The organism is Roseobacter cerasinus (genome assembly GCF_009811755.1).
Lineage (GTDB): Bacteria > Pseudomonadota > Alphaproteobacteria > Rhodobacterales > Rhodobacteraceae > Roseobacter > Roseobacter cerasinus.
On sequence record NZ_BLIV01000005.1, the window covers coordinates 1 to 56,496 of the forward strand.

Below are 56,496 nucleotides of genomic sequence, written 5' to 3' on the forward strand. Positions count from 1 at the left end.
GATCACGGCGCGTGCGTAACCCCAACAAGGCCACGGCCCGCGTGCCGATCAACAGGCCGGATACATATGAGCGACTTCCGAGAACATGCGAAGAAATCAATTGCGAACAGTAGCCGGTACATACATTTGGGCCGTTCTCATAGGACGAACCAAGTGATTTCTGGGCCAATGCTGGCGCCGGACTACGGCGAGCTTCGAGCCCAACCGGTAGCTCGGTCAAACTGGTTTCTTAAGTCGACATTTGCAATAAACGGAGGCGAAAGCCCGCTGTCGTTCCTTCTTAAGTCTGATGCGCCGACACCCTTGCCGTCTTAGCCAACCCCGCCCTCGACGACTTGGCCGGGATATTGCTCGGCCAAATCGGCCAGGAATTCGGTGATGTCATCTGCTCCAGCAAGGTCAATGGCCCGACGCGACAGCGGTACGCCTTCCTTTAAGGCAAGACAGAGGCAACTGATGTCGTCCTGCTCCTTTCGTTGCGGGTAGTTCCCGGACCCATGCAGAATGGTGGAAAGCAGGGCAGCCAAGGAGATCGGCGCGGTGTTGTCGTCCTCGACATCAACGGCAATGTCTATGCTCTGGCACGTTGGACGGGCATTGAAACCAAAGAGTTCAAAGCGCGTCTCGGTGCCACACCAGATTTACAACCTAACGCTGATGTCAGCGCATGATTGCAATCGCGCAAAACAGATCAGGTGAAGGACTACATTGCGCAGGTGAAAGACCAACATCGCAAGGACACGCTGCCCTTCGTCAGCGAACGCGCGCGGATGGTTATGGCACAAAGAGCCGAGCGCGATGATCTCAAAGCCAAACAAGACCAACGCTGGATCGAAGAAACCAAAGCTCGCCAAGATCGCTTGAACACAGGTCTACGCGGCATCTTCAACCGGCTCACCGGCACGCACCGTGCAACCATCAAACGCAACGAACGGGAGGGAAGCGCTCACCTGTGCCCACCGTGATCAAGAATAGCGCGACCGCCTGATCCTCGCCCAGATGGCAGAGCGCAAGGACCTGCAGACCCACGCCCGAACCATCCGGGACAGGCACACGGACGAACGCCAGCATCTTGCCAAGACCATCGCAACATACCTCAAACGACCCAAGCCGGATATCTCCAGCCCCGATCACCCATCCAGACGGCGCAACCGCCCGTCAGGACTGAGTTTTGATCGGTGAGTCGGGATCGCATCCGCCTATTGCCTTCCCTGTTTTTTCATGCCGTGATCAACTATGACCTTGCTATGCCGAGCAATCTTTACACCTAGCCAAAACAGGATACAGCCCAAGAACACGACCAATGCAGTGGACGCCAAAGCCTCCTTGGTGAAAAAACTCGCAGCGCTCTCTGATTTAAGAAGTCCATAGTAAATTGGAAAAGCTTCATCTGCCAGTTGCTTCAAAAGGAAAAGCATCGCCCCGAAATTCAGCGCCATAAAATAATGGAAAAGAGTTGGTATCTCATCGAACGAGCGACGCCCCATCACGTTCCGCATACCGAGAATGATCGCAGTTGTCATGCGCAGTTGTTCCATTTGAAAGACCTTCCTTCTGGTTTGTGCTCTGCCATGGTGGCATGCCGAACAATATGTTGCTAGTTTGTTCTAGCCTTGCGCAGCTTAAGTCACGGAAATCTGCTGAAGTAAAATGACGGACAAAGCTCGGTATCGTGTGACCTATGTTCCGGGCTCATAGCCAGAAAATAACAAGTTCAGCGAGTGTGATTGTTGACAGGAATACTTTCGGGCATCTGTCATATCGGGTTGCGACGCGCCGCCAGTCCTTCAACCTGCCGCACATGATCTCGATGCGGTTACGGCGTTTGTACCGGCGCTTGACCGGAGTTAGTTCTTCGACCCACTGGCTTTTGGAAAGCTACTGAATTTTCCTCAACAGGCTGATAGATTTGCTCGGTGCCTCGCCAAATTCCTCCCGGTAAAGCTTGGCGAAGTTGCTGACACTTGAGAAACCGGATGCATGAGCAATCTCCGCAACCGTGTTGTATTTATCCAGAAGGATCAGATTGCGGGCGAAGTTCAGGCGCACAGACCGAATGAATGAGGCCGGAGACTGCCCATTGGCCTCCTTCAGCCGACGTCCAAGCGTCTTCTGACTGATCGCCAACATGGATGCGAGCTTCTCGACGCCAAGGCTCTGGTCGGCCACGCTGTCGAGAACACATTCCGTGATACGATCCAAGAACTGCCGTTTGGCCGAAAGATGATGCCGGGTTTCCGGATCACCTCGCAGGACATTCTCCAGCGCTTCGAGGCGTGCAGTGGTTGCCTTTTCGGCTGCCCGTTGCTCGTGACGGATGTCTTCGAGTTGCCGCTCCATTGACGCGAGTTCATCAACGGCGGACAGCCTTTCCTTCTGCAGCGCGCGCACCATTGTTGAGATCGCCACCATCATGAACAGCGTTTCGCCAAGGATGGCCAGATAGTATCCCCATATCAGCGGGCGCATCAGCACCAATTCATAGGCAAAATTGGCCTCTGTGATGTTGATAGGAACCATGAAGGCGAAGACCGCAATAGCAAGCCCCAAGCTCAGAGAGAGCAAGGATCCGGCAATGGGCCAGGCCTGAGGCAGACCCTCTCGAATCTTTCGGATCGCGAACACAAGCAGTGCCAACGGGCAAACGAAGTAGAGCAGATGCAGCGGGGTTGAGAGGCGCCAGGGATCCAGAACGGCCAACGCGGTGGCGCCAAGGGCGATACCAGACAGCGTAACAAAGAACCATCGCCAAGCGCGCGTGTCGGCGCCCGCATTGAGCAGGATGCGGCAATACTGAATATTGACGAAAACACTCAGTCCGGCAAAGAACTCGGAGATCGGCATCAGGGTTGTGACCGGAAGAGTGACGCCGAAGTACTTGTTCAACCACCCATTGAATATGAACGAAAACGCAAACTGGCAAAGCATGTACAGGGTATAGTATTGGTAATACCGCACGTGGATTTGCCGAAAAATAATCAGGCTGATAACGGCAAACAGTCCAACATAACACAAGAACAGCGCTCTGATTGTCATGATGAGCGTGCTCCAATCGAAAAACAGCTCATCGGACATCAGAACCGCCGTGATGGTGGGCTCAAACGTTCCTGCAATGCGCAAGTAAAGCAGCAGCTCTTCACCTGGTTCCAGCACGATGGGAAAGCCGGTATTGAATTCGGCATTGTCCCTGACCTCGAAGGGGACGGTTTGCCCCGTGCGTGCACGCTCGGTCAGTGACCCGCTCTGGTCTTCAAACAACACCACCTCATCAAAGTTGGCTTCGATGAACGTGACGACCCAACGCTGTTGTTCCGGAAACGAATTGCGCAGCGCAAACCGCAGCCAAACCGACTGACCTGGCAACGGCGCATGGAAAATCCCGGCGCAGTTGGCCGGCGCAAACGTGGCGGTGCCGATACGATCAGGCCCCATATCCCCGGCATGATCCAGATAGTATTCCGCTTGGAGGGCGCGGAGTTGACCGATTGACACATCCGACAATGTATTTGCCACAGCGGCAATCTGCTGCGGATGCTGGCAGGCCTGATCAGCGGGCCCCGCCGCCCAAACGGCAGCGGTGCTGCAAGACAGCAAAAACAGCGCGCAGGCCATGGCGTAGTATCTAATCATCGTTCCCAACCAAGACTGCGTGCTTCGACGGTTCTATGCGATTTCCCACCATTCGACTGCGCTCATTTGGGACAAACTTGGCCAGGTTTCGGTCAAAAATCAGTCCGCTGGTTCTCTTTGCGCAGCAAACTTGGCTTTGATGATGCCCGCAATGCTCTCTCACTTCAACTGATGTGAGGCCCATGGTGAGGCGGGTGTGAACCCGGCGTCGAACCTTGGCGCGCCTCGCGCAACGCTCATTCGGTGGACCCTCTACCGCGCCTCAAATATCACAATTGCCTGTCGAGCAGGACCGTATTTAAGGAGTATTCGTTTTGACCATTAAAACACTCGCCCTCGCCGCCGCCCTCAGCGCGCTGACCGCCGCATCGGGTTTTGCCGCCACCGTGCAGTTGAACGTGGTGGGCGGCCAATTGCTGGGCGCCAGAAACGTCGATGTTAACGGCACGCTCTATGATGTCGAATTTGTCGATGACACCTGTGCAGCGATCTTTGGTGGTTGCGACGATGTCTCTGATTTTGATTTCCCAACACTGGGCTTGGCTGAGGCGGCGGCGATCAGCCTTGGCGAGACTGTCTTTGTCGACGGACCCTTGGGGAATTTCGACAGCGACCACGGTCTGACCGCTGGCATCAGTTCAGCCGGTGGGCTTGGCTTTGGAATAATCATGGTTCCTTATGGGTTTTCGTCGAACGCGGGAATCCGGCGGGTCGCAGGACGCAGCTTTTTGAACGAGGACGACGGTGACAGTCTGACATTCAGCTCAATACCAATAGGGTCTGATCTTTCCAGCGATGACAATATAGCCTTTGCCCGTTTCACCCTATCGCAACTCACCCCCATTCCCTTGCCTGCGGGCGGGTTTCTTTTGATTGCGGGTCTCGCAGGGCTTGGAGGGTTGCGGGCGTGGCGTAGCAAAGACACGGCTCACTAACACCCAACTGAAATCCGAAGGACGGCATCTTTGATGTCGTATCACGCCCCATGGATGACCACGCCCAAGCGGAGGCTCTCGGAGAAGATGCTCGCGGTGACCTTGCCGCCAGCGAAAGACGTGGACCTGCGGCACAGGAGGTCATCGGCTCAGCAAGTGGCGCGCAGTGGCTGAGCGACCTTCCGGCCATCCTCTCTGCCGGGCTGATCTGCGGCATGCTCACGGCGATGTTCGCGATCTCGGCCGCAGCCTTGCTGTTTTCATCGGTGCTGAGCTCGCACATCACGCTGGCCATCGGCATCTGCCTTTTCGGGACCATCGTGTTAAGCGTTGTGATCGCACTCTTCAGCTCCTGCCCGGGCATGCTGTCGGTCACGCAAGAGGTGACAGTTGTGACGCTGGCCGTCATCGCGGCCTCGATCCACGGCACCATGTTCGCCGCACACAGCGAAGCCGAGATCCTCGCAACGATCGTTGTAATGATCGGCCTGGCAACTGCGCTGACGGGCGCAACACTCTTTGCAATGGGGGTCTTCCGCCTCGGCCGGTTGATCCGTTTCATCCCCTACCCGGTTCTGGCCGGGTTCCTGGCGGGAATGGGCTGGTTGATCGTTTCGGGCGCGATGGCCGTTACCTTAGGCACACCTCTTACCGTACAGAACACCCCACTACTGCTTGAGGCGACAAGCCTGCAAAAATGGCTCTCCGCCGTTGCCTTTGCGCTCATCGTCGATCTCGTGGCACGGCGCAGCCAAAGCCCAATGGTTTTGCCACTTGCAGCCGCCAGCTTCGTGCTGGTGTTTCACGTGGCTGTCGGGATGCTCGACGTGCCCATTGCCGACCTCCAATACCAAGGGTGGCTCTTTGCGCCCCCGCAAGGCAGCAAAATTGTCTTACCGTTCGAAGACAACCCGCTTGTGCAAGCCGATTGGACGGTGATCTGGTCAGAGCTGCCAAAGATAAGCGCGCTGCTGGCCGTCAGTGGTGCCGCCTTGCTCTTTGCATCCAGTGGTATTGAGCTATCGGTCGGTCGCGACGTTGATCTGGACCGGGAGCTGCGGGCCGCCGGCCTTGCAAATATGCTCGCGGGTACAGGGGGCGGGGCTGCGGGCTTTCAGGGGCTCGGTCTGACCGTACTGGCAAATCACCTCGGTGCACCCTATCGGATCACAGGTGTGTTGGTTGCGGCGGTCTGCGCGGTGATATTGTTCTATGGGGCAACCTTGCTCAGCGTCATTCCAATCCCGCTCTTTGGCGGTCTTCTGCTCTGGATCGGCGGCGGGCTGCTTTATCAATGGCTGATCGACATCTACGCGAAAGTGTCGCGGCGCGAGTACTTCGTCGTTCTGTTGATTGTTGCTCTGATCATCAATGTCGGGCTTCTGGAGGGTCTAGTTGTTGGTGTTTTTGCAGCGGTCGCGCTCTTCCTGATGGAGTATGCGCGGATCGATGTGGTGAAATATGCAGTCACCGCAGAGACCTATCATAGTCGCGTGGAACATGATCCTGATGACAAAGCCTATCTTCGGAAGAACGGCACGAAGATAGAGTTGCTCAGGCTTCAGGGCTTCGTCTTCTTTGGCACCGCGCACCAGCTGCGCCATCGCGTGCAAGGATGTTTCGAGACATCTGATACGTCCAAGTTGCGCTTTCTCATTCTGGATTGCCGGGATGTCACCGGCTTTGACTCTTCGGCCATTCAGGTTCTGGCCAAAGTCTGCCACACGGTTCAGAGCAATGAGGGCCGACTAATCGTCGCCGGGCTAAAACCCACTCTGTCCAAACGGCTGAATACGTTGATCCTAAACGGCGAGTATGGCCCGACCGTGTTGCAATATAACGATGTAGACCAAGCTGTGATGTGGTGCGAAGACTGTCTGCTACATGACTGGGAGCATCGTCCCTGCACGCAAATCGCCCGACGCCTGGCAGACAGGCTGGCCCGTGATCTCGGCTCTCCGGACGCGTTTGAGGCCCTGAGACCGTATCTCCGAAAAATAGTGCTCAGTGCACAGAGCCCCCTGATCCAACAAGGCGAAGCGGGGTCGGACATCTACTTTATCGAAGACGGCTTTGTGAAAGTTCAGTTGGAGACGCCGACTGAATTGCCGGTGCACTTGCGCACATTGGGTCCTGGAGCAATTGTTGGCGAGATGTCCTTCTTCTTGCAGCGCGCCCGAACAGCTTCTGCGATCGCGGAAACCGACGCAATTCTCTGGCAGCTGAATCAGGATGACTTGTCACAGATGGCGCAATTGCAGCCCGAACTCGCTCGCACGCTCCATACTCATTTCTTGCGAACCATCGCAGAGCGCCTCGATCAATCTAACGCGCTTGTCCGCTCCTTGATCGATTGAGGCCATTTCCTCCTTAGGAAGAGAACAAACCGCAGCTTCCGGGAAACCCCTTGAAAATCTGGGAAACAGGTCACGTTCAGGCCCGTCGTTTGGTGCTAAAACTGGCCTTTGGTGGTGCCATTGCCTACTGCCGAAATGAGGGTGCTAGAAATCCCAAAATATCCATTCTATTCAAGGTCTTAGAGGGTGCTTCGGGTAGTGAATTCTTTTGTGGTGCTGCTGGAGGGAGAACGTTGGAACTCTCTTTTTGAAGAATTAGAGGCCTGGGAAAAGCAGCTTTCGTCCCTAAATCCTGACAGTCTGAGGTGTTTTGATGAACACTTTAGACCTTGATTTCAATAAGATAGCCGAAAGGCGCGCTGAGAGCAAGGATCAAGGCTCCAAATACCTGCCGCCATGGACGGATCAGTAAACACCACAACCAAACCAACCAAGGCGGTGATCTACTGCCGTGTCAGCTCCAAAGCGCAGGAAGTCACAGGGCATGGGCTTGAGAGCCAAGAGACCCGGTGCCGCCAATTTGCGCAGGCCAAGGGCTATGACGTTGCTGCGGTCTTTCCCGACACGATCACTGGCGGGGGAGACTTCATGAAACGGCCCGGCATGGTTGCCTTGCTGTCGTTTCTCGATGCGCAGCCGGATGAGCGGTATGTTGTGATCTTCGATGATCTCAAGCGCTTTGCCCGTGATCGTGATTTCCACTTCCGCCTGCGGGATGCGTTTCGCCAGCGCGATGCCTCGGTCGAGTGTCTGAACTTCACGTTTGAAGATACACCCGAGGGGGAATTCATCGAAACCATCCTCGCCGCTCAGGGGCAGTTGGAGCGGAAACAAAATGGCCGTCAGGTTGCGCAGAAGATGAAGGCGCGGATGCAGAACGGCTATTGGATTCACAACGCGCCCATCGGCTATCGCTATCAAACCGAGAAAGGCCGGGGCAAAGTGCTGATCCCCAACCCGCCGTTTGACAGCATTATCCGGGAAGCCTTCGAAGGATACGCCTCTGGTCGGTTTGGTTCACAGGCGGAGGTGACGCGCTTTTTCGAATCCATCCCGGAGTTTCCGCGCAACAAGCATGGCCGGGTCAATCAACAGCGGACAACCGACATTCTGACGCATCCCGCTTACGCTGGGTATATCTGCTCTGAGCGTTACGGACTGAACTGGCTGAAGGCGCAGCATGAGCCGCTGATATCGCTGGAGACCTTCGACAAGGTGCAAGCGATGCGTTCTGGCACAGCCAAAGCACCCAAGCGCCGCAACATTGGTGATCAGTTTGCCCTGCGCGGGATCGCCACATGTGCCTGCTGTGACACACCGCTGCGCTCCTGCGTCTCCAAAGGCAAAGGCGGGCTGTATCCGTATTATCTCTGCCAGACCAAAGGGTGTGAGGCCTACGGCAAGTCGATCCCACGCGACAAAATCGAAGGAGAGGTCGGCGAGATCGTGAAGGCGCTCACACCAACGGAAAGCCTGATCACGCTCACCACGCAGATGTTCAAAGACGCCTGGGCCATGCGCAGCGACCAGGCCAAGGCGAATATCGCTGCTGGCAAGCGTCGTCTTGCATCCATTGAGCGGGAGATTGAGCAGGTGCTGGCCCGGATCATGGACACCAACAACGACACGGTCATCCGCGCCTATGAAGATAAGCTTGCGAAGCTGGAGCGGGACAAGGCAAAACAGAGCGAGAATCTCGCCAATCAGATGCCAGCAAAGGGCGCGTTCGACAAAAAACTAGAACTCGCGCTGCGATTCCTCGCAAACCCCTGGAAACTCTGGGAAACAGGTCACGTTCAGGCTCGCCGGTTGGTGCTGAAACTGGCCTTTGGCGGCCCCATTGCCTACTGCCGAAATAAGCGTGCTAGAACTCCCAAAATATCCATACCATTCAAGGTGTTAGGGGATGTTTCGGGTGGTGAATTCTTTTATGGTGCTGCTGGAGAGAATTGAACTCTCGACCTCTCCCTTACCAAGGGAGTGCTCTACCTCTGAGCTACAGCAGCGCCGATGGATGGGGTGATTAGACCCAATCCCGAAGCGGCGCAAGCCCAATCTGGACGCTTTCGATCACCTGCGTTAGACAAGCGCCATGGCAAAGAGATCAGATCCTCAAGACCTTCCAAAGAACAACACCGCACGCGAAGACCGGCTGAAGGCAGCACTGAAAGCCAACATGATGCGGCGCAAAGAACAGGCACGCGCACGGACACAAAGCCAGGGCGCAGAGGCGGGCGACTCAGCACGAGCCGGAGCAGAAAAGGACAGATGAGCGAATGGATTCTATACTGGTAAAGGGTAGTGGCCCGCTCAACGGGCAGATACCCATCGCAGGGGCCAAGAACGCCTGCCTGACTTTGATGCCCGCGACGCTCCTGACGGAAGAGCCACTCACGCTGATCAATGCGCCTCGGCTTAGCGACATTCGCACCATGACGCAGCTGTTGCAGTCGCTCGGCGCAGAGGTAACATCACTCCAGGACAGCCGGGTGATCGCACTCTCCAGTCATGACGTGAACAACCACACCGCTCACTATGACATCGTGCGAAAAATGCGGGCCTCGATCTTGGTTCTCGGTCCGCTGCTGGCACGCGGGGGTCATGCGGTCGTTTCCCTGCCGGGCGGCTGCGCTATTGGCGCGCGCCCGGTGGATCTGCACCTCAAGGCGCTTGAAGCCATGGGCGCGGAGCTTGAACTCAAGGATGGTTATGTGCACGCGCAGGCCCCAAACGGGCTGAAAGGCGGTACGGTCGATTTCGACTTCGCATCCGTAGGTGCCACCGAAAACGCGCTCATGGCGGCCACCCTGGCCAAGGGCACAACAGTGTTAAACAACGCCGCCCGCGAGCCCGAGATCGTTGATCTGGCACGATGCTTGCGGGCCATGGGCGCCCGCATCGCCGGAGAGGGCACGTCGATCATCACCATCGAAGGGGTGGACCGGCTGGGCGGCGCGACCCATACTGTGGTGACGGACCGGATCGAACTTGGCACTTACATGATCGCGCCTGCAATCTGCGGCGGAGAGGTGGAGCTTTTGGGTGGCCGCATCGAGCTTGTCGAAGCCTTTTGCGAAAAGCTCAATGCGGCCGGCGTCGACGTGACCGAAACCGACCATGGCCTGCGCGTCGGCCGCCGCAACGGGCGTATCCGCGCGGTCGACGTCACCACAGAACCGTTCCCAGGGTTCCCGACCGATCTGCAGGCGCAAATGATGGCGCTGCTCTGTACCGCTGATGGCACGTCGGTGCTGGAAGAAAAAATCTTTGAGAACCGCTTTATGCACGCGCCCGAACTGATGCGCATGGGCGCGAATATCGAGGTGCATGGCGGCACCGCGACCGTCACGGGCGTCGACCGGCTCAAAGGCGCGCCGGTCATGGCCACCGATCTGCGCGCGTCGGTCTCGCTCATCCTCGCCGGGCTGGCAGCAGAGGGCGAGACTCGCGTGGGACGTGTCTATCACCTCGACCGGGGCTATGAACATGTGGTGGCCAAACTCTCAGGCGTAGGCGCCAACATCCAGCGGATATCAGAGACATGAATGATGCCCGTTTCGAAGATGGCCGAGAGGCGCCGCTCAATCTTGGTGCACTGGACGACGATGATCTGGCTGTGGTCTCCGCGCTGGTGCAGGATGCTGTCTTCCCTGCGACCGAGATGCGCTGGGATCGGAAAACCCAGCGTTTCGCCCTGCTGATCAACCGGTTTCGCTGGGAAGAGGGTCCCGCCCGCGTCGCGGCCCCGGAACGTGTGCAATCTCTGTTGGTCTTCAGCGGTGTGACAGGCGTCGCCAGCAACGGGATCAACCGCAAGGATCCCGATACCGTCCTGTCGTTGCTCTCGGTCAGCTTCGATTTCACCGATGCGCCCGGCGGGCACATCATTCTGACCCTCGCCGGGGACGGTGCGATCCGGCTGAGTGTCGAGGCGCTGGATGTCACTTTGAAAGACGTCACCAAACCCTATATGGCTCCTTCAAGGAAAACACCGGAACATCCCGAGTAAGCGTTTCTTTTGGCCAAAAATATCCTCGCCGAAGGCATAAGTCTCTTTCGGCGCACCATCTGAGGTTTGCACCATGCCTGTCTTTCTCGATGCCACCGCGCCCGACTTCAAAGCTGCGTTTGAGACGCTGTTGACAGCCAAGCGCGAGGACAGCCCGGATGTAGACGAGGCGGTGGCCCGTATCATCGCGGACGTCCGCGCGCGCGGTGATGATGCGGTGATCGCATTGACACAGACCTACGACCGCCTCGCCCTGACGCCTGAGACAATGCAGGTCTCCGAGGCGGAAATTGCCGAGGCTACAGCCGCTGTGCCCGCCGAGGAGATGCGGGCGCTGGAGCTCGCGGCAGACCGCATTCGGGAGTACCACGCACGACAGACACCGCAGGATGAGCAGTGGACAGACGCCACGGGCGCGACGCTGGGATGGCGCTGGACACCGGTGGCAGCGGCGGGTCTTTACGTGCCCGGCGGGCTTGCGTCTTACCCATCGTCCGTGCTGATGAACGCGATCCCGGCGAAAGTTGCCGGTGTGCCCCGCCTCGCGATGGTGGTGCCTGCGCCTGATGGCGTGCTCAATCCGCTGGTGCTTGCGGCAGCGCAACTCGCGGGCGTTGATGAGATTTACCGCATTGGTGGCGCACAGGCCGTGGCGGCACTGGCCTACGGAACAGATACCATCGCGCCGGTCGACAAGATCACCGGACCCGGCAATGCCTATGTGGCGGCAGCCAAGCGCCGGGTCTTCGGCAAGGTGGGCATCGATATGATCGCAGGCCCATCCGAGATTCTGGTGATTGCCGATGGTGACAACGATCCGGACTGGATCGCGCTCGACCTGCTCAGCCAGGCGGAACATGATGAAAGCGCCCAGTCGATCCTGATCACCACCGATATGGCTCTTGGGCGCGACGTCTACGAAGCCGTGGGAACCCGTTTGCAGACCCTCGAACGGCGCGCTATCGCGGGGGCCTCCTGGCGGGACTTTGGGGCCATCATCGTTGTGCCTGATCTGGCCACCGCTGCCGCGCTCAGTGACCGTATTGCGCCCGAACACCTGGAGCTCTGTGTCGCTGATCCGGACGCGCTGAGCGCACAGATCACCCATGCTGGCGCAATTTTTCTGGGTCAATGGACGCCGGAGGCCATCGGGGACTACGTAGGTGGGCCGAACCACGTGCTGCCCACGGCGCGCTCGGCGCGGTTCTCTTCGGGTCTCTCTGTGCTGGACTTCCTCAAACGCACCACACTGGCGCGCATGACACCGGGCGCGCTGCGCAGCATCGGCCCTGCGGCGGAAACTCTTGCGCGGACCGAAAGCCTCGAAGCGCATGGTCTGTCGGTCACCGCGCGGCTGAACAAACTCAACGACTGAAGACAGGCGCCTTCGGCGTTGCTCTTTGCGGCGCACCTGCGCTAAGCATGTCGAGTTTGTTTGTTTTGCGTGAAGAACCCGTCCCATGTCCCGTATTTCACAGATCGTGCTCGACGATGCCGGCCTGCCGCCGGCCACCCCCGAGATCGAACAGGAGCGCCGCGTCGCCATGTTTGATCTGCTGGAGGACAACACCTTCAAACTGCCGCCGCGTGATGGCCGGGCGGTGCCCGATGGGCCGTATCACGTGGGGCTGGCGATCCGGGATAAGCGACTCGTTTTTGATGTGAACACCGAAGGCTCTGAAAAGGCGGCGGAGTTTCACCTCTCCCTCGGCCCTTTCCGGCAAGTGGTTAAGGATTACTTTCAGATCTGCGAGAGCTATTTCGACGCGGTGAAAAAGCTGCCGCCCAGCCAGATCGAAACCATCGACATGGCGCGCCGCGGCATCCACAACGAAGGCAGCCGTGTGCTGCAGGAGCGGCTCGATGGCAAGGTCGAGGTGGACACCGACACCGCCCGGCGCCTCTTTACGCTGATCTGCGTGCTGCACTTCGGGGGCTGAATGAGCGACGCGCTCCCAGGGTCGGTTCTGTTTTGCTGCGACCATAATGCGGTGCGCTCTCCGATGGCCGAAGGGATCATGAAAAAATTCTACGGCACCGGTACCTATGTGCAGTCCGCCGGGGTGACCAATGATATGGAGATTGATGGATTTTCCATCGCGGTCTGTCAGGAAATGGATGTGGAGCTTTCCCGCCACCGGTCGCGCAGCTTTGACGAGATGGAGAACTGGGGCGATGATCTGAGCTCTTTTGATCTGGTCATTGCGCTCAGCCCGGCCTCGCAGCGCCGGGCGCTGGATTTGACACGGTTCTACCATCTGGACGTGGAATACTGGCCAATTCTGGATCCGACCGGCCTGGGTGAAAGTCGCGAAGCGAAACTGGTGAGCTATCGGCAGGCCCGCGACCAGATCAAGGAGCGTCTGCTGGCGCGGTTTGGCCCTCCAACCGAGATCATCTGAGGAGCATGCTATGGCGGATGTGGTGAAACGATACTTCGAGGCCTTCAACGCAAAGGACATCGACACGATGTTAGGGTGCCTGTCGGAGGACGTGGCCCACCACGTCAACGAGGGTGGCGTGCGCCGGGGCAAAGCCGCCTTTGCGGAGTTCTGCGATCACATGAGCCGCTGCTATGATGAGACGTTGACCGACATGGTGATCTTTGATGCGCCCGACCACGGCCGCGCAGCGGCGGAATATGTGGTGAATGGCCGCTATGTCGCCACAGACGACGGATTGCCGGAGGCCATAGGCCAGACCTATCAGCTGCCAGCGGGGTCCTTCTTTGATGTCACGGACGGGCTGATCACGCGCGTGACCACACGCTACAACCTGTCGGATTGGATCCGACAGGTCTCCTGACCTGTGCCGCTGGATATTCGCCCTCTGAGCCGCGCTGAGCTGGCCGCGCATATCGACGATGTGGCACAGCTGCGGATCGACGTGTTCCGCGCTTGGCCCTACCTCTATGACGGCGATCTTGACTACGAGCGCGACTACTTAGGGCCTTGCCTGAAAAGCGACAAGGCCATTGTTGTCGGCGCGTTCGACGGCTCCCGCCTCATGGGGGCATCGACAGGCATGCCATTGACCGATCATGCCGATGATTTTGCGGCGGCCTTCTCGGACACCGGTCTAAATCTGGCAGAGATCTTCTATTGCGCGGAAAGCGTTCTACTGCCGCAGTATCGCGGACAGGGCGCAGGTCACGCCTTTTTCGACGCGCGCGAGACACACGCAAAGGATCTCGGGTATCACCGCTCCTGTTTCTGCGGTGTGGTTCGGGCCAAGGATCACCCTGCCCGGCCCGCAGATCATGCCCCGCTTGATCCGTTCTGGCGCAAACGTGGCTATGCACCGTTGGACGGCGTCACAGCCCGCTTCTCATGGAAAGACGTAGGCGCGTCGGTGGAGACGGCGAAGACCCTGCAGTTCTGGATGCGAGATCTCTGAACCGCCCCTTCAGATGCCGCCGCAGACGGTCTCCGCTGTCTCGGCAAATCTTTTCCAGGCGTCCCAGAAGGCGCGGTTGGATTCGCTGCCGGACTGCCGGACCTCTTGCAGTTGGCCCGGGTCGTCGAAGAACTGCACGCCTTGCCGCTGTTGCGATCGGCTGAGGGATTGGTTGGCGGCTGCCTGAATGCAGCCACACCGTTCTTGCGTCGCACCGCGCCGCCGCTGTGCCAGACAGGCGCTGTTGATCGGGCCGGACACGATTTGGGGCTGCCCGCCCGCCACAGGCAAAGGGGGCGGGTTCCGCAAAGGCTCCGTCCGAGAGCTGTCCCGCCCACCGCATGCGGACAGAATGAGGATCGTACAGAACAGAACGGCGGTGCGGAGCATGGGGCAAATCCCTGGTCAAGATCTGCCTTGTATGGCGCAACCCGACCGCCTCTGCAAATGCGTCAGAACCGCCAGCGCGCACCCACAAATGTCACATCCTGATCCAGCAGGTCGGAGCCCGCGTCGTTGAACTCAAATGTGCGGTAGCTCGCATAAAGCTCGGTGTTCCAGACGTCGACCTTCTGCACCACGGCGATGCCGACCGACTGCGAGTCCGACCCTGTTACGCCGAAATCTTCACCGGAGTAGTAATCGAGCGAAATCCGCGTCTCGCCCGCCGCGATCCAGTCGCGTTTGATCCCGCCCTTGATGTAGACATAGCTCGCGTCGCCTTCCTGCTGCCGGCCCGTCGCAACGGCGAGGTTGAGGCCGGTCTCCTTATGCAGGATCGCGAAGGAGCCCAGTAGCAATTCCTCATCGGAATCACGGATCGAGAGGCCTGTCCGGGCCGCGACCTGATAGGCGCCATAGTCCTGATCGTATGTCAGGCCAACGTCATAGAATTCGTCGTCATTTCCGCTGGCCAGCACCTCTTCGCCCGCGCTTACAGCCAGCGAGAAACCCGCGAATGTGGGCGTGTCATAGCGGATGCGAAACCGCCGCCCGCCATCGAAGGCACTGAATGCATCACCCACGTCAAAGCCTGAGGCACCCCCACCCGTCAGTTGGAAGGCTTGAGACCCCGCCTGATCCTGCAGACTGGAATAGGCAATCACGGAGGTGCCGGAGAAATCCGCTTCCGCCGTGCTGTCGGTGGCGATGCTACCCTGACCGAAGGAGAAGGTGCCGAAGGTGGCGGACTTATAGATCGCCTCGAACTTGCGCAGCTCGGTGCGGCGATAGTTCAACTCCAGCCCGTCATCCGAGCCGTTGATGCTGGAGGAGCCGGTGAAGCCCAAAGCCGTCTCGAAATGCAGCCGAAACTCGCTCCCACCTTGCAGTGCCTGTTTGTAGATCACACCCACACGGCTGTTGGAATTGTCATTGTCGGTCAGCGCGGTATTCGTCTCGGCGCCGTTGTCGACGTTAATGATGCCGAGGTTTAGGTGGCCGTAGAAATCCACCTCCGGCCCGGCTTGCTGAGCCGTGGCCGCGACGGGCAAAGCAAGGGCGAACAGCCCGGCGCAGGCTGGGAAGATACGGGAATGGTGGGTCATTGGAGGGCCTTTCGGGCAGCGGCGCCGAACCGGCGTCTAAGTAGACCTTACGCGTGCGCTATAGCGGGTCAAACTCACGAAAGGGGGAAGGCGGTGCGGTGGTGCACTGGGTATTGTGCAGAATTGTAGACCATATGGTCCCGAAGTGCGCGGCTGAGCATAGCTTTCGATGGGGTCGGTTGCGCATAAACCAGTGCCCAACCGCAGCTTGGGCAATTGGTCTCAGCCTCCGAAAAACCCCATAACCAAGTCGACAAGCGTGTAGCCAGTCGTTCCAATTCGAGTCGCCTTATATCCAGCCGAGGCGTCAACATCCTTGACGGTCTGTGAAGCGCGCTGCAGCGTGTTCATTTTTGCCGACCGGCCCGTCGCTCGACGGATTGCGGTTGCTTGGATCTCGGCGGGTTGTTCGGTTTCTACCGCTTCTGCGTCAAGATCGGTTTCAATGCTAAGGCGGCCTTGAATTCGTGATTGCTCTGTGCGAATAGCCTCTGCCGCTTTGAGTTTGGTGTCACGATCCACCTCCCTGATCTTCTGCGCAATCCGTTTTTCCCAAGCCTTTCGGACCTCAGGGTGGTCTGCTCGCATTTGCAGTTGATGCTGCTCAAGCAATTTCGCGAGTGCTTTAAGGGCTTCGTCTGCGCGATAGTTCGCATCACAAAGATTGCTCTCGATTATGCCTTTTGCAATTCCCAAGTTCTGTTCGATTGCGTTTGGGTCGTCGCGGCAATTGTTTAGCGTGTGATCGAGATACTTGAAGGCCGTGCACATGCGGTTGAAGTCAGATGAGTTGCTGTCTACGGCCAGCCCTAGCGAGAAGGCGAGTTGGGACAAAGCACTCTCGATAAGCTTGTCTTCCTCAAAAGGAGCAGTTTGAACATCAAATCGTCCCGTCTCTGGATCTTCCTCCAAGTTTTCCGCTTGTGGAAGCTGTTCGGCGAACCAATCATCCCGGATTTCAGCTATTTTTGCTCCGACGACAGTTTGGCCTTCGTTCCATTCGGCATGGGTGATCTCACGTGCAATGCGCTGCGTGAGGCCCCACGGAAGCGGGGTGCCATCGAGAATGGCTCATACCATTTGATCCAGAAGGACCAGTCTAGACCTTGCTCTGAGCTTTCTAACTTGAATTTGTCCCACATCATTGCCCGTTCGTGCGGTTGCTGCTCCACCGCCCACAGCTTTGGCCAGCCAAGAGGTGTTGCTGTGTCCGCCGAGGCGGCTGCGAAAACGGCATCTGTAGGAATCCCAAGAGATGAGTAAGCATGGGTGTCGAACGTCAAAGCCCTCCCGTCTGTGACCTTGGTTGCTAGGAGTGCACATGAAAGTCTGTACAGACTAGGCGAGCGCTCCATTAGGGGCACATGCCGCTTGCCCGTGTCTGTGATCACGTCTTGCGTAAACTGACAAAGCTTTTTTACTGTTTGGTCTGCCTTATCGAAGCGCCACAGTTCATTTATGTCGCACGTGGATCTCGCAACCGACACAAGCAGCGCACGCAGACATACGAACGCGGAGTCTTGATAGTGAGCACTGCCATCGGCAAAAATGCCTAGGAAGGCGCGCAGCGAGCACCTTGTATCAAACCAAATTCTCGTCTGCTCATCCTGTTGAGCAAGCCAAGCTTGAGCATCTCCAAGATCGCTTATCTTGATTTGTTCAGCCACCTTGACCGCCCCGCAAAACCCCTACATATCCCGAACATGTCACCGCTTTCACATATCCGCAATTTCTCCATCGTCGCGCATATCGACCACGGGAAATCGACGCTCGCTGACCGACTCATTCAGTCCACCAACACCGTGGCCGACCGGGATATGAAGGAGCAGATGCTCGACAGCATGGATATCGAGCGCGAGCGGGGGATCACCATCAAGGCGCAGACCGTGCGGATCAACTACACCGCGCTCAATGGTGAGGACTATGTGCTCAACCTCATCGACACGCCCGGGCATGTGGATTTCGCCTATGAGGTGAGCCGGTCGATGCGCGCCGTCGAGGGCTCACTGCTGGTGGTGGACAGCACGCAAGGGGTTGAGGCGCAGACGCTGGCGAATGTGTACCATGCCATTGAGGCGGATCATGAGATCGTGCCCGTCTTGAACAAGATCGATCTGCCTGCGTCGGACTGTGACCGGGTGGCGGAGCAGATAGAGGATGTGATCGGGATCGATGCGACCGAGGCCATTCAGGTCTCGGCCAAGACCGGGCAAGGTATCACCGAGACGCTGGAGGCGATTGTGCAAAAGCTGCCCGCGCCAACCGGCATGCGCGATGCGCCGCTGAAGGCGATGCTGGTGGACAGCTGGTATGACAGTTACCTCGGCGTGATCGTTCTGGTGCGGATCATGGACGGGGTGCTGAAAAAGGGCGAGCGCATTCGGATGCTGTCAAACAACTCTGTGCATCATGTAGACCGGATCGGGGTGTTCCGGCCGGAGATGACCGTGATTGACGCGCTGGGGCCGGGTGAGATCGGGTTTCTCACAGCTTCGATCAAGCAGGTGCGCGACACGCGCGTGGGCGACACGATCACCCATGAGAAGAAGGGCACCGAAGACGCGTTGCCGGGGTTCAAGCCGTCGCAGCCGGTGGTCTTCTGTGGGCTGTTCCCGGTGGATTCTGCCGAGTTCGAGGATTTGCGCGATGCGATTGAGAAGCTGGCGCTGAACGATGCGTCGTTTTCCTATGAGATGGAGACGTCTGCGGCGCTGGGGTTCGGGTTCCGCTGCGGGTTCCTCGGGCTTTTGCATCTGGAGGTGATCCGCGACCGGATCGAGCGAGAGTACAACATAGAGCTGATCACAACGGCGCCGTCGGTGATCTATCACGTCTACCACAAGGACGGCTCGATGATCGAGTTGCATAACCCGGCTGACATGCCGGACCTGACGCTTGTGAGCCACCTGGAGGAACCGCGGATCAAGGCGACCATTCTGGTGCCGGATGAGTATCTGGGCGATGTGCTCAAGTTGTGTCAGGACCGACGGGGCATTCAGCTGGACCTGACCTATGCGGGCTCACGCGCGATGGTGGTATATGACCTGCCGCTCAATGAGGTGGTGTTTGATTTTTATGACCGGCTGAAGTCGGTCACCAAGGGCTATGCGTCCTTCGACTATCAGATGATCGGCTACCGCGAAGACAAGCTGGTGAAGATGTCGATCCTGGTGAATGACGAGCCGGTGGATGCGCTCTCGACGATGGTGCACCGGGACCGAGCCGAAATGCGCGGGCGGGCAATGGTGGAAAAACTTAAGGATCTGATCCCGCGGCATATGTTCAAGATCCCGATCCAAGCGGCCATCGGCGGCAAGGTGATCGCGCGCGAGACGCTCTCGGCGATGCGCAAGGACGTGACCGCGAAGTGCTATGGCGGAGACGCGACGCGCAAACGCAAGCTGCTGGACAAGCAGAAAGCGGGGAAGAAGAAGATGCGGCGGTTCGGAAAGGTTGATATTCCTCAAGAAGCTTTCATTTCAGCCCTCAAGATGGACGGCTGAGCTTTCCATTTTGAGGGCTGAAATGAAATACGGGGAGCGGACACGGTTCGCGCGACCAACTGCGCGACAACATGGTGTCGTTTGGGTGCATGCCGATTGGGCGTGTGTCGCGATCCAATATCCACAACCAAAAGCCAATAATAACGATTGTTGCAGATAAGCGTCGAAAGACAAGGGAGTACGGGCAAGCATCCCGGGTCGTAAACAACGAAAAACAACCTTCTGCTACGACAGATGCCCAAAGGTCTTTCCGTCGACCATCGCACACACTGTCCTCGTCATCTAATGGCTATGAGCCCCGAGACTTAGATGATCAAAAAACACGCCACTTCAACGGTCCAGAACTAGGCAAATCGTCCCAACACTTTTGACTTTCTGGCCCTGTCATTTCTAGATGCAGCTATCGAACTATGAACTCAGCGTGTAATGCCCCAGCGGCTTTGATACTTTTGAGGATGTCGATCATATCCCGGGGCGCAACGCCCAGAGCGTTAAGACCAGAAATCACTTCGGATAGCGAAGTTCCGGTTGGAACTTCGGCCAAACCAATTCCTGGCTCCTCTTCAATCTCAGCATTGGTCCTTGGAACGATGACAGTCTCACCCTCCGCAAAGGGATTGGGCTGCACGGCGATTGGTGCCTCCTGAATACGAAGGGTTAGATTGCCCTGTGACACGGCAACCCGTGAGATTCTCACATCCTCGCCCATCACGATCGTGCCAGACCGCTGGTCAACCACGACTCGAGCCTTACGCTCAGGCTGGACCGAGATATTTTCGATACGGCCGAGCGCATGTGCAACAGACGCCATTCGGGTCTCAGGAATGTTTAGTTCGACGGTTCCAGAGTCCAACATGAAGGCCACGGAACGGCCAAAATCAGCATTGATCGCATCCTCAATGCGCGCTGCCGTGGTGAAATCAGCATCGCGGAGCGCAAGGCGCAGATTCGTGAGGCTTGATAGCTCAAACTCGATTTCACGTTCGACGCGTGCGCCCGACGGGATAACTCCAGCTGTTGGGACTCCCTGAGTTACATTCGCGCCATCGCCTTGTGCGACGACACCGCCAGCAATAATTGTGCCCTGCGCCACCGCGTAGATTTGCCCATCTGCAGCGTTCAGCGGGGTCATGACCAAGGTACCACCCAGGAGACTATCAGCATCGCCAATCGCCGATACGGTTACATCAATCTGGCTTCCCGCCCGCGAAAATGGCGGTAACGCTGCGGTAACCAGCACAGCTGCCACGTTCTGCGGTCTGAACTGTTCACCAGTGACATTCACTCCGAGCCGCTCAAGAATGTTCGACATGATGTCTTCGGTGAAGGGCGAATTCCTTAGCCCGTCACCTGTGCCATTCAACCCGACTACAAGGCCATAGCCGACCAAGTCGTTACCGCGCACCCCGTCAAATTCTACAAGATCCTTGATCCTGACAGGGCCAGCGGTGGCTTGCAGAGCAAAAAGAAATATCGCACAGATTGCTATCCAGATAGATTTCATAGGAAATTCACCAACCTCAGTTGCGAACTGCGTACTGTGACGGAGTAAAGGCTCTGGAGATGGAACTGCACACTTTCCAACTCGGTCGCCGTTTCGAAAGGGTCTGCGGCCAGAAGCGAATTGCGCGCAAACGTCATGCTTGTTTCCTCCGCCTCATTTCGTGCCGATATTAACTCGATGCGCTCCTCGACAAAGCCGATATTGGCCCGCAGACTGGTGATTCGGTCCTGATTTGATTGCAAACCAATCCCCGTAAGACCAAAAAGTTCGGCTTGATCTTTTACATCGAATCCCAATGCCGCATCATCTCCCAACGCTGCAACTGTAACATTCAACAGCAGATCCTTGATCGCGTCATCGTTGGCACGAACATCAAGCGACACGCGCTCCGTATCCGACAACGAAAAAGGGGCAAGTGCAGTATTCGAGCCGGAATAAGCCAGAGCGTCGAAACCCGCAGGATCGGCAAACCAATTTGCCGCAGCAGTCATGGCATCCTCAGGGGTCGGTTGACCGGCAACAACCGCACGTACTAGCCCTATGAGGGTCTCTCCATCTGGAAGCGGAGCGTCGTTCGTCGCCGTTCCCGCAAAAAGACTCCGACCGGCAACGTCATCATTCAAAGCGCTGATTATGCTATCCAGTTGTGCGCGCGCGTTCTCGGACGGGTTCCCGGAATTCACGCCGACAGATCCTCCGCTGGCCAGAAGAAGATCGATCCCCAATGCGCTGCCGGTATCTTGGACGCGCGCAAGCGACTCCTGCATGGTGGCTGTCAGATAGGCTGCTTCGGTATTGGCCACCGAGTAACCTTCAAGAACTTCGAGGGAACGCTCAAGACCGGTCAAGTAGTTGTGGTTGCCCGCTAGAACCTGCCTGACATCGGAGACCTTTCCGCTTGAAAGCTCATCATTCAAGCGGTTGAGATCCTGTCTCAACGCAACGCTACGCCGTTGAAGCATAAAGGACTGCGCCAGATCGCCCAGAGAAGTCGATTTCATTTCTATATCCTCAGGAGAGTTTGCATCATCTCGTCCGCCGCCTCGATCATGCGCGCATTGGCGGCATAGGTTTGCTCGACCAGAAGAAGCCGTTGCAGCTCCTGGTCTGTATCGACCCCCTCAGCCATCACCAATTGCGTCAGCTCATCGAACTGGGTTGAGGCAAAGGTCTGAGTTTGTTCGGCTTGCGCACGATCGGCACCAAGTTGAGATGTCAAAACCGAAGCAAGGTTGATCATGGAAAACGCACCGGTGCCAAAGCCACCAGAGGCTGGGACCCGCTGCGCAGTGAGCGTTTCAGACAACGCCTGCAATTGGCGGGAGTCGCCGACATCCCCCGGGACAACCGCGTTGATCCCGTCACGGAGGCGCCAGGAGAAACCACCCTGGCGGTCGTCGATCGCAGCGTTAATCTGCAATCTTTCGGAAAGGCCCACTTCGTTCAGCGGGTCAAAAGCGGCGCCGGAATCGGTGAATATGCCCGGATCGCCGGCGACCAGCGTTGGGTCAACTGCTGGATCCTGGAAGCGCTCCACCAGATCCCGGGCGAGCGCGTCAAGTTGCGTTTGGGCCTCAACACCCAGTTCGTCCCGGATCTCGAACTGAGCGCCAAGCGATCCCCCCCCCAAGGTGCCCCGCTCACTGTTGGTTAGCGCCGGAAACCCGCTGATGGTGAGTCCGGAGAGGTGGCCTCCCGCTAAGCTCATATAGGGTGTCACCTGGTTGACGGCACTGAATTCGATTTCCGCTACGCCACCGTCGAGCAAGGTTGCACCTCCGGTGGAAAACAGGGCGATTTGACCATTGTCGCGTGGTATCGAGCGCACTGGAACAATCGCGCTGATCTCGTCAACCAAGGCCTGTCGGTTGTCCTGAAGCGCGGAGGTGTCACCCCCCAGAATCGTCGTTTTGGTGATCTGCCGATTCAACTCCTTGACGCTGTCCAAGGCGTTGGTCAGTTTATTGATTTGCAGATCAATGTTCCGATCCGCTTCGCTGCGCGCCTCTTGGATGCTTCGGGAGGCAGACGAGATCAGTGTGGCCAGGTCCCTTGCAGCATTAACCGTGGCATCGAGCCGTTCCGGCGCGTCGGGGCGACTTGTTGCGACGACCAAAGCGCTTTCAAACTCCGCAATCCGAGCCGACAACGAGTTGGGATCATCGGGGATACCGAGGACGTCCTCATATTTTGTGAGAAATTGCGCGCGGTCGCTGGCATTGTTGAAGGCCGCCTCAGCGAGACCGCGATCCCCCAGGAGGGCGGGATTGACGTTGCGGACGATGGCGTCGATGTTTACGCCACCGATCTGCGATGACGACAGCGCGACAGTTCGCACACCATAGCCCGGCGTCATCGCGTTTGCGATATTGGCCGAAATGGTTTGCGACGTACGGCCCGCCGCGCGGAGCCCTGTCATGGCATTCGACAATGCGGATGAAATCGTCATATCCTGCCCTCTCTTTGGGTCAACTTGTTACCAGACCAGTCCTACCGTTTGATGTTGGTTGTCTCCTGCAACATCTCATCAACGGTTTGGATGACCTTGGCGTTGGACGAATACGCCCGTTGCGTTTGGATCATGTCGGTCAGTTCGCCCGCAACGTCGGTGGCTGACCCTTCACGTGCGAAGGCCACAACGTCGCCGGTGGGCCCGTCCCCGGCATCCCACAGGAAGAAGTCCCCGCTGGCGCGCGACGTCAGGTAAGTCTGATTGTCAAAGGACTGCAGCCCGTTCGGGTTAGGCACACCCACTACCGGGATCTGATAGATTGTGCGGATCTCGCCTGTATCGAATGTGGCACGCACAAAGCCATTCACATCGACATCAAGGCCCACGAAGTTGCCGATCGCAGAGCCGTCTTTGGTTGTTCCGGCAGCCGTAAAGTCAAAAGACACCTGCGTCAGGTTGGTGTCGCCAATGTCACCCATATCAATTTCAATAGGGCCGCGAGCGGCATTGACCGTAATAATCCCGTTGTTGAACGCAGGGCTGGGTCCAGCTGGCGCAACGGTTGCGATTGGCGTCACAGACGCGAGGGTGCCTCCTGCCGTTGTGGTATCCGCGAACGTAAGCGTATAGCGCCCGATTTCGTCACCGGCCTGTGCGGAATCCGTCAGCACCATGGTCCATTCATTTGTCGCGGGGTCAGTCGGCAAGGCAGGAGGTGTCGGGATGAAGGAGATATTGATGCTCTGCGACGTGCCGAGGTTGTCGAAGTATTCGACCGTCGAGTTGTAGGTATTCGCGGGCGCGCCTGCTTCCGTCTCGGTCGCGGGCAGGTTGATACCCAGTGAGATGTTTTGGGTCGGGTTGCCGGCCAGTTGGGTGGTCTGAATACGCATCGGCTCCAAACCATCAGCTGTATTGCGCGGAAACAGCGGAATTGAGCCGTCAGGGTTCGCCGGCCACCCCATAAGGACAAGGCCGGATTCCGTTTTCAGGTACCCATTGGCGTCTGTCCGGAACGACCCTGTTGTGGTCAGGAACATCGACGCATCTGTTCCTGCGGTGTTGACCTGCGCCTCTCTGGCGACAGGCAGCATGCCGCCGCCCCGGATCGCCAGATCCGTTGCATTGGACGTCCCGGTCAGCGTTCCACGCTCTTCAATCATGCGCACCGTACTTGCGCGCACGCCACCGGCGGCATAAGAGCCACCGCCCGGCGACAGGACCATGGATTCAAAGTCCGTCTGCACCCGCTTGTAGCCTGCGGTGGAGGAATTCGCGATGTTGTCCGAAATGGAGGCCAACCGCTGTGCATTGGTTTGCAAACCTGCGACACCTGCATTGAGCGAGGAGGAAATTGACATGGGCACGCCTTTCTGAAGTGATCATCCACTGACCACCCAGATAGACGCCCGGGCTTAACACCGCGCTAACAGATAAAATCCGCCCTATTTCTGCCCCGTTTTCGTCACAATTCAGCGCAGCAGCACAATCTCCACCCTGTCATTGCGTGTGGCCATCGGGTTACGATGCACCGGCTCCCGGTCGGCGTGGCCTGTGACCCGCTGCATGCGGTTCGACGGAATGTCATTGCCTTGCAGCATCAGCCGTGTGCGGGTGGCGCGCGCTGCGGAGCTGTCCCAAACCGGATTGTCTGCCAAAACGATTGGTCCTGCACGCACATGCCCGCCAATTGCGATGTCGTTTGTCACACTCTGACTGACCATGGCGACCATCTGCACCAGCGTCTCCATCAGCGGCGTCGGTACATCGGTGTCATCAACAAACAGCGGTAGACCATTCAAAGCGAAAAGCTCGATCACCAGGCCCTCATCCGTAATCCGCGTCACAATATGCTGGAGCGCATTTTCCATGACGGTGCTCTCGCCGCCAAGCGCGGTCAGTTCGGCGATGATCTCTTCCAACTCATCACGCGTTGCGTCTTGTTCGCCGGAATCCTCATCGGTCCCGCTGTCCCCACGCGATTGCTGCTGCTGTGCCGCATAATTCGTGGTTGCACCCAGGCCGTTCTGCGGCAGCGTCTCCTCCGAGAAGATACTCTCACCGCCAAACGCACCATCCCCGCCACCGGAGACGCGGTTCACCGGAATGGTGGGCGAGAAGTAATCCGCCAGCCCTTTGCGTTGCTGTTCTGTTGTCGCATTCAACAGCCACATCATCATGAAGAACGCCATCATCGCTGTCACGAAGTCCGCATAAGCGACCTTCCAGGCGCCACCATGGTGGCCGCCGGCAATGATTTTCTTCCGTTTGATGATGACTGGTGCCAGATTGCTCTGCGCAGCCATAACTCACCACTCTCATTTTCACCCGACATTGGAGATAGCGCAGAAGGTCTTTCCACCGTCTTAATGCCAGCCGAGTTTTTCTGCCCTGTCACTATCGCCTGCCTGGGCCCAGATGGAGCGGAAGGAGGCTTTCATGTCTGCGACCATCACCGACAGCTCCTATTCCTGGATCAGACAGCTGCTGACCCTGGCCATTGCCGTGGTCGTCAATGTGGGCATGTGGTCCATCATCGTGATCATGCCCGCCGTCCAGGCGGAGTTCGGCGTGGACCGGGCTGAAGCGTCCATGGGTATTCCCCCAATTTTTGGAGGGGTGCTTCAGTAGAATCTAAGCTGCTTTCAGTTTTTGCATCGGAGTAATGCCTCCGATGCCCATGTTTGGCCTTTCGTTGTTGTAAGTCCAGAGCCAACGGGTGGCGTGGTCTTGGACCTCCGCGATGCTGGTGAAGTGATATCGCCCCAACCATTCGGTGCGAATGGTCCCGTTGTATCGCTAGACATAGGCGTTCTGCTGGGGCTTGCCCGGTTGGATATAGATCAAACCGGGCCCTGCGTTCTCCGCCCAATTCTGGAGCCTGGCACTGACGTATTCGGGGCCATTTTCCACGCGAATGGCCAACGGCTTCCCGCGCCATGCAATGATCTGGTTCAACATCCGAACCACGCGTTCTGACGGCAGTGAGACGTCGACCTCAATGGCCAGCCCTTCAGCGGCTCTGCAGAACGCCTCGATCCATTCCTTATCGGCGGGCTCCCCAAGCTCCGTGTGCCGCTGGATCGTCCCCTTCGAACACCAGATGCCCGAGCCATCATCAGACGCCTTGCCTGCAGCTTGGTCGCTTGTCCTAGCATTGCTCTTATGGGGATTTCTTCTGGGCTTTGCAGTAGACGATCTAACTAGCGATGGCCTCGCGTTCTATCTTGCGTCCGCCATGATCCTGATCTGGTCCATGGCAACCAGTTACGCAGCTCTGCTCGTCTTGGTGATGTTTGTCATCACCAAGTTTCGAGGATAGCTGCTGATGAATTCCACAATTCCAATCGGTCAACCACCTCAAAACCCATCTGGACATCGCCCCCCATGAGGCAGGGGGAAGATGGGTTTTGTGCCGCCCATGGGGCGGCTGGCAAGGATCGGTACGGTCCGCGCAGGCGCAGCCGGAGTGGGTTCGAAGGGATACCCTCGACCACTCTTTTGGAAGACGCCGCAGGCAGGATGAGAAAAAGCGCGCACATCAAGTGGGCCGAACGCGGAAAGCGCAAGCAAAGCGATGATCCAGACAGGCTGTCGCCCGAGGCATACGCCGCTCATCAAGAAGAGAGGAAGCTTCAAGCAGAGGTTGAGCGACAACTAGACGGAGGGGTTCCGGGAGATGACGCTGATCACCCTCTTTCAGAAACAGCGACTAAGCTGATTGAGCGTGCTGGCACAAAAGCCGAACAGGCGGCGCGAGCCTCATCTGAGCACATAACGGAAGCTGCGCAAGCCAATGCCGAGGCCTTTATGGATCGCGTCATTTCAGGTGCCGTTGAGGATGCAGAAGCGATCACGCAGTCTATGCTCTCATCCGATGCGGTAGAATTCGCACGTCTGCGGGCAGAAAACGCAGCCCTTAAGACCGAAGTACTGCGGCAGGGACGCATGATCAAATTGTTGTCTAAAGTGTTGCGCGCAGTGTTACCTGAAACCTTGTGCATCAAGGTAAAGCAGGTTTTCGAGCGAGAATGGAGCCAGCTTTCAGGACGGCCCGATACACCGTAGATTTGGATCAGATCACCTTCCGCCGCATCGAAATCAATGATCGTGTCGGTTCCTGTGTTGGGTTTGAAGACGAACACGTCGGCGCCGCTGCCGCCGGTCAAGGTGTCTGTGCCTGCATCGCCTGTGAGGGTGTCGTTGCCAGCCCCGCCCAGTAGCAGATCATCGCCACTTCCGCCGTAAGTAACATCATCGCCATCAGCGGAATTGACGGTGTCGTCACCGGCGCCTGCAAGTATGAAGTCGTTAGTTGTGGAAACAGTGTCTCCCTCTGCGTCCAAATATGTACCGTCGATGATATCATTGCCAGACGTGCCGGAGATGACATCCTGGGAACCGAATACTGCTGGTGGAGGTGCATCGATGTATTCTCTGTAGATGGGGAAATCGGCGGAGGTGTAGTCTCCCCAGGTGACGATGAGGCGAACGTCGGGTGCTTGATCGAGGTCTGGCGTGTCGTCCCTGCTGTTCTGGATGACGTGGGCGGCGGTGAGAGCGGAACCGTCGATGCCGAAGGATTGCACGTGAATGGTGCCGTCTATGACATCAATCCAGAGGAGTGCAAAGCCGCCATCATTGAGACCAACAGATGTTACACTTTTGAAAATCGGGGCCTGAAAGCCATCGGTCTGCAGTCTCGTCTCTTCGCCGACCGTTGCGCCATCAGCGGCGTAGCGCTGCAGGAAAAAGCCGTTTTGTGCGGGGTCGAAGGCGCCGTTGTTGTCAATAGACGCCCAGATCCCAATGAACCCGCCGTCTTCGGTGCTGATAATCTCGGGAAAGAACTGGATATCTGCGGTCGTGGAGTTGACGTGGAACTCTGATCCTACGGCTTGGCCGGTGGCATCATAGCGTTGCGCATAGATCCCGCTTTGGTGATCTCCACCCCATAGACCATCGTTGGCATTCCACATCACGACGAAGCCGCCATCGGCGAGCCCTTCAATGGCATAGCCGCCGCTAATAGTTTGCGGATCATATTGATTGGCCTGCGTCTCGGAGCCAATCGGAGTGCCTGCCGCGTCGTAGAGCTGGAAGAACACGCCCGCCGATCCAAAGCCAGGGTTCCCGGCCTGACTGGTCCCACTCCAGAGCACTACGAAACCGCCGTTTGGTAGGGCTGTGATCTCGGGGAGCGTCTGATCGTCCAGTGTTGTGGAGTTGACCACAAACTCACTGCCCAAGGGCGCACCGGTGGCATCAAGACGCTGTGCGTAGATGCCGTCTTTATCGCCATCATTGCCACTGCGATCCTCCCAGACCACAACAAGCGACCCATCCGTGAGCGTCACAATGTCTGGTACTGACTGACCGCCTGTGGTCGTGGTGTTGATCTGGTAGATCGCGCCAACAGGCTGACCTGCCGCATCATAGCGCTGCGCCCAGATGCCGGTCTGGTTCGCATCCGGTGAGGCCCAGACAAGCAGGCTACCGCCATCCGACAGCACCGTCGTCGCAGGGTCCTGCGCCGCAAGCACCGTAGGGATCAACTCTTCTGAATTTGACATCTGTAACTCCCCTCAGATTCTCTGAGGTGAACCTTCGGCGGAAGGCACTAACGACTTCCTAACAGGTGGGCTTAATACGAGGCTTGACCAATCGTAATTCTCCCTACTGAATTCTCCAGCTATCAAAGACAGAAGGTTGGTTGTTCGAGCAAAGCGGGGCCATCTCTGAAACTTCGCTGCAAGATGCATCAATGGCAGCCATTCCTGCCGCTGTGCAGCAGGCTATTTTGCGCAGGTGCGTCGATCTTCAATGATGCGTGCGCGCGGCAAGCTTGCGAGGCTTCCGAAATGGGCTCTCTCCAGACCTTTGCTGCAAAGCGATCGGATGGCGACAGTGCGGGACATTGCTGCCTTTAGTATCCACTCTTTGGAGCAAACCCACCGACTTCCAGTCGGTCCCGCTTTAGCGTGAAACAAATGTCATATGTCGATACCTTCTGAAAAATGAGCCGCAGCCGGCGTCGAAGGCTCATTTTTCAGAAGGTATCGACATGCATTATTCCACCGGCAGCCATTGCGTATTTTATCACCGTTATCACATCGTCTGGTCGACGAAGTATCGCTACAAGGTGCTGCATGGCGATATCCGGCTTCGCGTGCGCGACATCTGCCGCCAGGTCTGCCACGAAAAGGGCGTAGACATTAACCGTTAAAAGTCAGTTGCCCTCGGCATGCGCTTCGAAAACTAGGTAAATGAGCTAGCACCCGGAAATTCTCCTCGGTCTAGTTACTTCGCGAATAGCTCGCCTATTGAGGCTACGCGCTGAATAATGGTGATACCGTCCATCATAGACCGCGTGGCTCTATCCCATTCCGCGATCACAAGCACATCGTTGGTTCCGAGCGCGTCAATTGCCTTCTCGAGCTGAGGACGGCCCTTGACCGTCTTGGCCGTGGCCTTCTCGCGAAAGATGCGATCCACGCCCGCGCCATTCAGCGCTCCGATCTGGCGGTCGAGGCTCTGGGCTTGGGTAGATACCCTGGCGTAGCCGATCAACATAGGGTCAGCTTATCAGAACGAGCCGAAACTCGCACCGGATTTATACACCGCATCCACAGCCTTGTTTGCAGCGATTAGCCGAGATGGTGCATAAGTTATAATTTGCGCTCCATTTTTCATCGCAAAGCTTTCACCATGTGTCGAAGCCCGCACAAATTGGAGATTCTTGATGTCACAGTTTCTTCAAACAACAGCTAAAACGTTATCGATGTTCCGAGATTGCCCGATGGTGGTCGGTTCAAGTCGATGACCCTTCAGCGCCCAATCCACCTCGAAAGCTAACCGTTGGACGGATACCAAAGCAGCTTGAGCTTCACGGTAACGGGCAAAGCCTGATTCACCTGGTCGGCGCGCAAGCCGAGAGACCAGTTGGGGGATGTCTCCGTGTAAGATCTGTTCAGATAAAGCTTCAGCCCAAGGCAGTTCAGACTTCAGCACGGAATGATACCCAAAACCCTTGCGCGTCTTGGCTGCTTGCGATGCCCTATTCTGGTAATCGATGACTAGGCCAAACACTGTTTCGGAAGCTTGTGGATATTCAGAAATTCCTGCGACGATTCTCTTACTCTCAAACGGGCCGATCGCTGGCGCGACAATCATGTCAGCCATGCCCAAAGCGACAGCTTGAGGTTCGTAGATTCTTGCGGAGGTATCGATCAACAAGATATCGATGCCGGTTGCATGTGCGACAGCTACCGCGTCTTCAACCTCGTCGCTAGTTTCACATTCCAAAAGACTCAGTTGTTGGCCGCAAAACCCACATCTAGTCATCCGTTTTGTCCAAGCGCGAAGCGGTGAAACCTGGCACCACGCGAGGTCACTACAATCCATCACCGCAACCCGTTTTCCCTGGGCGAGAAAGCCAGAGGCGAGCGCCATTGTGGATACCGTACGACCAGAACCGCCCTTGTTTGCGAAGAATGTGATCGTGTCCATGTCAGATAAACCCTTTTGTCCAGAGAACTTCCTGCAGCGCTCGACAGGATCATATGCAGCGGCGTTGCGTTCATTCACCATTCGCCAAGTGGCCGCTTACGCCGTCCGGCATATCCTCGGCGACCATCTTGTCCCAAGCAACCGTGTCACGTTCGTAGGACTCCTGATCTTCTCCATAGTCCTCACAGAAGGGTGGTGCTGGTAGATCTTCAGGGTGATACTTGTAGCGGGTTACCGACCTTACAGCGTCGACTATGTCGCTAGGTCTCGCCCTGACACCATCGGTTTGCCATGCGAACATTTTGTCAATGACAGCCCGCTTTGTCTTCATTGGCATGCTTTCGTACTTATGACCGAGAAAACAAAGCGCCTTTATGGCCTCATCAACAACGAACCTGATCGCATCCAGGTTTGGAGCCTTCGAGCCTCCTAGGAGGACTTCGTTCAGATCAGCTCCAGTGAATGCCTCTAACTGAACAAGGGCACTGGAGGGAATTGCTCGTTTACCCGTTTCGTACATATAGTAGCTTCGCGATGACACGCCCATCATTTCAGCCATTTCAGATTTCTTGAATTTCCGTTTTTTACGGAACGCCTCAAGGTTTTCATGCACTTTCACACTGAGCGCTTGAGCGAGAGTTTGATCATTGATCATCGCCTGCATCGCCGCTTCTTCGGCCTCGTGTTGCTGCTCAGGTGTACCGTCAAATCCCTGAATTGTGAAGTGTGCCATGCCAAATCAGTCCTATAGTTCCGATTTTTTGCATCCTGACAAGACGCATCTTGTTTGTAAAGCAAAACTGCGCTTAATTGCGAAAAGTTACATGGAACGGAGAAAAACGGTGCCCGAACTGCTGACGCATGGTCGAACCCCGGAAGAATGGAGCCAGACCCTTGCTGGACACGGGGTACATGTATCGCCACGACTAATTCGCTCAAAAGCGCGCGAAACCGGAAACTACCGCCAACTTGGGCATTTGATGCTTTTGCTGCCTTCCCATATCGAAGCTCTGATCGAACCGGGTATTGCAAAGGAAAATCTTAACAGGCCACTGGGAGGCTGATTGAGGATGCCAAACCCCCGCTCGCCTTCCATGCCAACCAAGCGTCAGATTGAAGAGGCATATAAAATTGCCCGTGATCTGTGCCCCGGAGTTCGCATCAAAGGCGTTGGACCTGATGGTGTAGTCTTTGAATATCCAGAGAAAGGCGACGAAGCTGATGAGTGGGCAGGCAAACCATTCTCCGGAGATGCAGCATGAAGAAATTGCCTTACCTTCGATCGAAACTGCGCCGTGGGCGATGGTTTCACACGTATCGTCGTCGTGATGTGGAGCGCTCTTTGGGTGTTCACGGTCTACATCCAACTGACCCCAAAGTTTTAGCTGCTTGGGCGGCTGAACACGCGCGGTGGCAGGACATGCCACCCGATACCGAAACACCTGAGGCTGGCACTTTTGCATGGGCGCTGGACCTCTACACGTCCGGTAATGACAAGTGGGCGAAGTATGCGGACGGCACTCGTGACGCCCGCTCTGCGATCTTCAAACGCTATCGCAAGGCCCAAGGCGCGCGCCCGGTCAAGACGATCACCAGCGAGGCGATAGAACGCGCCCTATGTGCCAAGGGTGGCCATGGTGCCGTGAACGAATACAAGGCCCTAAAGCCTGTGTTTGAACATCTGCGCCGGTTAGGCTTCATTCGCAAAAACCCGTTAGTAGGGATCGAACTGGACAAGCCGAAAATTCAGGGCTTCCCGGTCGCAGACGCTGAGGACATTGCCGCTTTTCAAAACCGCTGGCCCGTCGGCACGCGCGAGCGCCTGATATTTGATTTAGGCCTCTACACTGGTGCCGCGCGGACTGACCTCGCCAAACTCGGGCGCAAGAACATCAAAGACGATCTACTGGTTTATGAGCGCCAGAAAAGCGGGATCATTGCAAGGGTGCCTCTCACCGCTGAGTTGCGCGCAGTGATCGACCGGACGCCCGACATAGCTCCGGCATTCATCCTCACTCAGGTTGGCAAGCCATTTAAGGCGGCGAGCCTAGGCAATGAGTTTGGGGACGCGGCGGGCGCGGCTGGGATGGCGTCACGCCTTCATGGCCTGCGCAAAGCCTTTTGCATTTACTGGGCTGAGAACGACGCCACCACGCACCAAATCGCGGCGATGGCCGGTCATATGAGCCTTTCAGAGGTGGAGCGTTATACGCGCGCCGCTGACCGTGAACGCATGGTCAAATTGCTGGTAGGGGCGGCCTGAAATGGGACACGCCTACCTCAAAGCGGGACACACCCGCGCAACCTATTGTAAGATCGGAGAAAAAATCATGCAGATAGCAAAATGGCGACCCCGGCAGGATTCGAACCTGCAACCTGCCCCTTAGGAGGGGGCTGCTCTATCCAGTTGAGCCACGGGGCCACTCGCGATTGGTTTATGGCAACTCGGTTGTTTTGTCATCGGTCAAATCCTCTTCCGAAGTGTCCTTGATAGCGGGTGCGCTCCTGCGGTACCAAGGGGCACCAATACAGGACATTCCAAGTGACAAGACCAAAGCAGCGCCCCTTGACCCTTCGTGATGTATCGGAAGCCTGCGGGGTGTCGGAGATGACGGTGAGCCGGGTTCTGCGCAACCGCGGGGACGTCTCGGAGGCCACGCGGCAGAAGGTGCTGGAGGCGGCGAAGGCGCTTGGCTACGTGCCGAACCAGATCGCGGGCTCGCTGGCTTCGCAGCGGGTGAACCTGGTGGCGGTGATCATCCCCTCGCTGTCGAATATGGTCTTCCCCGAGGTGCTGACTGGCATCAACCGCACCTTTGACGGCACGCCGCTGCAGCCCGTCGTCGGTGTCACCGACTACCTGCCGGAGAAAGAGGAGCAGGTGCTCTACGAGATGCTGTCCTGGCGACCCTCGGGCGTGATCATCGCCGGGCTGGAGCATTCGGACCCGGCGCGCGCGATGCTGCAGAACGCGGGTATCCCGGTGGTCGAGATCATGGACACAGACGGCAACCCGGTCGATGCGATGGTGGGCATTTCGCACCGCCGGGCGGGGCGGATGATGGCGGCGGCGATCCTCAAAGAGGGCTACACCCGCATCGGCTTCATGGGCACGAAGATGCCACTCGATCACCGCGCGCGGAAACGTTTCGAAGGGTTCACCGAAGGGCTGACGAAGGCCGGGATCGAGATCGAGGCGCGCGACTTCTACTCGGGCGGCTCGGCGCTGGCCAAGGGGCGCGAAATGACAGCCGCTATGCTGGACCGGTCGCCGGATCTGGATTTTCTCTATTATTCCAATGATATGATCGGGGCGGGTGGCCTGCTTTACCTGCTTGACGAAGGGATTGACGTGCCGGGGCAGGTTGGTCTGGCGGGATTCAACGGTGTTGAACTGCTGCAAGGGCTGCCGCGCAAGCTCGCGACGATGGACGCTTGTCGCTCCGAGATCGGGGCCGCAGCGGCGCAGATCATCATTGACCGCAGCGCGCTGCCGGAAGACGCGGACCCGGGCGAGCCGGCACGCATCGCGCTCACCCCCACGATCACCTATGGGGACACGCTGCGCCGCACCCAGCGGCGATGAACACAGCCGTTCTCGATAATAAAGCTGCGCGCCGCCTCTTCCTCGACCGGCACGCCCTGAGTGAGGCCCCCGCGGGGCCCGCGAAAGGCGCTGACCTGCTGGCGCTAATCGAACGGCTGGGGTTTGTGCAGCTCGACAGCATCAACACGCTGGCGCGCGCGCATGACCTCATCCTGTTCTCGCGGCGCCCAACCTATCGGCCCAAGGCGTTGAAACTGCTCTATGAGCGCGATCGGCAGCTCTTTGAGCACTGGACCCATGATGCCGCCGTGATCCCCATGGCCTTCTATCGCCAGTGGCAGCTGCGGCGCGAGCGCGACGCGGCACGGTTGCGTGAGAAATGGAGCGAATGGCGCCGCGACGGCTTCGAGGCGCAGTTCCAGCCGGTGCTCGACCAGATCCGGGAGCAGGGGCCGCTCTGTTCCTCCGATGTGGGACTGGACGAGAAGCGCGGTTCGGGCGGCTGGTGGGACTGGCACCCGTCAAAAACGGCGCTGGAATACCTGTGGCGCAGCGGAGCGCTCTGCGTCGTGGGGCGCGACGGGTTCCGCAAGCGCTATGACCTGACCGAACGGGTGATCGACCAGACGCTCTGTCATCCTCTGGAGGCAGAGGAACATGCGGCGATTGTCGATTGGTGCTGCGCCAATGCGCTGGATCGGTTGGGCTTTGCAACCCCGGCGGAGCTGGCGGCGTTCTGGGATCACGTGACGCTTGAGGAGGCCAAGGCCTGGTGCGCCGAGGCGCTGGCGCGCAGGGCGTTGCAGCCCATAGAGGTGATCACCGCAACGGGCAAGGCACAGAGCTGCTACGCCCGGCCCGACATCCTCGCCGACCCGGCGCTGAGCACCGAGCCCACATCGCGCCTGCGCGTGCTGAGCCCCTTCGACCCGGCGTTGCGCGACCGCAAACGGGCCGAGCGGCTCTTCGGTTTCGACTACCGGATCGAGATCTTCGTGCCCGAAGCCAAGCGCAAATACGGTTATTATGTCTTTCCGATCCTCGAAGGCGACAGGCTGGTCGGCCGGGTGGATATGAAGGCGTTCCGCGACCGGGATGTGCTTCAGGTCCGCGCGCTCTGGCCCGAACCCAAGGTGCGCTGGGGCAAAGGCCGCGTTGCCGCCTTTGAGGCCGAGCTTGCGCGGCTCACCCGGCTGGCCGGGGTCGGTGCTTACGCGTTTGACGACGCGTGGTTGCGCGGGGCATAGGCCAGATGACCTCTTCACCCTTCTGCAAATACTCACGTCGAAACGTCTGAGCCTGGCGCATCGGGCATCGCCGGACCTGGAGGTCGTTCTGGAGGGTCTTCCGGCGCGCGTCATCGCCAAGGAGCCGCAAGATCGGCGGTCTTATGGAAGAACGGTTATTCGGCTACGGAAGTTCGAAAGGCTATAATGATCGGTGGAAGACGATCTGTAAGGCTGCAGGAAGACCTTATCTTTCCACCCATGCCGCTGCCACAGCAGAACTTGTTGGCTTTTTATTCGCCGGGCTGTCGATGGTCATCATCCCGCCGGATGCCCCACCCGATGGGTTTGCGGTGATTGCCTGGATGCTCGGTCCCCGGACCCCAAATCGCTTGATAGGTATCCACGGCGTGGCCCTGGCGCTGCAGAGCCACAAACAACAAGGCAAACCCAATCCACCAAAGCGTGATCACCAGCCACATCCATAGGGGTGCATTGGCGTCCCACATGCCAAGGAGAAGGGTCAGCGAGGCCAAGAGCAGCAGAGCATATCCGACGGACTTGTGTACCCATTCGAACATCACGCGCCACGGCGTCATATCGTAGTGGTCTCCACGCAGTGAGCCGTCAGGTGCAGGCGATGTCGGCCCACCTTTTGTGCCGCGAAAGACGCCAAGGCCAACCTGAGCGCAAACCAGGACAATGACCGAGTAGCCCAGTTTCGCATGCAAGTCCCTCGGCTCACCGGTCTGGAAGACCAGTCCAAGGCCGACTCCCGTCAGCAATAACACCAGGCTTTGCCCCATCCAATGACCGCGCCACCAGACCTGACTGTCCAGTTCCTGCGGCCAGTCCTGACCAGGCAGGACCTTGTAGAACCGCGCAATCAAAACAGCGAGCGGGGCCAATATGCCCCAGGCCAGCACCATGCTGCGGCCATGCCACGCGACGCCAGATGCGACCTCATGCGCGCGCGCCGGATCAATTGGGGCAAAAAGCCACTCCATCAGCCCTTTACCGCCCCGGCAGTCATCCCGGTGATGATCTGGCGGCTGGCCAGAAGCGTGAAGATGATCGGAGGAATGGCGAGCAACATGCCTGTGGCCATGATCACCCCCCATTCGACATTGAATTCGCTCATGTTGTTCACGATGAGAATGGGCACCGTCTTGGTGTTCCGGTCCGAGAGCGCGGAGGCAAGAAGATACTCGTTCCAGGCAATCCGGAAGGTGAAGATCGCCGCCGCCGCGAGGCCCGGTTTGATCAGCGGCAGCACCACAAGAAAGAACACCTGGAAAGGTCCAGCCCCGTCAACACGGGCGGCCTCTTCAAGAGAGCGCGGGACCTGCACGATGAAACTCTGCAAGATCCAGATCACGAAGGGCAAGTTCATCGCCACATAGATCAGAATGATGCCCGAATGTGTGCCTGCGAGGCAGACATCGCCCCGCCCGCCGAAGGTGTCGCGGATCAGCCCGCCAATCAGCCCGTCCCTGTCAAGGCAGAACTCGTTGTTCCACAGGCCAAACACCGGAACCAGCAGCACCGCAGGCGGCACCATGCGCACCATCAGCGTGCTGATAGAGACCGTATCGCGCCCCATGAACCGGAACCGCACCAGCGCATAGGCCGCCATGGACCCGATCACCAGCGTCAGGATCGTCGAGACCAGTGCGATGATGATCGAATTGACGAAGGCCCCGCCAAATTTCAGCGAACAGAAATCCAGATGCTCCGGCTCGTACCACAGCACGTCACAGAGTGCTGTTTCATAGTTCTGGATGGTTGGCAGGAACAGCAGGCCCGAGGTGCCCGAGATGATGTCCACATCCAGCTTGAAGGAGTTGACCAGCATCAGCAGCACCGGCCCGATGGACATGAACACCATCACACAGATAACCGCGTAGAATGCGGCGTTGCCACGTTGCGTTTGCATCAGCTGTCCTCCTCGGCCAGCGCCCGGATGCGGGCGGCACGGGCTTCTTGCCAGCGGGTGAAGGCGAACATTCCAACTGTCAGCAGCATCAGCAGAAGCAACAGGTAGTTGGACATCGCCGCCGCCACGCCCAATTCGCGGAACTCGGTCGCGGTGCGTGAGATGCGCAGCGCGAGAATTTCGGTCGACAGACCCGGCCCGCCTTCGGTGAGAACGAGGATCACCTCAAGCACCTTGAAAGCGTCGATCAAGCGCAACAGGCAGGTGACGATCAGCACCGGCATCATCAGCGGCAGCTTGATGTAGATGATTTGCTGCCAGGCGGTCGCCCCGTCAATGCGTGCAGCTTCAAGTGCCGAACGCGGCAGCGACTGCAGGGCTGCCAGCGAGAGAATGAAAATGAAGGGCGTCCACTGCCAAATGTCGGCGATGATCACACTCATCAACGCGTGATCGCCCAGCCAATCGACGCGCGGCAAGCCCAGACTGTCGAGCGTGCGGTTAAACGTGCCAACCGTGGGGTGATACATGTAGCGCCACATCAGGCCTACCACGACCGGGGCGATCATCATCGGCAAGATCAGCATGGTGCGCAGCATCGACATGCCGCGAATGTCGCGATCCAGCAGCAGAGCCAACCCGACACCGATCACCATCTCGATGGAGACGACGAAAAAGGCGAACTTCAAGGTGACAGTAAGGCTTTCGTGGAAGTTCGGATCATTCCACAGGGTGATGTAATTCTTGAGACCCACGAACTCTGCTTCGCCAATAGTCTGGCTTGGCGCCCAATCGCGGAAGCTGCCCCAGATCATGTAGCCCAAGGGATAGATCAGCGCGATGGCCATGATCACCACAGCCGGAGCCATGAACATGTAGGGCGACAGTCGGTTCACGCGTGCGATGGACATGGGGAACTCCGGAAGGGACAGTGAGGGGCACGGCAGGCGCACGCGCCCCTCATGGGAGGATTACTGCCAGGTGTAGTAACCGGCCTCGTCCATGACCGCGCGCGTCCGCTCAGCCACACCATCCAACGCTTGCTGAATGTCGAGGTCTTCGGTCAGCACCTTGGACATGGTTGTGCCGATGTCCGCGTTGATCTTGCCCCAGACGGGGATGATCGGGCGCCAGTCGGGATCAGCATATTTCAGCGCCTCGCCGAAGGTGGCCGAGAAGGGGTACTTCTCGTTCAGGCCCGCGTCCTGATAAGTCGAGAACCGCGAAGGGTTGCCGCCCTCCATCGCCACCATCAGATCGCCTTTCTTGGAGGTCAGCCATTGCATCAGCAGGAAGGCCGCTTCCTTGTTTTCGGCGTTCTTGGGGATGGCAATGCCGAACCCGCCGGTTTGTGACCCGCGGCGCACGCCCTCGGGGTGCATGGCATAGCCGACCTTGCCGACAACCTTGCTGCGGTCGGGGTTTTCAAAGCCCGGCATGAAGGCGATGGAATCCATGAACATCGCCGCATCGCCATTCGCAAAGGCGTTGGCCGCTTCCGAGGGACCAAAGCTCATGGCACCCTCGGGCCCGCAGTCCACGATGGTTTTCAGCGCATTTGCGGCCTCAACACCGGCGGCGTTGTTGATGATCGGGTTCCATTTGTCATCAAAGACACGCCCGCCCAAAGGGGCAAGATGCAGCAGGAAGGCATGGCTCGCCTGGTGACCGGAAGCTGCGCGCGAGGCCATGCCGCCCATGCCCGGCTCAAGCTCGGGGATTTTGCAGGCGGCATCCAACAGCTGCGCGTAGGTCTCGGGCTCCGCAATCCCGTGTTTTTCAAAGATGTCCTTGCGGTAGGCCAGAACCGAGGTTTCCGACCCAAACGGAATGCCAAAGAGCGACCCGGTCGGACCCGGCAGATACCCTTTGGTGCCACCCGCCACGCCGATGTTCTGCACATAGCCATCGATCAGGTCGTCCGCGTCATAGCTTGGATCGGCCAGTTTGGGGTTCATAAAGAATTTGGCCAGGTTTTCCAGCTGGTCGGCAAACACATAGTCCGCCTTGGAAAACACCACATAGGAGATCAGGTCGTATTCGCCCTCCTCCTGCGCCAGCTCCAGCGTCTGTCTTTCGCGCATCTTCAGGTAGGGCAGCTGGTCCACCTCGACCTCAATGCCGGTTTCCTTGGTGAACTCGGGCAGAACCCGCATCACCGCGTCGTAATGCGGGTGCGCGGGGAAATTCACAATCACTGTTGTGCCTTCGTACTCCGCATATGGGTTGGCCAGCGCCGTCCCCGCCAGCAAGGTCGCGGCGACACCCGCGACACTTATATCCCTCAATGATTTCAACATATTATTCCTCCCTTGGTATGATAGTCATCTAGCTGAGTGCCTCTTCGCTTTGCTGATCAAAGAGGTGGATCCCGTTTGGATTGACCGTGAAGTTCAGCGTCTGCCCGAGGGCGACAGGTGTCTCCGAGTTAAGCTCGACCATGACATTCGTGCCGCCGCATTCGCACAGGAGCACCGACTGCGCGCCGATGTATTCGGACACCAACACATTGAGAGACAGCGATGTCTCTGCAGAGGCTTCGGCATCGAAACGCAGATCCGACGGGCGAATGCCCAGGATGACCTCGCCCGCCTTGGCTTTGCCCGCCAGCTGCGCCTTGGCCCCGTCCAACCGGAGCCGGAACCCCTGCCCCGCAACGAAGATTTGCCCATTCTCTTCCTGAATGCGCGCGGTCAGGAAATTCATCGGCGGCGAGCCCAGGAAGCCCGCAACAAACCGGTTCGCCGGGCGCTTGAACAGCTCTTCTGGCGTGCCCTGCTGCTGGATGTAGCCGCCATGCATGACGACAATGCGATCCGCCAAGGTCATCGCCTCGATCTGATCATGCGTCACATAGATCATGTTCTTCTCGACGCGCTGGCTCATCATCGCCAGCTCCGCCCGCATCTGCCCGCGCAGTTTGGCGTCGAGGTTCGAGAGCGGCTCGTCGAACAGGAAAATCCCGCTGTCTTTTGCAAGCGCCCGCGCCATCGCGACACGTTGCCGTTGCCCGCCCGACAAGGCGCCGGGCTTGCGGGCCAGAAAATCGGTCAGGCCGACAAGATCCGCAACGTCCCGCACCTTGGTGTCAATTTCTGACTTCGGTCGTTTCTGCAGGCGCAGCGCAAAGGAGATGTTCTGCGCCACATTCATATGGGGGTAGAGCGCGTAATCCTGGAACACCATGGCCAGATCACGGTCTTTGGGTTCCAGGTGGCTGACGGGCTTGTCGCCGATATAGATCTCCCCGTCCGAGACATCCTCCAGACCGGCAATCATGCGCAGCGTCGTCGACTTGCCGCACCCGGACGGGCCGACCAGAACGGTGAATTCATTATCGGCCATTTCGAGCTCGATTCCATGAAGCACCTGCACCTCGCCATAGCGCTTCACCAGGCTGTCCAATCGAATTATCGGCATGACCCCTCCCGTTGTTACCGGTCACAATTGCGCAATGTGACCGGTAACACAAGAAGTTTTTCGAAGACCCTCCACGAATAGGCGTAAACCTTAGGCCTGGCGCCGGGTGCTCATCCGAAGATCGGCCTGCGGATCGACATCAATCTGAATATGCTGTGCGGCGGGGTCTTCCGCGCTCAGCAACCGGCCAATCAACCGGCCTGTCTCACGCCCGATCCGGGTCGGATCCACAACAACTGTCGAGATCGTTGGCGTCGCAAACCGCGACACTTCGAAATTGCCAAAGCCCGCGACGCCCATCTCCTCCGGAACGGAGATGCCACGCGACTTCAACCCGGACTGCACCCCAAACGCCGCGACATCCGAGACACAGAAAATGCAATCCGTATCCGGAAACTGCTCCAGGATCAGCGGCACCGCATCGGCTCCATCCTCAATAGAAATCGGCGGTTTGCCCATCTGAAGCACCCTTTCGGGCGACAAGCCTGCCGCGTGCATTGCGCGTTTGAAGCCGGATCGCCGCGCGGCGCCGCGCGTCCAATCATCTCCGGTTTCGGCAAGGAAGGTGATGTTGCGATAACCCAATGATAGAAGGTGCCGCGTCATGTCGGCCGCGGCCTCTTCATTTGAGAAACCGATTGTGTGGCCAATGGGCTCCTGCGGCCGCTCCCACAGCTCGATCACCGGAATCTGCGCGTTCTGCAACAGCTCCACCGCTCGCGGGTTGTGGCCGTCAAACGACAGCACAATCGCCTCCGGCCTGCGGCGCAGCATCGTCTCGACAAGCTGCTCCTCCTTGTCCCGCGAATAGTTGGTATAGCCAAGCAGCACCTGCTGCCCGACAAGCGACAGCTCATCGGTCAGGGCCTGCACCGTTTCGGCGAAGTGCAGGTTGTTGAGCGAGGGCACCAGTACCGCAACAAAGCCCGACTTCTTGGTTGTCAGGCTGCCCGCCATCTGGTCGGGCACATAGTTCATGTCGCGCACGACCTTGAGAATGCGGTCGCGGGTCTCTTTCGAGACGGGGCTGTCTTTTCGCAGCGCGCGCGAGACGGTCATGCGTGACACGCCAGCGGCCCGGGCCACATCCCTCATTGTCGCTGTCTTCTTGTCCGCGCCGCCTGACATGGACCCACTCCTGTTACCGGTCACATGATGCTGCAGTTTCGCATAAGACTCAAGTGACGACCCGCCATGCACTGAGCGGACAGGACGTCCGCAATACCTTAGTCAGCCCGCCCTTTCAAACGTCGCGTGCGCCCAAGTTTACACAGGCCCGGTTGTGGCGCGCAACACAAGCTCGGCAGAGACTTCGGACACTGAAACAGGCCCATCCGGCTCCGACAAGCGCTCCAACATCACCCGCGCAAGACGTCGGCCAAGCTGGTAGGGCGACACGGCCATTGTGGTGAGCGGCGGCGTTGCAACCGCGGCATCCGGAATGTCGTCAAACCCCACGACAGACACGTCCCGGCCCGGCTCCAGCCCCAACCGCCGAATCCCATGGCACGCCCCAAGAGCCACGATATCACCGTTGCAAACCACCGCCGTCGTCTCCGGATGGGCCGCCCGCAGCGCCATCATCGCCTCCATACCCGCCTGTTTGATGTCATTCGAATCCCAGATCACGGCCGGCCCCAAGTCACGCTCTGACATCGTGGCCTCATAGCCTGCAATACGCTCACGCCTCACCGCAGTCAGCTCTTCGCCACCCAGATACGCAATGTGCCGGTGGCCCAGGCCTGCCAGATGATGCGTCGCCAATGCGGTTGCTTCGGCGTTTCGAATGCCCACATGGTCAAAGCCGCTCCCCTCCGGTCGGCGCAGAAATGTGACAGTTGGAATGCGATGTGCAGTCAGAAGATCAAACGTCTTGTGGGGCGTCTGCTCTGCCGGAACCCACAGCAGCCCCCCGCGCCCATTGCGAATGAACGCATCGATATGACGGCCCTGCCGGTCCGGGTCGTCGCGAGCATCGAGCACCGAGACAAGGTAGCCCTCCGCCTCAAGAAGGTCGCTGACGCCGCTTATCACCTCGGCGTTGAACGGGTTGGAAATCTTGTTGATGACAAATCCAATTTCGCGGTTCTGACCTGAGCGCATGGAGGCAGCGCGGTTATCCGGCACATAGTGCAGCTTCTGCGCAGCCTTGAGCACTTTGCTGCGTGTCTTATCCGAGATTCGCCCCGCACCACGCATCACCTGGCTGGCCGTCGCAATGGACACACCCGCCTCACGCGCAACGGTTTCGAGTTTTGGTTTTCCTGTCATTTCCTGCTCAGATGATGAAACGATATATCGGAACTGTTCCATTAAAAGAGCGAGACATCAATGGATTTCCAGTGTTTTTCCTGACCTATCCCGATGAACGCCCGGCATACGTGCAGAAAATCATTGACACATGGTATAACGTTATATCAAGATTAACCATCGGATGGCGGCGCCGTGCCAAAAGCACGCCGCCGTCGGGATTGCGGGAGGATGACGCTGTCATGTGCCCCGTACTTACGCCTCGCGCCTGATCGCGAAGCAGGGAGAGACAACGCAAGGGGGAGGAAAAAATGACCCTTCGAGTGAAGATTGCAGGCGCCATGTCCGGGCTTGCCGTTCTGGTGGGCGCCACGGTGGTGCAAGCCGATGTGCTGTTTTGGTCGACGCAAGCCAAACCGGTGGAGGAAGCACAAGCGATGCGCGAAAAAGTACTCGCCGGAGCGGAGGGCGTGGACTATCAGCCGAACGATCCGGGCCCCTGGCTCACACGCCTGAATGCGGAGCTGCAGGCAGGGTCCGGTGCCATTGGCGTGCTTGGCGCGCTGCACGGTGATTTCTCGGCGATGGACCCGGACAACCTGGTCGATCTGGACGAATTGGGGGTGAATGCGGCCAGCAACACCTTCAACAGCCTTGCACAGCTGGGCACCGATAAATCGCAGTACATCCCCTGGATGCAGGCGAGTTATATCATGGCGGCAAACAAGGAAGCGCTGCCATATCTGCCAGATGGCGCGGATATTGACGCGCTGACCTACGACCAGCTGATCGCATGGGCGGCCAACGTGCATGAGTCCACGGGTTCGCCCAAGTTCGGGTTCCCTGCGGGTCCTAAGGGCCTAAAGCACCGGTTCTTCCAGGGCTATCTCTACCCCTCCTACACCAACGGCGTGGTGCGGACCTTCGCCTCACCCGAGGCTGTAACCGCTTGGGAGAAATTCGCGGAACTGTGGGAGCATACCAATCCAGCCTCCACCAACTTCTCCTTCCTGCAGGAGCAACTGCTCTCTGGCGATGCGTGGATCGTCTTTGACCACACCTCGCGGCTGGCTCAGGCCTTCAACGAGCGGCCGGATGATTTTGTCGCCTTCCCGGCGCCTGCTGGCCCGGCGGGTCGTGGCTTCATGCCGGTGATTGCAGGAGTGGCCATACCGAAGACCGCGCCTGATATGGAGGCCGCCAAGAACCTGGTGCAATACATGATGACGCCCGAGACGCAGATCGCCACGCTGCGCGCGACGAACTTCTTCCCGGTTGTGGATGTGGAACTGCCCGATGATCTGCCCCCCTCCGTTCAGGCGGCCGGAGCGGCGGTGGCCAAGATGAGCGGTGCGCCGGATGCAAACCCGGGTCTGTTGCCGGCCGGTCTGGGCGACAAGGGTGGTGACTTCAACCGCGTCTTCGTGGACACGTTCGAGCGGATCATTCTTGCGCGCCAGCCCATTGAGGCTGTGCTGGAAGATCAGAAGAAGCGTCTCGCAGCGATCATGGAAGAGACCGGCGCGCCGTGCTGGGCCCCGGATGCGCCCTCCGAGGGCGCCTGCCCGGTCGAGTAAGCGGCCTCAAGTGTCCGGGCCTGCCCGTGATGGGCCCGGACACCCCAGATCCCCACCCCAAATTTCGGCGCAGATGCGCCGGTCAGGAGTTCCGCGATGAACGCCCGGATCCTTCCGTATGTCCTGATCTTGCCGGTTACACTCTTCTTATGTCTGTTTTTCCTCTACCCCTTTGTTCTCGTCTCGAAACAGGCCTTCAGTACCGGAGCAGGCTTCACGCTCGATAACTTCCGCGAGGTTGTCTCCTACTGGAAGTTTCCCATTTCGATGCAGAACACTCTGCTGCTGGCCGCCGCTGTGGTGCCCGTGCAGCTGGCGCTGGCGTTGCTCATGGCCACGATGGTCAACAGGATGCAAAAGGGGCGCGACATAGTGCTCTACATCTGGACCATCCCGCTCGGCATCTCGGATCTGGCAGCGGGTATCATCTGGCTGGCGATCTTCGAGCAATCGGGTTTTCTCAACTCGATGATGAGCGGACTGGGGATCGTTGATCAGCCTGTGAATTTCCTGTCCTATACCCATCCGGGCATTGTCTTTCTTGCCATTGCGCTGGCGGAGATCTGGCGGGCGACGGCGATCATGCTGGTGATTCTCGTCGCTGGCATCGGGCTCATCCCAAAAGAGTATTGCGAGGCCGCAGAGGTCTTCGGTGCTTCCCCTTGGAAACGCTTCACCCGCATCACCCTGCCGATGCTGCGGCCCTCGCTGCAGACGGCGCTGGTGCTCCGGGTGATCCTCGCCTTTGAGATCTTCGCGGTGGTGGCGGCCTTGGGCGGCACGCTCTTCCCGGTCCTCATGGGAGAGACCTATGCCTACCAGTTCGATCTTCTGAATAGCGGTGCAGCAGCGGCGATGGCGCTGATCATCCTGGCCATCTCCATTGGCTTCACGCTGGTCATCCTGCGCGTACTGCGCGTCCCGAAAGGAGCCACGATATGAGTGATGCAACAGCCGATGCCGTTGCCCCGGACACGCGGGCGACCGGGCGGTACCTCTACATCGCCTCCGTTGTCTTCCTCTGTGCCTGGGTGATCGTGCCGATCTACTTCCTGCTGATCAACACGCTCTCCTCGCCTGAAACTGTGAACAGCTTCCCCAAGCCGTTCTGGCCCGAGTTCGACCTGGGCAGCCTGACCTTCTTCGCAGGCTTCGCGGGCATGCTCACGGCATTAAAAAACTCGGTGATCGTGGCGGCGATGACCATGGTGATGTCGATCCTGATCGGTGCGCCAGCAGGCTACGCACTCTCGCGGTTCGAGTTTCCGGGCAAGGGACTGTTTCGCCTGCTGATCCTGTTGACGCGGGCCTTCCCCCTGCCCCTACTGGCGCTGCCGCTGGCGGTGATGTTCATCCAGACAGGGCTTGATGATACGGCCTTTGGCTTGGCACTGGTGCACACCACGCTGGCCATTCCCTTCGCGGTGCTGATCACCTTCTCGCTCTTCTCCGGCATCCCGATGGAGCTGGAAGAGGCGGCCTGGACGCTGGGCTGTACGCGGCTCACCGCCTTCACCAAAGTCGTTCTACCGCTCATCCTGCCCGGCATCACGGCGAGCGCCATCTTCGCCTTTGTGATCTCCTGGAACGAGGTCTTCGCCGCCGCAGTGCTGACCATCGAGAACCGAACGCTGACCGCGTTCCTGCTGCAAAACCTCGACACCTCGCCGCTGCACCTGAAATTCGCTGGCGGCTTCATCCTCGTGGTGCCCGCGCTCATCTTCATCTTCGCGGTGCGCAAGTACCTCTTTGCCATGTGGGGCATCGCCAACCGCTAAAGGCGGGCGGCGACCAGAACAAGGAACCAACGATATGGCTCAAATCGAAATCAAGAATGTTGCCAAGAGCTTCGGCGCCTATCAGGCCCTGCATGACATCAACCTGACCATCGAAGATCAGGAGTTCATGGTGTTGCTGGGCGCCTCGGGATGCGGCAAATCCACCCTGCTGCGGATCATCGCGGGGCTGGAGACGGCCACCACGGGCAAGGTCTGGATCGGTGGGCGGCGGATCGACAATCTCTCGCCCAAGGATCGCGGCATCTCGATGGTGTTCCAGAACTATGCCGTGTTCCCGCATCTGACGGTGTTCGAGAACATCGGCTTCGGTCTGCGGATGCAGAAGCTGCCGAATGACGAGGTGACGCGTCGCGTCGAGCGGACGGCGGGGTTGATGCACATCGAACAGCTGCTCAAGCGTTACTCTGGTGAGCTTTCGGGCGGTCAGCGGCAGCGGGTCGCGGTGGCGCGCGCGCTGGCGATGGAGCCCGATGTGATCCTGATGGATGAGCCGCTCTCGAACCTCGATGCGCTGCTGCGCATGGAGATGCGGGCCGAGTTGAAGGGCGTGCTGGCCGAGAGCAAGACAACGGCCATCTATGTGACCCACGATCAGGTGGAAGCGATGAGCATGGCGGATCGGATCAGCGTTATGCACGAAGGCAAGATCGTGCAGGCCGCCTCACCCATTGAGGTCTATCGCAACCCGTCGGCGGAGTTTGTCGCCGGTTTCATCGGCAACCCGCCGATGAATTTCCTGCCTGCAAACCCGGCGGAGAGCGGCAAATGGCAGGTCGCGGGGCAGGTCATCGACGGGCCGGGCGCGTCGGCACAGCTGAAATTCGCAATCCGTCCAGAGGATCTGCGCCTTGCGGACGACGGCTTCAAGGCGGTGGCCAAGGTGATCGAGCCTTTGGGGGCCCATTTGCTGGTGACCTGCGAGGTCGATGGCCAGCTTTTCCGCGCGGTGCTCGACAGCGACTTCAAGGTCAAACCGGGCGAGGTGCTGAACCTCACCCCACAGCCCGACCGCGTGCGCTGGTTTGATCCGCAGACCACATTGGCCGTGGCGTGAGGAGACAGCATGACTGAGGATCTGATCGCGCAGGCCAAGGCGATCCTGCGCCGCAATGACCGGGGCGGCTATACGGTGCCGACCCATGGACTCTACCCCTTCCAGTGGAACTGGGACAGCTGCCTCAGTGCGTTGGGGTTTTCGCATTTCGATGAGGAACGGGCGTGGACCGAGATCGACACGCTCTTCGCCAATCAGTGGCCCGACGGGATGGTCCCGCATATCGTCTTTCATGAGGAGGACGACGGATATTTTCCAGGGCCGGAGGTCTGGCGCACCGGGCGACCTGTACCTACGTCCGGGATCACCCAGCCCCCAGTGGCAGGCTTTGCCGTGCGCCGTCTGGTGGAACGCGCGCGGAATCCGGCCTTGGCGGAGACGCGCGCCCGGGCGCTGCTGCCGAAGATCCACGCCTGGCACGCCTGGTTCCACCGCTGCCGTGACCCGCAGGGCAGCGGGCTTGTGGCGATCATCCACCCCTGGGAATCCGGTCGCGACAATTCCATAGATTGGGACGATGTGTTTGAACGTGTGCCGACCGAGGGAGTGGAGCCGTTCAATCGCCGTGACATCCAGCATGCCAACCCCTCACACCGTCCCACACAAGCGCAGTACGAGCGCTACATCTGGCTTGTGCAGCACTTCCGCAGACTGGGCTGGGACAACAGCAAGCTGCATGACGCCTCGCCGTTTCAGGTGGTGGATCCGGGTTTCAACGCGATCCTGATCCGCTCCTGCACCGATCTTGCAGATCTGGCAGAGCGGTTTGGCCTGGCTGAGATGGCAGAGCAGTCACGGCAGCTTGCGTCCAACGGCATCGCTGCAATGGACACGCTCTGGAGCGACGCAGCGGGCCAGTACCTTTGTCAGGACCGGACCACCGGAGCGCTTATTCAAAGCCCGTCTATCGCAGGCCTTCTGGCTGGTTTCGCAGATATCCCTGCGCCACGTGCCAAAGCGATTGCCAAGCGGCTCGCCGCGTTGGGAGAGCAGGTCGACTACCTCGTGCCCAGCCACGACCCCAGCGTCGCGGCGTTTGACAGCCTGCGCTATTGGCGCGGGCCGGTCTGGCTGATCGTGAACTACATGATCGCGGATGGACTTTTTCGCAGCGGCGAGAGTGTCATCGCCCAGCGCATCATTGCGGACAGCCTGCGGCTGATTGAACGCAGTGGATTTGCCGAGTATTACGATCCACACACGGCCGAACCCTGTGGTGGCGACCAGTTCACCTGGACGGCTGCCATTGTCATCGAATTGCTCAGTCAGGAGCTGACACCCGCATGAAACGCTCGCGCATCAACGATATCATGGCTGAAGCGGATGAGATGATCCGCGCGCACGGTTTTGTGCTGCCACCCTTCGCCTATTGGACACCCGACGCGTTCACGGCGCGGCGCGAGGACGCGGCTGCCGTGATCGAAGCCCGCTGCGGCTGGGACATCACCGACTATGGCGCGGGTCGGTACGACGAGATGGGGCTGTTTCTGTTCACCCTGCGCAACGGGCGACTGGCCGACCTGCGGCGCGGCGGCGGCATGTGCTATGCGGAAAAGCTGCTGATCTCAAAACAGGATCAACTCAGCCCGATGCACACTCATGTGATCAAGGCCGAAGACATCATCAATCGCGGTGGTGCGACGCTGGTGATCGAGCTTTTTGGCTCAGATGACGCCGGACAGTTCGCCGAGGATCGTGGTGGCACAGTCTGGTGTGACGGGATCCGCTGCGATTTCGACGCGGGAGAGAAGCTGAGGCTGGCGCCGGGAGAGAGTGTGACGCTGATGCCGGGAGACTGGCATGCCTTTTGGGGCGAGGGCGGCGACGTGCTGATCGGTGAAGTCTCGACGGTGAATGATGACGAGACGGACAATATTTTTCGCGATCCAATCGGGCGGTTTGCCGAAATAGAAGAAGATGTGGATCCAACTCATCTGCTCGTCAGCGACTATCTTAGCTGGTTGCGCTAGCGTCGGGGAGAGGAAGCGCCCTTCCCCCATCGAAGGGGGGCGGGCGCTGCCTGGCGATGCACGCCAGGCGATCCGGCTGAGAGGTCGAGTTACATCTCAACCCGTTGCATTAGAACTGCGCGAGTTTGATCAGGACCCGTCTCAGGACGGTTTGTTCCTCCAGGGTGAAATCCCGGAGCATATTCGCGTCAAACCGCTGTGCTTCCTGACAGAGATCGCCAAACACCTGCCCCCCACGCGTGGTCAGCATCAGATATTCACCGCGCCGGTCTTCTGGCAGATCTGTCCGTGACAGCAAGCGCTTGTGTTCCAGCGCAGAGACAGCCCGGCTGACCTTTGTCTTGTGAATGCGGGCCCGCTGGCAAATCTCCTTGGCCTGCATCCGACCGTAGCGCCCCAGGTGAAAGAGCACGCGCCATTCCGTTCTCAGCATGCCGTAGCGAGATTTATAATAGGTCTGGAACTCCAGACTTGCCCGCTCCGCTGCCTGGTTGAGGATATAGGGCAAAAACCCCTGCAGATCGAATACGTCTTTTTCATTCATACTGTCGGATTTAGCCTTGTTAGTTACAAAAGCAACTATTACGCGTGGGGCAGGCCGCTGAGGAGGAGCGCATGAACACGCACACACCATCATCGACGCTGACATCTGCGACAACGCCGGTTGGCACAACCGACGGATACATGCCCGGCTTTGGCAATGACTTTGAGACCGAAGCACTGCCGGGCGCCTTGCCGCAGGGGATGAATTCACCGCAGAAATGCAACTACGGGCTTTATGGTGAGCAGCTGTCGGGGACCGCCTTCACCGCGCCGAGCCATCAGAACGAGCGCAGCTGGTGCTACCGCATCCGTCCTTCCGTCAAGCACACGCACCGCTTTGAGAAGATCGACCTGCCCTATTGGGCGTCAGCACCGCATATTGACCCGGATGTCATTTCCCTGGGGCAGTATCGCTGGGACCCGGTGCCGCATGGCGATCAGGGGCTGACATGGCTCACAGGCATGCGCACGATGACCACGGCCGGTGACGTGAATACGCAGGTGGGCATGGCGAGCCATATCTATCTGGTCACCGAAAGCATGGTGGACAGTTACTTCTACTCGGCTGACAGCGAACTGCTGGTGGTGCCGCAGGAGGGCCGCTTGCGGTTTTGCACCGAACTGGGGGTGATCGATCTGGAGCCGCAGGAGATCGCCATCCTGCCGCGCGGGCTGGTTTATCGGGTGGAGGTGTTGGAGGGCCCCTGCCGTGGCTTTATCTGCGAGAATTACGGCCAGAAGTTCGAGTTGCCCGGGCGTGGCCCTATTGGCGCCAATTGCATGGCCAACCGGCGGGATTTCAAGACACCGGTGGCCGCCTTTGAAGACCACGAGGTGCCTTCAACCGTCACGGTGAAATGGGCGGGGCAGTTCCATGAAACCCGGATTGGTCACTCGCCGCTCGATGTGGTCGCCTGGCACGGCAACTACGCGCCCTGTAAATATGACCTGCGCACCTATTGCCCCGTGGGCGCGATCCTCTTTGATCACCCGGATCCGTCGATCTTTACGGTGCTCACAGCACCCTCGGGTGTAGAGGGCACAGCCAATATCGACTTTGTGCTCTTCCGCGACCGCTGGATGGTGGCCGAAGACACCTTCCGCCCGCCCTGGTACCACAAGAACGTGATGTCTGAGCTGATGGGAAATATCTTCGGGATCTATGACGCCAAGCCGGAGGGCTTTGTGCCCGGCGGCATGAGCTTGCACAATATGATGCTACCGCATGGGCCTGACAAAAACGCCTTTGAGGGCGCATCAAATGCCGATCTCGCACCCGAATATCTCGCCAACACGATGTCGTTCATGTTCGAGACGCGTTTCCCGCAGCATCTGACCGCCTTTGCTGCAAAGGAAGCGCCGCTGCAGGATGACTACATCGACTGCTGGTCCGATCTTGAGAAGAAGTTCGACGGCACACCCGGCAAGAAATAGAAAGCCTCACATATGCCTTTGATGAAAAGCTGGGTGGTTTCGGCGAATACGGCTGAGACGCCGTTTCCCTTGAACAACCTGCCCTACGGCGTCTTTTCCACAGACGTCACCGAACCGCGTTGCGGTGTGGCGATTGGTGATATGATCCTTGATATGGCCGCTTGCGAGGCGGCAGGGGTGATCGTGCTGGATGATGAAGGCGCCTTTGACCTGCCCTACTGGAACGACGTCATGGAACTGGGCCCCGGCGTCTGGGCCAAGCTCCGCGCGCGTCTGGTCGAGCTCCTCGAAGAAAGGTCGGTGCTGCGGACCCAGGTTGAACCGCACCTCGTGTCACAGGCGGACGCTGAAATGCACATGCCGTTTCTGGTGCATGAGTTCACCGATTTCTACGCAGGAAAACATCACGCCATGAACGTCGGCACCATGTTCCGCGGGCCGGAGAATGCACTGCCGCCCAACTGGCTGCATATTCCAATAGGTTACAACGGGCGGGCCTCAACCGTTGTGGTCTCCGGAACGGAGATAACCCGCCCCAATGGGCAGACCAAGGCGCCAGAGGCAGATGTGCCCTCTTTCGGCCCCTGCAGACGGCTCGACATCGAGCTGGAGATGGGGGCTATTGTCGGCACATCATCGCGCATGGGCCAGCCAATGTCGGTGCAAGAGGCCGATGACATGATCTTTGGCTATGTGCTGCTGAACGACTGGTCCGCGCGCGACATTCAGGCCTGGGAATACCAGCCGTTGGGGCCGTTCCAGGCCAAGGCCTTTGCCACGTCGATCAGCCCCTGGATCGTGACAAAAGCCGCGCTGGAGCCCTTCCGCACCTCGACCCCAGCGCGCGAGCGGGAGCTGTTGCCCTATCTGAAAGAACCCGAGCCGATGCTCTATGACATCGAGCTGGAGGTCACGATGGCGCCCAAAGATCAGCCTGCCACCACCATCGCGCGCACCAACTACAGCGAAATGTATTACTCCGCCGCGCAGCAGCTGGCCCATCATGCGTCGTCAGGCTGTGCCATGACGGCGGGCGATCTGCTGGGGTCGGGCACGATCTCTGGGCCTGAGAAATCACAACGCGGCTCCTTGCTTGAGCTGAGCTGGGGCGGCAAAGAGCCACTGACGCTCGACACCGGAGAGACCCGCACGTTTATCGAGGACGGCGACACACTGACGTTGCACGGGGCCGCCAAAGGCGACGGGTATCAGATTGGCTTTGGGATCTGCACCGGCACCATCGCCCCCGCCGCGCGATCCCCCACATAAGGACCACCACAATGGCCAAAGCATTCGCCTCGCAGGGGGATCTGACCGAAAAGACCATCACCTTCGACGAGGTGGGGCGTGACCTGTGGGCCTTTACCGCCGAGGGCGACCCGAACTCCGGCGTGATCATCGGTGACGAGAGTGTGATGATTGTTGAGGCGCAGGCCACCCCGCGTCTGGCACAAAAGGTGATCGACAAGGTGCGGTCGGTCACCGACAAGCCGATCAGTCATCTGGTGCTCACGCATTATCATGCGGTGCGTGTGCTCGGCGCGGCGGCTTACGGCGCGCCGCAGATCATCATGTCAGATGTGGCCCGCAGCATGGTTGTCGAACGCGGGCAGGAGGATTGGGACAGCGAGTTCCAGCGCTTTCCGCGCCTCTTCGAAGGGCATGAGAGCATCCCCGGGCTGACCTATCCCACAACAACCTTCTCGGACAGCATGACCGTCTATCTCGGCAAACGGCGGGTGGACATCAAGCACATCGGGCGGGCGCATACGGCGGGGGACGCGGTGATCCATGTGCCGGATGAAAACGTGATGTTCACAGGCGATATCGTCGAGGATCACTCCGCCTGTTACTGCGGTGACGGACACTTCGCAGACTGGGGCGCGACGCTTGACCGGATCGCAGCCCATGACGTCGACGCCATTGCCCCCGGGCGTGGTGCCGCACTTGTGGGCAAAGAGGCCGTCGCGCGCGCCATCGCAAGTACGCGCGATTTTGTCCAGTCGACCTGTGTCCCGGCAGCACGGGTGGCCGCGCGCGGCGGCGATCTGAAAGAGGCCTGGGAGGCGGTGCGCGCCACCTGCGATCCGAAGTTCAAGGACTATGCCATTTACGAGCACTGCCTGCCCTTCAACGTCAGCCGCGCCTACGACGAAGCGCGCGGCATCGACACGCCGCGCATCTGGACAGCGCAGCGGGATCTGGACATGTGGGCGGCCCTTCAGGGCTGATCCGCATCCGGGGGGAGGCATCATGGTCGCAGCGAGATATCAAACCGCCGTCACCCTCTATCCCTATCAGAAGGTTGCGGATCAGGCCGCGTCGACACCGGCCCGGCATCCGGTTGTCATCATCGGTGGTGGCCCGGTGGGGTTAGCGCTGGCCCTCGATCTAGGACAGCGCGGAACGCCTGCGCTGGTGCTGGACGATCACGAGGGCCCCGGCCTCGGCTCGAAGGCCATCTGCTTTGCCAAGCGCACGCTCGACATTGCCACGCGTCTGGGTGCCGGGGCCGCGATGGTTGAGAAAGGGGTCGTCTGGAGCCTCGGCAAGGTCTTTCACGGGGACGGCAAGGTCTTCGAGTTCGACCTCTTGCCGGAGGATGGCCACCGCAACCCGGCCTTCATCAACCTGCAGCAACCCTATTTCGAGACCTTCCTGTTCGACGCGATCAGGCGGGCACAAGCCGGTGGCGCGCCCATCGAGGTGCGCGGCGGCAATAGGGTAACCGACGTCAGACCTGCAGAGGATCAGGTGGGGCTCACGGTCGATACGCCCGACGGGCCCTATGCGGTGGAGGCCGACTGGGTGATTGCCTGCGACGGTGCGCGCTCCCCCACACGGGACATGCTGGGGCTCAGCTTTGACGGTCGGGTCTTTGAGGACAGCTTCCTGATCGCCGATGTGAAAATGCAGGCCCCCTTCCCGACCGAACGCTGGTTCTGGTTTGACCCGCCCTTCAAAGGCGCTGGCCAATCGGCTCTGCTGCACAAGCAACCCGACGACATCTGGCGGATCGACTTCCAGCTGGGATGGGACATTGATCGGGAGGAGGAATTGAAGCCGCAGCGCATCTGCGCCCGCGTAGATGAAATGCTGTCCGCACAAACCGGAGAGGTACCGGAGTACGCGCTGGAGTGGACCTCCATCTACACCTTCCAGTGCCGCCGCATGCAGGCGTTCCGCCATGGCCGGGTGCTTTTTGCTGGGGACAGCGCGCATCAGGTATCGCCATTCGGCGCGCGCGGCGCGAACTCCGGCGTGCAGGATGCGGAAAACCTTGCCTGGAAGCTTGATCTCATGTGCAACGGGCTGGCAGAGGACGCGCTGCTCGACACATACGCAGAGGAGCGGGAATACGCGGCGGATGAGAATATCCTCAATTCCACCCGGTCCACCGATTTCATGACGCCGAAGTCGGAGATAAGCCAGGTCTTCCGCAACGCGGTGCTGGAACTGGCGGCGCGCGCGCCATTTGCGCGGCCTTTGGTCAATTCCGGGCGGCTCTCTGTGCCTTGCGTCTATGACGGCTTGACGCTGTTTGGCGAAGATCATCTGGACGGACCGCCTGCCACCCGCCCCGGCACCCCGGCCGTGGACTGCAAGCTGGGCCAGACGTTTCTACTGGAACGGCTGCATCCCGGCTTCACGCTGCTGGCCATAGACGCGGATACACCAGAACAGATCGAAGCGGGCGGGCTTCTGGCCCGGAGGCTGGAATTATCTGCCCAGACAAATCCCCTGCTGGCAGAGCGATATCTTGGCAACGCACCCTCCGCTGTCTATCTCATCCGGCCCGACCAGCATATCGTTGCGCGGTGGCCTACCTTTGACCATGAGGCCGTGAAGCGCGCCTCGCACATCGCCATTGGAAAGGCTGCGCCATGCCCTTGACCCTGCACCCCAACATCACCGACCCGGATGGGTTCTATCAGGAGCTTCTCGACGCCCATGAGGGGAAGACCAAAGCCGACAGTGACGCGCTCAACGCTCGCCTGATCCTGATCCTGGCCAACCATATCGGTGACCGCGCGGTGTTGCGCGACGCGTTGGAGGCCGCAAAATGAGCAAAGTCGTTCTGTGGGACTACCCGCATTCCTCCGCCAGCTACCGTGTCCGCATCGCGCTCAATCTGGCAGGTATCGCCTACGACGCAGAGCAAGTCGATCTGTCACAAAAGGCCCACCGCACAGCGGAGCATCTGGCCCGCAACCCCCAAGGCCTTGTGCCGGTGCTCGACATCGACGGGCACCGCATTGCGCAATCCCTGGCGATCATCGAATATCTGGACGAGACGCGCGCGCTGGGGCTGTTGCCGCAAGATCCCGCCGCACGGGCGACCCTGCGCGCGCTGGCCTATATCATCGCTGTCGATCTGCACCCCGTCTGCAACATGTCGGTGGCCACGCACGCCACGCAAGGGCAAGAACCCGCCCGCACCAACTGGATGCGCCACTTCATCACTCCGGCGCTGATCGCCTTTGAGGCCCGGTTGGCTGCCTTCGAGCAGGCTCCCTTTGCAACAGGAGACGCGCCAAGCCTGGCCGACATCTGCCTGATCCCGCAGCTTTACAACGCGCGGCGATGGGGGGTCGACTACAGCGGTTGCGCCCGCATCCGGGCCGTTGAGGCCGCCTGCCAAACGCTTGACGCCTTCCGGGATGCAGCACCCGACGCCGCCTAAGCGGGTATTCTAGAGGTCAACCTCCACCACACCGCCCTCTTGCGCCGCGCGGGACTGGCAGAGGATCACGGAGGTTTCGCGTTGGGCTTTCGACAAGACAAAATCCCGATGCTCGACCTCGCCCGAAACCAAGCCGCATTTGCACACACCGCAGATCCCGTCAGAGCATTTGACATCAATCGCAACGCCGTTTTCACGCAGGACATCCGTGGCT

The 56,496-nt window shown here is 58.9% G+C and carries 57 protein-coding genes, 2 tRNA genes and 3 pseudogenes (1 of these 62 only partly in view); 33 read left to right on the plus strand and 29 right to left on the minus strand.

The window, feature by feature from the left end; translation table 11 throughout:
- Positions 1-311 precede the first annotated feature (311 nt).
- Entirely contained in the window at positions 312-527 is a 216-nt protein-coding gene (locus So717_RS13040; RefSeq protein ID WP_159977999.1) for a hypothetical protein, read from the minus strand.
- Between the two features lie 168 nt (positions 528-695).
- Between So717_RS13040 and So717_RS13045 the strand changes: the two genes are divergently transcribed.
- The gene (locus So717_RS13045; protein WP_159978001.1) at positions 696-965 is read left to right on the plus strand and encodes a hypothetical protein; all 270 of its coding nucleotides are present in this window, start codon (positions 696-698) and stop codon (positions 963-965) included.
- 234 nt (positions 966-1,199) lie between these two features.
- Here the strand turns inward: So717_RS13045 and So717_RS13050 are convergent, their stop codons facing one another.
- The 3 genes and pseudogenes from So717_RS13050 to So717_RS13060 form a co-directional block, all read right to left on the minus strand.
- Positions 1,200-1,538, minus strand: coding sequence for a hypothetical protein (locus So717_RS13050; RefSeq protein WP_159978003.1), 339 nt, complete (start codon positions 1,536-1,538; stop codon positions 1,200-1,202).
- A gap of 154 nt (positions 1,539-1,692) precedes the next feature.
- A pseudogene (locus So717_RS13055) lies at positions 1,693-1,839 on the minus strand (IS5/IS1182 family transposase); the annotation flags it as partial.
- A gap of 39 nt (positions 1,840-1,878) precedes the next feature.
- Positions 1,879-3,612: a helix-turn-helix domain-containing protein gene (locus tag So717_RS13060; RefSeq protein WP_159978005.1), complete on the minus strand. Its 1,734-nt coding sequence runs from the start codon at positions 3,610-3,612 to the stop codon at positions 1,879-1,881.
- A gap of 332 nt (positions 3,613-3,944) precedes the next feature.
- Between So717_RS13060 and So717_RS22300 the strand changes: the two genes are divergently transcribed.
- The 4 genes from So717_RS22300 to So717_RS13080 all read left to right on the plus strand — a co-directional run bounded on the left by So717_RS22300 (position 3,945) and on the right by So717_RS13080 (position 8,875).
- Positions 3,945-4,565, plus strand: coding sequence for a VPLPA-CTERM sorting domain-containing protein (locus tag So717_RS22300; protein ID WP_238840911.1), 621 nt, complete (start codon positions 3,945-3,947; stop codon positions 4,563-4,565).
- Positions 4,566-4,615: 50 nt separating this feature from the next.
- Complete coding sequence (locus tag So717_RS13070; RefSeq protein WP_159978007.1) at positions 4,616-6,922, plus strand: SulP family inorganic anion transporter; 2,307 nt, start codon at positions 4,616-4,618, stop codon at positions 6,920-6,922.
- A 50-nt stretch (positions 6,923-6,972) separates the two neighbouring features.
- Complete coding sequence (locus So717_RS13075) at positions 6,973-7,173, plus strand: hypothetical protein (RefSeq protein WP_159978009.1); 201 nt, start codon at positions 6,973-6,975, stop codon at positions 7,171-7,173.
- A gap of 145 nt (positions 7,174-7,318) precedes the next feature.
- Positions 7,319-8,875 (plus strand): recombinase family protein, encoded by a 1,557-nt coding sequence (locus tag So717_RS13080; RefSeq protein ID WP_159978011.1) that lies wholly within the window; start codon positions 7,319-7,321, stop codon positions 8,873-8,875.
- On the opposite strand, the gene So717_RS13085 is transcribed toward So717_RS13080, so the two are convergent.
- A tRNA-Thr gene (locus So717_RS13085) sits at positions 8,854-8,928 on the minus strand. The genes So717_RS13080 and So717_RS13085 overlap by 22 nt on opposite strands.
- Positions 8,929-9,198: 270 nt before the next feature.
- On the opposite strand from So717_RS13085, the gene murA reads away from it, so the two are divergent.
- The 7 genes from murA (at position 9,199) to So717_RS13120 (ending at position 14,327) form a co-directional block, all read left to right on the plus strand.
- Positions 9,199-10,467 (plus strand): UDP-N-acetylglucosamine 1-carboxyvinyltransferase, encoded by a 1,269-nt coding sequence (gene murA / locus So717_RS13090; RefSeq protein WP_159978013.1) that lies wholly within the window; start codon positions 9,199-9,201, stop codon positions 10,465-10,467.
- The gene (locus So717_RS13095) at positions 10,464-10,931 is read left to right on the plus strand and encodes a DUF2948 family protein (RefSeq protein ID WP_159978015.1); all 468 of its coding nucleotides are present in this window, start codon (positions 10,464-10,466) and stop codon (positions 10,929-10,931) included. Before murA ends, So717_RS13095 begins: the two co-directional genes overlap by 4 nt.
- A gap of 73 nt (positions 10,932-11,004) precedes the next feature.
- Positions 11,005-12,306, plus strand: coding sequence for a histidinol dehydrogenase (gene hisD / locus So717_RS13100; RefSeq protein WP_159978017.1), 1,302 nt, complete (start codon positions 11,005-11,007; stop codon positions 12,304-12,306).
- 85 nt (positions 12,307-12,391) lie between these two features.
- Positions 12,392-12,871, plus strand: a complete 480-nt coding sequence (locus tag So717_RS13105; RefSeq protein ID WP_159978019.1) for a UPF0262 family protein — start codon at positions 12,392-12,394, stop codon at positions 12,869-12,871.
- The gene (locus So717_RS13110) at positions 12,872-13,333 is read left to right on the plus strand and encodes an arsenate-mycothiol transferase ArsC (protein ID WP_159978021.1); all 462 of its coding nucleotides are present in this window, start codon (positions 12,872-12,874) and stop codon (positions 13,331-13,333) included.
- Between the two features lie 10 nt (positions 13,334-13,343).
- Positions 13,344-13,736, plus strand: a complete 393-nt coding sequence (locus So717_RS13115) for a ketosteroid isomerase-related protein (protein WP_159978023.1) — start codon at positions 13,344-13,346, stop codon at positions 13,734-13,736.
- A gap of 3 nt (positions 13,737-13,739) precedes the next feature.
- Complete coding sequence (locus So717_RS13120) at positions 13,740-14,327, plus strand: GNAT family N-acetyltransferase (protein WP_159978025.1); 588 nt, start codon at positions 13,740-13,742, stop codon at positions 14,325-14,327.
- Between the two features lie 9 nt (positions 14,328-14,336).
- Here the strand turns inward: So717_RS13120 and So717_RS13125 are convergent, their stop codons facing one another.
- The 4 genes from So717_RS13125 to So717_RS13140 form a co-directional block, all read right to left on the minus strand.
- Positions 14,337-14,717 (minus strand): hypothetical protein, encoded by a 381-nt coding sequence (locus So717_RS13125; protein ID WP_238840916.1) that lies wholly within the window; start codon positions 14,715-14,717, stop codon positions 14,337-14,339.
- 62 nt (positions 14,718-14,779) lie between these two features.
- Positions 14,780-15,874 (minus strand): porin, encoded by a 1,095-nt coding sequence (locus So717_RS13130; RefSeq protein ID WP_159978027.1) that lies wholly within the window; start codon positions 15,872-15,874, stop codon positions 14,780-14,782.
- 222 nt (positions 15,875-16,096) lie between these two features.
- On the minus strand, positions 16,097-16,786 hold the full coding sequence (locus tag So717_RS13135; protein WP_159978029.1) for a hypothetical protein: 690 nt from the start codon (positions 16,784-16,786) through the stop codon (positions 16,097-16,099).
- 50 nt (positions 16,787-16,836) lie between these two features.
- Positions 16,837-17,541, minus strand: a complete 705-nt coding sequence (locus So717_RS13140; protein ID WP_159978031.1) for a hypothetical protein — start codon at positions 17,539-17,541, stop codon at positions 16,837-16,839.
- A gap of 36 nt (positions 17,542-17,577) precedes the next feature.
- Between So717_RS13140 and lepA the strand changes: the two genes are divergently transcribed.
- Positions 17,578-19,377: a translation elongation factor 4 gene (gene lepA / locus So717_RS13145; protein ID WP_159978033.1), complete on the plus strand. Its 1,800-nt coding sequence runs from the start codon at positions 17,578-17,580 to the stop codon at positions 19,375-19,377.
- 400 nt (positions 19,378-19,777) lie between these two features.
- On the opposite strand, the gene So717_RS13150 is transcribed toward lepA, so the two are convergent.
- The 5 genes from So717_RS13150 to So717_RS13170 form a co-directional block, all read right to left on the minus strand.
- Complete coding sequence (locus So717_RS13150; RefSeq protein ID WP_159978035.1) at positions 19,778-20,881, minus strand: flagellar basal body P-ring protein FlgI; 1,104 nt, start codon at positions 20,879-20,881, stop codon at positions 19,778-19,780.
- On the minus strand, positions 20,878-21,882 hold the full coding sequence (locus tag So717_RS13155; RefSeq protein ID WP_159978037.1) for a flagellin family protein: 1,005 nt from the start codon (positions 21,880-21,882) through the stop codon (positions 20,878-20,880). Before So717_RS13155 ends, So717_RS13150 begins: the two co-directional genes overlap by 4 nt.
- Positions 21,883-21,884: 2 nt before the next feature.
- Positions 21,885-23,330, minus strand: coding sequence for a flagellar hook-associated protein FlgK (gene flgK, locus So717_RS13160; protein ID WP_159978039.1), 1,446 nt, complete (start codon positions 23,328-23,330; stop codon positions 21,885-21,887).
- 41 nt (positions 23,331-23,371) lie between these two features.
- On the minus strand, positions 23,372-24,694 hold the full coding sequence (locus So717_RS13165; protein ID WP_159978041.1) for a flagellar hook protein FlgE: 1,323 nt from the start codon (positions 24,692-24,694) through the stop codon (positions 23,372-23,374).
- Between the two features lie 111 nt (positions 24,695-24,805).
- A complete protein-coding gene (locus tag So717_RS13170; protein WP_159978043.1) occupies positions 24,806-25,639 on the minus strand; it encodes a flagellar motor protein MotB in 834 nt (277 codons plus the stop codon).
- Between the two features lie 133 nt (positions 25,640-25,772).
- Here So717_RS13170 and So717_RS13175 point away from each other — a divergent pair, with 133 nt between their 5' ends.
- On the plus strand, positions 25,773-25,964 hold the full coding sequence (locus So717_RS13175; protein WP_202981912.1) for a hypothetical protein: 192 nt from the start codon (positions 25,773-25,775) through the stop codon (positions 25,962-25,964).
- Between the two features lie 3 nt (positions 25,965-25,967).
- Here So717_RS13175 and So717_RS13180 read toward each other — a convergent pair.
- Positions 25,968-26,348 (minus strand): annotated as a pseudogene (locus So717_RS13180) (integrase core domain-containing protein); the annotation flags it as partial.
- Between So717_RS13180 and So717_RS13185 the strand changes: the two are divergent.
- Complete coding sequence (locus So717_RS13185) at positions 26,251-26,655, plus strand: hypothetical protein (protein ID WP_438810662.1); 405 nt, start codon at positions 26,251-26,253, stop codon at positions 26,653-26,655. The pseudogene So717_RS13180 and the gene So717_RS13185 sit on opposite strands and share 98 nt — an antisense overlap.
- Before the next feature lie 367 nt (positions 26,656-27,022).
- Here So717_RS13185 and So717_RS13190 read toward each other — a convergent pair whose 3' ends face one another.
- Positions 27,023-28,876, minus strand: coding sequence for a calcium-binding protein (locus So717_RS13190; protein WP_159978047.1), 1,854 nt, complete (start codon positions 28,874-28,876; stop codon positions 27,023-27,025).
- Positions 28,877-29,397: 521 nt separating this feature from the next.
- On the opposite strand from So717_RS13190, the pseudogene So717_RS13195 reads away from it, so the two are divergent.
- A pseudogene (locus tag So717_RS13195) lies at positions 29,398-29,550 on the plus strand (transposase); the annotation flags it as partial.
- 83 nt (positions 29,551-29,633) lie between these two features.
- Here the strand turns inward: So717_RS13195 and So717_RS13200 are convergent.
- The 3 genes from So717_RS13200 to So717_RS13210 all read right to left on the minus strand — a co-directional run bounded on the left by So717_RS13200 (position 29,634) and on the right by So717_RS13210 (position 31,575).
- Entirely contained in the window at positions 29,634-29,906 is a 273-nt protein-coding gene (locus tag So717_RS13200) for a recombinase family protein (RefSeq protein WP_238840918.1), read from the minus strand.
- Positions 29,907-30,089: 183 nt separating this feature from the next.
- Complete coding sequence (locus tag So717_RS13205) at positions 30,090-30,842, minus strand: division plane positioning ATPase MipZ (protein ID WP_159978049.1); 753 nt, start codon at positions 30,840-30,842, stop codon at positions 30,090-30,092.
- Between the two features lie 70 nt (positions 30,843-30,912).
- Positions 30,913-31,575, minus strand: coding sequence for a helix-turn-helix domain-containing protein (locus So717_RS13210; RefSeq protein ID WP_159978051.1), 663 nt, complete (start codon positions 31,573-31,575; stop codon positions 30,913-30,915).
- Between So717_RS13210 and So717_RS13215 the strand changes: the two genes are divergently transcribed.
- Genes So717_RS13215 through So717_RS13225 form a run of 3 tightly spaced genes read left to right on the plus strand, consistent with a single transcriptional unit; the run spans position 31,574 to position 33,105 of the window.
- A complete protein-coding gene (locus tag So717_RS13215) occupies positions 31,574-31,906 on the plus strand; it encodes a hypothetical protein (RefSeq protein WP_159978053.1) in 333 nt (110 codons plus the stop codon). The two genes, So717_RS13210 and So717_RS13215, sit on opposite strands and share 2 nt — an antisense overlap.
- Positions 31,907-31,936: 30 nt before the next feature.
- On the plus strand, positions 31,937-32,104 hold the full coding sequence (locus So717_RS13220) for a hypothetical protein (RefSeq protein WP_159978055.1): 168 nt from the start codon (positions 31,937-31,939) through the stop codon (positions 32,102-32,104).
- Entirely contained in the window at positions 32,101-33,105 is a 1,005-nt protein-coding gene (locus So717_RS13225) for a tyrosine-type recombinase/integrase (protein WP_159978057.1), read from the plus strand. The genes So717_RS13220 and So717_RS13225 overlap by 4 nt, the downstream gene beginning before the upstream one ends.
- Before the next feature lie 82 nt (positions 33,106-33,187).
- On the opposite strand, the gene So717_RS13230 is transcribed toward So717_RS13225, so the two are convergent.
- Positions 33,188-33,264, minus strand: a tRNA-Arg gene (locus tag So717_RS13230).
- A gap of 120 nt (positions 33,265-33,384) precedes the next feature.
- Here So717_RS13230 and So717_RS13235 point away from each other — a divergent pair.
- Complete coding sequence (locus tag So717_RS13235; protein ID WP_159978059.1) at positions 33,385-34,428, plus strand: LacI family DNA-binding transcriptional regulator; 1,044 nt, start codon at positions 33,385-33,387, stop codon at positions 34,426-34,428.
- Positions 34,425-35,636, plus strand: a complete 1,212-nt coding sequence (locus So717_RS13240; protein WP_159978061.1) for a winged helix-turn-helix domain-containing protein — start codon at positions 34,425-34,427, stop codon at positions 35,634-35,636. The genes So717_RS13235 and So717_RS13240 overlap by 4 nt, the downstream gene beginning before the upstream one ends.
- Positions 35,637-35,908: 272 nt before the next feature.
- Here the strand turns inward: So717_RS13240 and So717_RS13245 are convergent, their stop codons facing one another.
- The 7 genes from So717_RS13245 to So717_RS13275 form a co-directional block, all read right to left on the minus strand.
- On the minus strand, positions 35,909-36,622 hold the full coding sequence (locus tag So717_RS13245; protein ID WP_159978063.1) for a cytochrome b561 domain-containing protein: 714 nt from the start codon (positions 36,620-36,622) through the stop codon (positions 35,909-35,911).
- Positions 36,622-37,551 carry a carbohydrate ABC transporter permease gene (locus So717_RS13250; protein WP_159978065.1) on the minus strand — a complete coding sequence of 310 codons (930 nt, stop codon included), beginning with the start codon at positions 37,549-37,551 and terminating at the stop codon, positions 36,622-36,624. The genes So717_RS13245 and So717_RS13250 overlap by 1 nt, the downstream gene beginning before the upstream one ends.
- On the minus strand, positions 37,551-38,462 hold the full coding sequence (locus So717_RS13255) for a carbohydrate ABC transporter permease (RefSeq protein WP_159978067.1): 912 nt from the start codon (positions 38,460-38,462) through the stop codon (positions 37,551-37,553). The genes So717_RS13250 and So717_RS13255 overlap by 1 nt, the downstream gene beginning before the upstream one ends.
- A gap of 60 nt (positions 38,463-38,522) precedes the next feature.
- Entirely contained in the window at positions 38,523-39,851 is a 1,329-nt protein-coding gene (locus So717_RS13260; RefSeq protein ID WP_159978069.1) for an extracellular solute-binding protein, read from the minus strand.
- Positions 39,852-39,879: 28 nt separating this feature from the next.
- Positions 39,880-40,971, minus strand: a complete 1,092-nt coding sequence (locus tag So717_RS13265) for an ABC transporter ATP-binding protein (protein ID WP_159978071.1) — start codon at positions 40,969-40,971, stop codon at positions 39,880-39,882.
- Positions 40,972-41,061: 90 nt separating this feature from the next.
- Positions 41,062-42,099 (minus strand): LacI family DNA-binding transcriptional regulator, encoded by a 1,038-nt coding sequence (locus tag So717_RS13270; RefSeq protein WP_238840920.1) that lies wholly within the window; start codon positions 42,097-42,099, stop codon positions 41,062-41,064.
- A gap of 138 nt (positions 42,100-42,237) precedes the next feature.
- Positions 42,238-43,242, minus strand: coding sequence for a LacI family DNA-binding transcriptional regulator (locus tag So717_RS13275; protein ID WP_159978073.1), 1,005 nt, complete (start codon positions 43,240-43,242; stop codon positions 42,238-42,240).
- A 290-nt stretch (positions 43,243-43,532) separates the two neighbouring features.
- Here So717_RS13275 and So717_RS13280 point away from each other — a divergent pair, with 290 nt between their 5' ends.
- From So717_RS13280 to So717_RS13305, 6 genes are all read left to right on the plus strand, one after another.
- Positions 43,533-44,798, plus strand: a complete 1,266-nt coding sequence (locus tag So717_RS13280; protein ID WP_159978075.1) for an ABC transporter substrate-binding protein — start codon at positions 43,533-43,535, stop codon at positions 44,796-44,798.
- A 96-nt stretch (positions 44,799-44,894) separates the two neighbouring features.
- Positions 44,895-45,740 (plus strand): carbohydrate ABC transporter permease, encoded by an 846-nt coding sequence (locus So717_RS13285; RefSeq protein ID WP_159978077.1) that lies wholly within the window; start codon positions 44,895-44,897, stop codon positions 45,738-45,740.
- Positions 45,737-46,576 carry a carbohydrate ABC transporter permease gene (locus tag So717_RS13290; RefSeq protein WP_159978079.1) on the plus strand — a complete coding sequence of 280 codons (840 nt, stop codon included), beginning with the start codon at positions 45,737-45,739 and terminating at the stop codon, positions 46,574-46,576. The genes So717_RS13285 and So717_RS13290 overlap by 4 nt, the downstream gene beginning before the upstream one ends.
- A 34-nt stretch (positions 46,577-46,610) precedes the next feature.
- Positions 46,611-47,651: an ABC transporter ATP-binding protein gene (locus So717_RS13295; RefSeq protein ID WP_159978081.1), complete on the plus strand. Its 1,041-nt coding sequence runs from the start codon at positions 46,611-46,613 to the stop codon at positions 47,649-47,651.
- 9 nt (positions 47,652-47,660) lie between these two features.
- Complete coding sequence (locus tag So717_RS13300) at positions 47,661-48,938, plus strand: amylo-alpha-1,6-glucosidase (protein WP_159978083.1); 1,278 nt, start codon at positions 47,661-47,663, stop codon at positions 48,936-48,938.
- Positions 48,935-49,621 carry a D-lyxose/D-mannose family sugar isomerase gene (locus tag So717_RS13305; protein ID WP_159978085.1) on the plus strand — a complete coding sequence of 229 codons (687 nt, stop codon included), beginning with the start codon at positions 48,935-48,937 and terminating at the stop codon, positions 49,619-49,621. Before So717_RS13300 ends, So717_RS13305 begins: the two co-directional genes overlap by 4 nt.
- Positions 49,622-49,730: 109 nt before the next feature.
- Here So717_RS13305 and So717_RS13310 read toward each other — a convergent pair whose 3' ends face one another.
- Positions 49,731-50,165 carry a MarR family winged helix-turn-helix transcriptional regulator gene (locus So717_RS13310; protein WP_159978087.1) on the minus strand — a complete coding sequence of 145 codons (435 nt, stop codon included), beginning with the start codon at positions 50,163-50,165 and terminating at the stop codon, positions 49,731-49,733.
- A gap of 71 nt (positions 50,166-50,236) precedes the next feature.
- Between So717_RS13310 and hmgA the strand changes: the two genes are divergently transcribed.
- From hmgA to maiA, 6 genes are read left to right on the plus strand one after another with little or no spacing between them, the layout of a single operon-like run.
- Positions 50,237-51,598, plus strand: coding sequence for a homogentisate 1,2-dioxygenase (hmgA, locus tag So717_RS13315; RefSeq protein WP_159978089.1), 1,362 nt, complete (start codon positions 50,237-50,239; stop codon positions 51,596-51,598).
- 12 nt (positions 51,599-51,610) lie between these two features.
- Entirely contained in the window at positions 51,611-52,867 is a 1,257-nt protein-coding gene (gene fahA / locus So717_RS13320) for a fumarylacetoacetase (RefSeq protein ID WP_159978091.1), read from the plus strand.
- Between the two features lie 11 nt (positions 52,868-52,878).
- Entirely contained in the window at positions 52,879-53,829 is a 951-nt protein-coding gene (locus So717_RS13325; protein ID WP_159978093.1) for an MBL fold metallo-hydrolase, read from the plus strand.
- Between the two features lie 22 nt (positions 53,830-53,851).
- Positions 53,852-55,492 (plus strand): FAD-dependent oxidoreductase, encoded by a 1,641-nt coding sequence (locus tag So717_RS13330; RefSeq protein WP_159978095.1) that lies wholly within the window; start codon positions 53,852-53,854, stop codon positions 55,490-55,492.
- Positions 55,483-55,665 (plus strand): DUF2783 domain-containing protein, encoded by a 183-nt coding sequence (locus So717_RS13335; RefSeq protein WP_159978097.1) that lies wholly within the window; start codon positions 55,483-55,485, stop codon positions 55,663-55,665. Before So717_RS13330 ends, So717_RS13335 begins: the two co-directional genes overlap by 10 nt.
- Positions 55,662-56,282, plus strand: coding sequence for a maleylacetoacetate isomerase (maiA, locus tag So717_RS13340; protein WP_159978099.1), 621 nt, complete (start codon positions 55,662-55,664; stop codon positions 56,280-56,282). Before So717_RS13335 ends, maiA begins: the two co-directional genes overlap by 4 nt.
- Before the next feature lie 9 nt (positions 56,283-56,291).
- Here maiA and So717_RS13345 read toward each other — a convergent pair whose 3' ends face one another.
- Positions 56,292-56,496, minus strand: the 3' end of a protein-coding gene (locus tag So717_RS13345) for a reductive dehalogenase (protein WP_159978101.1). Its footprint extends 3,005 nt past the window's final position; 205 of the gene's 3,210 nt are visible here — the last part of the coding sequence; its start codon lies off the right edge, out of view — the gene reads right to left on this strand; it ends in the stop codon at positions 56,292-56,294.

Coding starts and splice junctions, on each gene's coding strand:
- murA (WP_159978013.1), top strand. CDS start 9,199: ATGGATTCTATACTGGTAAAGGGTAGTGGCCCGCTCAACGGGCAGATA.
- So717_RS13330 (WP_159978095.1), top strand. CDS start 53,852: ATGGTCGCAGCGAGATATCAAACCGCCGTCACCCTCTATCCCTATCAG.
- maiA (WP_159978099.1), top strand. CDS start 55,662: ATGAGCAAAGTCGTTCTGTGGGACTACCCGCATTCCTCCGCCAGCTAC.
- So717_RS13150 (WP_159978035.1), bottom strand. CDS start 20,881: ATGAAATCTATCTGGATAGCAATCTGTGCGATATTTCTTTTTGCTCTG.
- So717_RS13215 (WP_159978053.1), top strand. CDS start 31,574: ATGCCAAATCAGTCCTATAGTTCCGATTTTTTGCATCCTGACAAGACG.
- hmgA (WP_159978089.1), top strand. CDS start 50,237: ATGAACACGCACACACCATCATCGACGCTGACATCTGCGACAACGCCG.
- So717_RS13050 (WP_159978003.1), bottom strand. CDS start 1,538: ATGGAACAACTGCGCATGACAACTGCGATCATTCTCGGTATGCGGAAC.
- So717_RS13080 (WP_159978011.1), top strand. CDS start 7,319: ATGGACGGATCAGTAAACACCACAACCAAACCAACCAAGGCGGTGATC.
- So717_RS13095 (WP_159978015.1), top strand. CDS start 10,464: ATGAATGATGCCCGTTTCGAAGATGGCCGAGAGGCGCCGCTCAATCTT.
- So717_RS13125 (WP_238840916.1), bottom strand. CDS start 14,717: ATGCTCCGCACCGCCGTTCTGTTCTGTACGATCCTCATTCTGTCCGCA.
- So717_RS13240 (WP_159978061.1), top strand. CDS start 34,425: ATGAACACAGCCGTTCTCGATAATAAAGCTGCGCGCCGCCTCTTCCTC.
- So717_RS13245 (WP_159978063.1), bottom strand. CDS start 36,622: ATGGAGTGGCTTTTTGCCCCAATTGATCCGGCGCGCGCGCATGAGGTC.
- hisD (WP_159978017.1), top strand. CDS start 11,005: ATGCCTGTCTTTCTCGATGCCACCGCGCCCGACTTCAAAGCTGCGTTT.
- So717_RS13265 (WP_159978071.1), bottom strand. CDS start 40,971: ATGCCGATAATTCGATTGGACAGCCTGGTGAAGCGCTATGGCGAGGTG.
- So717_RS13185 (WP_438810662.1), top strand. CDS start 26,251: ATGGCCAACGGCTTCCCGCGCCATGCAATGATCTGGTTCAACATCCGA.
- So717_RS13170 (WP_159978043.1), bottom strand. CDS start 25,639: ATGGCTGCGCAGAGCAATCTGGCACCAGTCATCATCAAACGGAAGAAA.
- So717_RS13255 (WP_159978067.1), bottom strand. CDS start 38,462: ATGTCCATCGCACGCGTGAACCGACTGTCGCCCTACATGTTCATGGCT.
- So717_RS13130 (WP_159978027.1), bottom strand. CDS start 15,874: ATGACCCACCATTCCCGTATCTTCCCAGCCTGCGCCGGGCTGTTCGCC.
- So717_RS13275 (WP_159978073.1), bottom strand. CDS start 43,242: ATGACAGGAAAACCAAAACTCGAAACCGTTGCGCGTGAGGCGGGTGTG.
- So717_RS13225 (WP_159978057.1), top strand. CDS start 32,101: ATGAAGAAATTGCCTTACCTTCGATCGAAACTGCGCCGTGGGCGATGG.
- So717_RS13105 (WP_159978019.1), top strand. CDS start 12,392: ATGTCCCGTATTTCACAGATCGTGCTCGACGATGCCGGCCTGCCGCCG.
- So717_RS13220 (WP_159978055.1), top strand. CDS start 31,937: ATGCCAACCAAGCGTCAGATTGAAGAGGCATATAAAATTGCCCGTGAT.
- So717_RS13325 (WP_159978093.1), top strand. CDS start 52,879: ATGGCCAAAGCATTCGCCTCGCAGGGGGATCTGACCGAAAAGACCATC.
- So717_RS13205 (WP_159978049.1), bottom strand. CDS start 30,842: ATGGACACGATCACATTCTTCGCAAACAAGGGCGGTTCTGGTCGTACG.
- So717_RS13335 (WP_159978097.1), top strand. CDS start 55,483: ATGCCCTTGACCCTGCACCCCAACATCACCGACCCGGATGGGTTCTAT.
- So717_RS13250 (WP_159978065.1), bottom strand. CDS start 37,551: ATGCAAACGCAACGTGGCAACGCCGCATTCTACGCGGTTATCTGTGTG.
- So717_RS13175 (WP_202981912.1), top strand. CDS start 25,773: ATGTCTGCGACCATCACCGACAGCTCCTATTCCTGGATCAGACAGCTG.
- flgK (WP_159978039.1), bottom strand. CDS start 23,330: ATGACGATTTCATCCGCATTGTCGAATGCCATGACAGGGCTCCGCGCG.
- So717_RS13290 (WP_159978079.1), top strand. CDS start 45,737: ATGAGTGATGCAACAGCCGATGCCGTTGCCCCGGACACGCGGGCGACC.
- lepA (WP_159978033.1), top strand. CDS start 17,578: ATGTCACCGCTTTCACATATCCGCAATTTCTCCATCGTCGCGCATATC.
- So717_RS13270 (WP_238840920.1), bottom strand. CDS start 42,099: ATGTCAGGCGGCGCGGACAAGAAGACAGCGACAATGAGGGATGTGGCC.
- So717_RS13285 (WP_159978077.1), top strand. CDS start 44,895: ATGAACGCCCGGATCCTTCCGTATGTCCTGATCTTGCCGGTTACACTC.
- So717_RS13300 (WP_159978083.1), top strand. CDS start 47,661: ATGACTGAGGATCTGATCGCGCAGGCCAAGGCGATCCTGCGCCGCAAT.
- So717_RS13070 (WP_159978007.1), top strand. CDS start 4,616: ATGGATGACCACGCCCAAGCGGAGGCTCTCGGAGAAGATGCTCGCGGT.
- So717_RS13260 (WP_159978069.1), bottom strand. CDS start 39,851: ATGTTGAAATCATTGAGGGATATAAGTGTCGCGGGTGTCGCCGCGACC.
- So717_RS13115 (WP_159978023.1), top strand. CDS start 13,344: ATGGCGGATGTGGTGAAACGATACTTCGAGGCCTTCAACGCAAAGGAC.
- So717_RS13280 (WP_159978075.1), top strand. CDS start 43,533: ATGACCCTTCGAGTGAAGATTGCAGGCGCCATGTCCGGGCTTGCCGTT.
- So717_RS13110 (WP_159978021.1), top strand. CDS start 12,872: ATGAGCGACGCGCTCCCAGGGTCGGTTCTGTTTTGCTGCGACCATAAT.
- fahA (WP_159978091.1), top strand. CDS start 51,611: ATGCCTTTGATGAAAAGCTGGGTGGTTTCGGCGAATACGGCTGAGACG.
- So717_RS13210 (WP_159978051.1), bottom strand. CDS start 31,575: ATGGCACACTTCACAATTCAGGGATTTGACGGTACACCTGAGCAGCAA.
- So717_RS13155 (WP_159978037.1), bottom strand. CDS start 21,882: ATGAAATCGACTTCTCTGGGCGATCTGGCGCAGTCCTTTATGCTTCAA.
- So717_RS13200 (WP_238840918.1), bottom strand. CDS start 29,906: ATGTTGATCGGCTACGCCAGGGTATCTACCCAAGCCCAGAGCCTCGAC.
- So717_RS13165 (WP_159978041.1), bottom strand. CDS start 24,694: ATGTCAATTTCCTCCTCGCTCAATGCAGGTGTCGCAGGTTTGCAAACC.
- So717_RS13310 (WP_159978087.1), bottom strand. CDS start 50,165: ATGAATGAAAAAGACGTATTCGATCTGCAGGGGTTTTTGCCCTATATC.
- So717_RS13060 (WP_159978005.1), bottom strand. CDS start 3,612: ATGGCCTGCGCGCTGTTTTTGCTGTCTTGCAGCACCGCTGCCGTTTGG.
- So717_RS13295 (WP_159978081.1), top strand. CDS start 46,611: ATGGCTCAAATCGAAATCAAGAATGTTGCCAAGAGCTTCGGCGCCTAT.
- So717_RS13305 (WP_159978085.1), top strand. CDS start 48,935: ATGAAACGCTCGCGCATCAACGATATCATGGCTGAAGCGGATGAGATG.